Origin of the sequence: Leptotrichia buccalis C-1013-b (assembly GCF_000023905.1) — a bacterium.
Classification (GTDB): Bacteria; Fusobacteriota; Fusobacteriia; order Fusobacteriales; family Leptotrichiaceae; genus Leptotrichia; species Leptotrichia buccalis.
Genome location: NC_013192.1, coordinates 1 through 57671 on the forward strand (window position 1 = coordinate 1; position 57671 = coordinate 57671).

Annotated in this window: 49 protein-coding genes, 1 pseudogene and 1 riboswitch (1 of these 51 running past the window's edge); of the genes and pseudogenes, 31 read left to right on the top strand and 19 right to left on the bottom strand. The window is 29.8% G+C overall.

What is annotated here, in order from left to right; genetic code table 11:
• The first annotated feature begins 686 nt into the window (after positions 1–686).
• The 18 genes from dnaA (at position 687) to LEBU_RS00095 (ending at position 23357) form a co-directional block, all read left to right on the top strand.
• On the top strand, positions 687–2042 hold the full coding sequence (dnaA, locus tag LEBU_RS00010) for a chromosomal replication initiator protein DnaA (protein ID WP_012806132.1): 1356 nt from the start codon (positions 687–689) through the stop codon (positions 2040–2042).
• Positions 2043–2731: 689 nt separating this feature from the next.
• Positions 2732–2959, top strand: coding sequence for a S4 domain-containing protein YaaA (gene yaaA / locus LEBU_RS00015; RefSeq protein ID WP_012806133.1), 228 nt, complete (start codon positions 2732–2734; stop codon positions 2957–2959).
• Between the two features lie 72 nt (positions 2960–3031).
• Positions 3032–4669 carry an AAA family ATPase gene (locus tag LEBU_RS00020; RefSeq protein WP_012806134.1) on the top strand — a complete coding sequence of 546 codons (1638 nt, stop codon included), beginning with the start codon at positions 3032–3034 and terminating at the stop codon, positions 4667–4669.
• Between the two features lie 27 nt (positions 4670–4696).
• Entirely contained in the window at positions 4697–5785 is a 1089-nt protein-coding gene (gene recF, locus LEBU_RS00025; RefSeq protein ID WP_012806135.1) for a DNA replication/repair protein RecF, read from the top strand.
• Positions 5786–5799: 14 nt separating this feature from the next.
• Positions 5800–6843 (top strand): DciA family protein, encoded by a 1044-nt coding sequence (locus tag LEBU_RS00030; RefSeq protein WP_012806136.1) that lies wholly within the window; start codon positions 5800–5802, stop codon positions 6841–6843.
• A 201-nt stretch (positions 6844–7044) separates the two neighbouring features.
• On the top strand, positions 7045–7836 hold the full coding sequence (locus LEBU_RS00035) for a spherulation-specific family 4 protein (protein WP_012806137.1): 792 nt from the start codon (positions 7045–7047) through the stop codon (positions 7834–7836).
• Between the two features lie 78 nt (positions 7837–7914).
• Positions 7915–8952: a tetratricopeptide repeat protein gene (locus tag LEBU_RS00040; protein ID WP_012806138.1), complete on the top strand. Its 1038-nt coding sequence runs from the start codon at positions 7915–7917 to the stop codon at positions 8950–8952.
• 26 nt (positions 8953–8978) lie between these two features.
• Positions 8979–9893, top strand: a complete 915-nt coding sequence (locus LEBU_RS00045; RefSeq protein WP_012806139.1) for a hypothetical protein — start codon at positions 8979–8981, stop codon at positions 9891–9893.
• A 744-nt stretch (positions 9894–10637) separates the two neighbouring features.
• Positions 10638–12530 carry a tRNA uridine-5-carboxymethylaminomethyl(34) synthesis enzyme MnmG gene (mnmG, locus tag LEBU_RS00050; protein ID WP_012806140.1) on the top strand — a complete coding sequence of 631 codons (1893 nt, stop codon included), beginning with the start codon at positions 10638–10640 and terminating at the stop codon, positions 12528–12530.
• A gap of 221 nt (positions 12531–12751) precedes the next feature.
• The gene (locus LEBU_RS12335; RefSeq protein WP_012806141.1) at positions 12752–13609 is read left to right on the top strand and encodes an EamA family transporter; all 858 of its coding nucleotides are present in this window, start codon (positions 12752–12754) and stop codon (positions 13607–13609) included.
• A gap of 7 nt (positions 13610–13616) precedes the next feature.
• Positions 13617–14594, top strand: a complete 978-nt coding sequence (locus tag LEBU_RS00060) for an ABC transporter permease (RefSeq protein WP_012806142.1) — start codon at positions 13617–13619, stop codon at positions 14592–14594.
• A complete protein-coding gene (locus LEBU_RS00065; protein WP_012806143.1) occupies positions 14584–15555 on the top strand; it encodes an iron chelate uptake ABC transporter family permease subunit in 972 nt (323 codons plus the stop codon). The genes LEBU_RS00060 and LEBU_RS00065 overlap by 11 nt, the downstream gene beginning before the upstream one ends.
• Positions 15556–15572: 17 nt before the next feature.
• On the top strand, positions 15573–16361 hold the full coding sequence (locus LEBU_RS00070) for an iron ABC transporter ATP-binding protein (RefSeq protein ID WP_275268784.1): 789 nt from the start codon (positions 15573–15575) through the stop codon (positions 16359–16361).
• Positions 16362–16393: 32 nt separating this feature from the next.
• Positions 16394–17332 carry a siderophore ABC transporter substrate-binding protein gene (locus LEBU_RS00075; protein ID WP_012806145.1) on the top strand — a complete coding sequence of 313 codons (939 nt, stop codon included), beginning with the start codon at positions 16394–16396 and terminating at the stop codon, positions 17330–17332.
• Positions 17333–17638: 306 nt separating this feature from the next.
• On the top strand, positions 17639–19042 hold the full coding sequence (locus LEBU_RS00080; RefSeq protein WP_012806146.1) for an MATE family efflux transporter: 1404 nt from the start codon (positions 17639–17641) through the stop codon (positions 19040–19042).
• A 57-nt stretch (positions 19043–19099) separates the two neighbouring features.
• Positions 19100–20242: an RluA family pseudouridine synthase gene (locus LEBU_RS00085; RefSeq protein WP_012806147.1), complete on the top strand. Its 1143-nt coding sequence runs from the start codon at positions 19100–19102 to the stop codon at positions 20240–20242.
• A gap of 143 nt (positions 20243–20385) precedes the next feature.
• Positions 20386–21729 carry an MATE family efflux transporter gene (locus LEBU_RS00090; protein WP_012806148.1) on the top strand — a complete coding sequence of 448 codons (1344 nt, stop codon included), beginning with the start codon at positions 20386–20388 and terminating at the stop codon, positions 21727–21729.
• Between the two features lie 164 nt (positions 21730–21893).
• Positions 21894–23357 (top strand): hypothetical protein, encoded by a 1464-nt coding sequence (locus LEBU_RS00095; RefSeq protein ID WP_012806149.1) that lies wholly within the window; start codon positions 21894–21896, stop codon positions 23355–23357.
• Positions 23358–23522: 165 nt separating this feature from the next.
• Here the strand turns inward: LEBU_RS00095 and LEBU_RS00100 are convergent, their stop codons facing one another.
• Positions 23523–23936, bottom strand: coding sequence for a hypothetical protein (locus LEBU_RS00100; RefSeq protein WP_012806150.1), 414 nt, complete (start codon positions 23934–23936; stop codon positions 23523–23525).
• Between the two features lie 189 nt (positions 23937–24125).
• Between LEBU_RS00100 and LEBU_RS00105 the strand changes: the two are divergent.
• From LEBU_RS00105 to LEBU_RS00135, 7 genes and pseudogenes are all read left to right on the top strand, one after another.
• Positions 24126–25474, top strand: a pseudogene (locus LEBU_RS00105) (ISLre2 family transposase).
• A gap of 393 nt (positions 25475–25867) precedes the next feature.
• A complete protein-coding gene (locus LEBU_RS00110) occupies positions 25868–26608 on the top strand; it encodes a sirohydrochlorin cobaltochelatase (RefSeq protein ID WP_012806153.1) in 741 nt (246 codons plus the stop codon).
• Positions 26609–26639: 31 nt separating this feature from the next.
• A riboswitch (cobalamin riboswitch) is annotated at positions 26640–26818 on the top strand.
• A gap of 152 nt (positions 26819–26970) precedes the next feature.
• Positions 26971–27912, top strand: coding sequence for a nickel ABC transporter permease (nikB, locus tag LEBU_RS00115; protein WP_012806154.1), 942 nt, complete (start codon positions 26971–26973; stop codon positions 27910–27912).
• Between the two features lie 2 nt (positions 27913–27914).
• A complete protein-coding gene (gene nikC, locus LEBU_RS00120) occupies positions 27915–28736 on the top strand; it encodes a nickel transporter permease (protein WP_012806155.1) in 822 nt (273 codons plus the stop codon).
• 51 nt (positions 28737–28787) lie between these two features.
• A complete protein-coding gene (locus LEBU_RS00125) occupies positions 28788–30347 on the top strand; it encodes an ABC transporter substrate-binding protein (protein ID WP_012806156.1) in 1560 nt (519 codons plus the stop codon).
• 9 nt (positions 30348–30356) lie between these two features.
• The gene (locus LEBU_RS00130; protein ID WP_012806157.1) at positions 30357–31142 is read left to right on the top strand and encodes an ABC transporter ATP-binding protein; all 786 of its coding nucleotides are present in this window, start codon (positions 30357–30359) and stop codon (positions 31140–31142) included.
• Positions 31126–31932 (top strand): ATP-binding cassette domain-containing protein, encoded by an 807-nt coding sequence (locus LEBU_RS00135; protein ID WP_157859493.1) that lies wholly within the window; start codon positions 31126–31128, stop codon positions 31930–31932. Before LEBU_RS00130 ends, LEBU_RS00135 begins: the two co-directional genes overlap by 17 nt.
• A 158-nt stretch (positions 31933–32090) precedes the next feature.
• Here LEBU_RS00135 and cobA read toward each other — a convergent pair whose 3' ends face one another.
• The 8 genes from cobA to LEBU_RS00170 form a co-directional block, all read right to left on the bottom strand.
• Positions 32091–33578 (bottom strand): uroporphyrinogen-III C-methyltransferase, encoded by a 1488-nt coding sequence (gene cobA / locus LEBU_RS00140; RefSeq protein WP_012806159.1) that lies wholly within the window; start codon positions 33576–33578, stop codon positions 32091–32093.
• On the bottom strand, positions 33565–34533 hold the full coding sequence (hemC, locus tag LEBU_RS00145; RefSeq protein WP_012806160.1) for a hydroxymethylbilane synthase: 969 nt from the start codon (positions 34531–34533) through the stop codon (positions 33565–33567). Before hemC ends, cobA begins: the two co-directional genes overlap by 14 nt.
• On the bottom strand, positions 34530–35570 hold the full coding sequence (hemA, locus tag LEBU_RS00150; RefSeq protein WP_012806161.1) for a glutamyl-tRNA reductase: 1041 nt from the start codon (positions 35568–35570) through the stop codon (positions 34530–34532). The genes hemC and hemA overlap by 4 nt, the downstream gene beginning before the upstream one ends.
• Before the next feature lie 23 nt (positions 35571–35593).
• Entirely contained in the window at positions 35594–35791 is a 198-nt protein-coding gene (locus tag LEBU_RS12070; RefSeq protein ID WP_012806162.1) for a hypothetical protein, read from the bottom strand.
• A 6-nt stretch (positions 35792–35797) separates the two neighbouring features.
• Complete coding sequence (locus LEBU_RS00155; protein ID WP_012806163.1) at positions 35798–36211, bottom strand: retron system putative HNH endonuclease; 414 nt, start codon at positions 36209–36211, stop codon at positions 35798–35800.
• Entirely contained in the window at positions 36195–37457 is a 1263-nt protein-coding gene (locus LEBU_RS00160) for an AAA family ATPase (protein WP_012806164.1), read from the bottom strand. Before LEBU_RS00160 ends, LEBU_RS00155 begins: the two co-directional genes overlap by 17 nt.
• Positions 37458–37490: 33 nt before the next feature.
• Positions 37491–38714, bottom strand: coding sequence for an Eco57I restriction-modification methylase domain-containing protein (locus tag LEBU_RS00165; RefSeq protein WP_083767509.1), 1224 nt, complete (start codon positions 38712–38714; stop codon positions 37491–37493).
• Between the two features lie 90 nt (positions 38715–38804).
• Positions 38805–41249 carry a DNA methyltransferase gene (locus LEBU_RS00170; protein WP_083767510.1) on the bottom strand — a complete coding sequence of 815 codons (2445 nt, stop codon included), beginning with the start codon at positions 41247–41249 and terminating at the stop codon, positions 38805–38807.
• 420 nt (positions 41250–41669) lie between these two features.
• Here LEBU_RS00170 and LEBU_RS12075 point away from each other — a divergent pair, with 420 nt between their 5' ends.
• From LEBU_RS12075 to LEBU_RS00190, 4 genes are all read left to right on the top strand, one after another.
• A complete protein-coding gene (locus LEBU_RS12075) occupies positions 41670–42026 on the top strand; it encodes an IS630 transposase-related protein (protein ID WP_012806165.1) in 357 nt (118 codons plus the stop codon).
• A gap of 197 nt (positions 42027–42223) precedes the next feature.
• Positions 42224–42544, top strand: coding sequence for a transposase (locus LEBU_RS12080; RefSeq protein WP_083767511.1), 321 nt, complete (start codon positions 42224–42226; stop codon positions 42542–42544).
• A 172-nt stretch (positions 42545–42716) separates the two neighbouring features.
• Positions 42717–43535 (top strand): hypothetical protein, encoded by an 819-nt coding sequence (locus tag LEBU_RS00185; RefSeq protein ID WP_012806166.1) that lies wholly within the window; start codon positions 42717–42719, stop codon positions 43533–43535.
• Between the two features lies 1 nt (position 43536).
• Entirely contained in the window at positions 43537–45231 is a 1695-nt protein-coding gene (locus LEBU_RS00190) for a peptide ABC transporter substrate-binding protein (protein WP_012806167.1), read from the top strand.
• Between the two features lie 752 nt (positions 45232–45983).
• Here the strand turns inward: LEBU_RS00190 and LEBU_RS00195 are convergent.
• From LEBU_RS00195 to LEBU_RS00240, 10 genes are all read right to left on the bottom strand, one after another.
• Positions 45984–46703, bottom strand: coding sequence for a hypothetical protein (locus LEBU_RS00195; protein ID WP_012806168.1), 720 nt, complete (start codon positions 46701–46703; stop codon positions 45984–45986).
• Between the two features lie 22 nt (positions 46704–46725).
• Positions 46726–47832 (bottom strand): pyridoxal phosphate-dependent aminotransferase, encoded by a 1107-nt coding sequence (locus tag LEBU_RS00200; protein WP_012806169.1) that lies wholly within the window; start codon positions 47830–47832, stop codon positions 46726–46728.
• 265 nt (positions 47833–48097) lie between these two features.
• Complete coding sequence (locus LEBU_RS00205) at positions 48098–49069, bottom strand: cobalamin biosynthesis protein (RefSeq protein ID WP_012806170.1); 972 nt, start codon at positions 49067–49069, stop codon at positions 48098–48100.
• Positions 49062–50567: a cobyric acid synthase gene (locus LEBU_RS00210; RefSeq protein ID WP_012806171.1), complete on the bottom strand. Its 1506-nt coding sequence runs from the start codon at positions 50565–50567 to the stop codon at positions 49062–49064. Before LEBU_RS00210 ends, LEBU_RS00205 begins: the two co-directional genes overlap by 8 nt.
• A gap of 349 nt (positions 50568–50916) precedes the next feature.
• Positions 50917–52734, bottom strand: coding sequence for a DNA/RNA helicase domain-containing protein (locus LEBU_RS00215; protein ID WP_012806172.1), 1818 nt, complete (start codon positions 52732–52734; stop codon positions 50917–50919).
• A 184-nt stretch (positions 52735–52918) separates the two neighbouring features.
• On the bottom strand, positions 52919–53413 hold the full coding sequence (locus LEBU_RS00220) for a sodium:proton symporter (protein ID WP_012806173.1): 495 nt from the start codon (positions 53411–53413) through the stop codon (positions 52919–52921).
• A gap of 18 nt (positions 53414–53431) precedes the next feature.
• The gene (locus LEBU_RS00225) at positions 53432–53938 is read right to left on the bottom strand and encodes a sodium:proton symporter (RefSeq protein ID WP_012806174.1); all 507 of its coding nucleotides are present in this window, start codon (positions 53936–53938) and stop codon (positions 53432–53434) included.
• 18 nt (positions 53939–53956) lie between these two features.
• Positions 53957–54448, bottom strand: a complete 492-nt coding sequence (locus tag LEBU_RS00230) for a hypothetical protein (protein ID WP_012806175.1) — start codon at positions 54446–54448, stop codon at positions 53957–53959.
• A 29-nt stretch (positions 54449–54477) separates the two neighbouring features.
• Positions 54478–55206: a hypothetical protein gene (locus tag LEBU_RS00235; RefSeq protein ID WP_012806176.1), complete on the bottom strand. Its 729-nt coding sequence runs from the start codon at positions 55204–55206 to the stop codon at positions 54478–54480.
• A 35-nt stretch (positions 55207–55241) separates the two neighbouring features.
• Complete coding sequence (locus tag LEBU_RS00240; protein WP_012806177.1) at positions 55242–55631, bottom strand: MerR family transcriptional regulator; 390 nt, start codon at positions 55629–55631, stop codon at positions 55242–55244.
• 86 nt (positions 55632–55717) lie between these two features.
• On the opposite strand from LEBU_RS00240, the gene LEBU_RS00245 reads away from it, so the two are divergent.
• Positions 55718–56497 carry an SDR family NAD(P)-dependent oxidoreductase gene (locus LEBU_RS00245; RefSeq protein ID WP_012806178.1) on the top strand — a complete coding sequence of 260 codons (780 nt, stop codon included), beginning with the start codon at positions 55718–55720 and terminating at the stop codon, positions 56495–56497.
• Between the two features lie 121 nt (positions 56498–56618).
• Positions 56619–57671: the 5' portion of an ISLre2-like element ISLbu1 family transposase gene (locus LEBU_RS00250; protein ID WP_012806179.1), read on the top strand. 291 nt of this gene lie beyond the right edge of the window; 1053 of the gene's 1344 nt are visible here — the first part of the coding sequence; it begins with the start codon at positions 56619–56621; its stop codon lies beyond the right edge, outside the window.

Sequence of the window (57671 nt, forward strand, 5' to 3'; positions counted from 1 at the left end):
TGCCATTTTTCTTTTTATTGAATTTTTTGATTTATTATTTATTTAACTAGGGTTTAGTGTAGTGTTTTATTTAGTAGAAGTTATTTTAATAATAGTATGATTTTGAGATTTAAAAATTGTGATTGTTTTGCTATAAGTTTAAACTTATTTAGTTTGAGTTTAAAATATAGAAATATAAATTGAAATTATTTTAGAAGTGTATAAAAGATTATATGTGGAAAAGTTTTTGAGTTTTCCACAATTATATAATATTAATATAATATATATTATTATATATATTATTATTATGCACTGTGGAAATGTGGGAATACTGATAAATAAAGGTTTTGCCAGAGAATAACCTGTGGAAAACTTTTACTGATTTTGTGGAAAACTTTTTTCCACAATGTTATCCACATAGTTTTCAACAATGAATGTGGAAAAGTGGAAAACCTGTGGAAAAGATGTGGAAATTTGCTAAAATTGGGGGTATAAATTTTATGTGGAAAACTTTTTAAAAATTGCTATAATACTGATAAATAAAGGATAAATACATAACTTGTGTATGTGGAAAACTATGTGGATAACTTTTTGTGGAAATCTTGATTATTTATTTTATTTATGTTATATTCATAATGAAAAATGTGGAAAACTTTAAAAAAATTTTTTGGTTTAGTTTGTAGAATAACAAAAAGGAGAAAGAATAAATGAATGTTGGAAAATTGTGGGAAAAAATAAAGAAGATTATGAAAAAAAGAGTAAGTGAAGCAGAATTTGAAGCATTTTTTAAAAATGTGGAAGCAACTAAACTGGAAGATAATAAATTGACTCTGGTATGCAATTCAAAGCTGATACAACAGAATGTGGGAAAATATAAGGGTCAAATGGAAGAAATTGCAGAAATTATAACAGATGAAATAATAACTATAGATTTTGAAATAAAAAAACAGGATATAATGTCATATAAGCCTGAAATTCATAGTTTTTCTAGAGAATCAAAGGAAAAATCTTCAGCAATATATACTGGATTAAATCCAAAGCACAGATTTGATAACTTTATTGTTGGTGAAAATAGTAAATTAGCCTACAATGCCTGTCTTGCGGTTGTAAACAATCCAACTCCTGTTTATAATCCGCTTTTTATTTATGGGAGTTCAGGACTTGGAAAAACCCATCTGATGCAGGCTGTAGGAAATGAAATATTAGAAAATAATCCAAATAAGCGTGTCTATTATTCAACATCGGAAGAATTCGCAAATGAGTTCTTTAAAGTGCTAAATGGCGGACGAATTCAACATTTTAGGGATACATTTAGGGCATTGGATGTACTATTGCTGGATGATATACAGTTCTTTGAAAAGGTTTTTGGACGCGGGGAAGGAACTGTGGAGGAAGAGTTTTTCCACACATTTAACAAGTTGCAGGAACTGGGAAAACAGATAATAATGATTAGCGACAAGTCGCCAAAAGAAATAAAGAATCTCTCAAAGCGTCTGGAATCACGTTTTTTATCAGGATTAACCGTTGAAATCCAGAGTCCAGGTTTTGAAACAAGAATGATGATATTAAAAAACATGGCGAAAACTCAGGATATAGAAATAGACGACAGTATTTTGGAATATATTTCAGATTCCTTAAATACGAATGTAAGGGAACTTGAAGGAACATTGACAAATCTAAATGCACGTGCAAAACTTCTAAATGAAAAAATAACATTACAGTTAGTTCAGGAAATGCTTATGCACAATGTAAAGCGTGAACAGTCAAAAATAACGGCAAAAAAAGTAATGGAACAAATTTCCTCACAGTATGGTGTCAGCATAAACGATATGATATCCAAGAAAAGACAGAAAAAAGTTGTTGAAACACGACAAATTGCAATGTATTTATTAAAAAACAATGATGATTTAGACTTAAGTTTGACTGCAATTGGAGGGCTTTTCGGCGGAAAAGATCATAGCACAGTTATAAGCAGTATCAGGAAAGTTGAAAAAAAAACTCGCGAAGATGTACTGTTTAAGAAGGAAATAGACATGCTGAATAAAAAAATATTTAAAGTATAAAAAAATATTATTATTTGAAAAAATGTTGGAGCATCATAAAAAATTATATAATATTGTAGCATTGTGGAAAATGTGGAAACATTGTGGAAAACTATGTGGAAAAGTCTGATGAAAAATTTACAAGTTTTCCACAGTGGAAAACTTTTTCCACAAAAAAATTATTAATTGAATAATTTTAAGTTAATTATTAAATATTTATAAAATAAATAAAATAAAAATATCGAATGTGGAAAATTTAAATTTTTTTTCCACAGTATATAAAAAAGTTATCCACAATATTGTTGAAAAAAATATATAGAATAGTTATGATAATAAAACCTTTTGTGGAAAAATAATAATCGAATGTGGAAAACTTAAATATAGTTATCCACAATTTAAAAAAAAGTTATCCACATTTGTGGAAAACTCGAAAACGATTAAAATATAATGAAATAATAATTGGAATAGTATAATAAAAATAAAAAATGAAAAAGTTATCCACAATAGTAAAAAAGTTATCCACAATGCAATGTGGAAAACTATTCATATAGAAAATCCTTTAAAAATCAATATAAAACACAATTGTGGAAAAGATGTGGAAAAAGTTATCCACAAAAAAATTGAGTTTTCCACATAAAATTTAAACATAAATTTGATTAATGATTGGAATTTAAATACAAAGAAAAAATTTAGAAGGAGATGATAAGAATATGGAAAATAAAATTGAAGAAGTGGTGATAAATACTGAGTTTATAAAATTGGACCAGCTTTTAAAATGGGCAAATTTCACAGGTTCGGGAGTGGAAGCGAAAATGTTTATTCAGAATGGTGAAGTAAAAGTAAATGACGCTGTGGAAACTAGACGTGGGAAAAAAATTTATGATGGGGATGTTGTGGAGTTTGCTGGAGAAAAAGTTGCTGTAAGGGCAAAGCATTAAATAGTTTACTGATTTACTAAAAAGATAAATAGTCGTGAAAGTAGGTTGTAGAGAATTTAAGGGGAGATTGTTATGAAAAAAGGTATAGGAATTGGAGTAGAAGATTTTAGTGAAGTAATAAAAGAGAATTGTTATTATATTGACAAAACAAAATGGATAGGAGAAATTTTAGAGGATAAATCAAAAATAAAGCTGTTCACACGTCCTAGAAGATTTGGGAAAACGCTTAATATGTCGATGTTAAAATATTTTTTTGATATTGAAAATAAAGAAGAAAATAAAAAGTTATTTAGTGAACTTGATATTGAAAAATCTGAATATATGTCTGAACAGGGACAGTATCCAGTAATTTTTATTTCACTGAAAAGCATAAAGGCAAAAACTTGGGAGGAAGCAATACAGGAAATTAGACTGCTGGTTTTAGAATTGTTTTCTGAGTACAAGTATCTTCTAGAAGATTTGGATGAGTATGACTTGCCTAGATTTAAGAAGTATTTACTGGGCAATGCAGATTTTTCTGAGTTAAAAAATGCCTTGCTGTTTTTAACTAGAATATTATTTCAGAAGTATAAAAAAGAAGTTATCTTATTAATTGATGAATACGACAGTCCTTTGATTTCTGCTTATGAACATCATTATTATAGCGATGCCATCGCATTTTTTAAAGTATTTTACGGAGAAGCACTGAAAACTAACCAGTATTTAAAAATGGGAGTTATGACTGGGATTATAAGAGTTATTAAGGCTGGAATATTTTCTGACTTGAATAATCTAAATGTTTATTCTATTTTAGAAAATGAATATTCTGAGTTTTTTGGTTTTAATCAGGATGAGATTGAAGAAACTCTTGAATATTTTGATGTAAAGTATGAACTTTTTGATGTTAAGAATTGGTATGATGGTTATAAATTTGGTGATTCTGATGTATATAACCCTTGGAGTATTTTAAAATTTTTAAAATCTAAAAAAATTGGTTCTCACTGGATTGATACTTCTGGGAATTTCTTGATTAATCAGATTTTGAAAAATACAGATTCTGAAATTATGGAAACTTTGGAAGCTCTTTTTAATGGAGAAACTGTTGAAGAAAATATCAGTGGCAATTCTGATTTATCCAGTTTGCTGGGGCAAGAGGAAATTTGGGAACTTCTTTTATTTAGTGGATATTTGACTATTAATGAAAAAATTGGGGAAGACTATGAGGATGTGTATTCCTTGAGATTGCCTAATAGGGAGGTAAGGGAGTTTTTTAGGAAAAAATTTATTGATGTAAATTTTGGGGAAAGTATGTTTAGAAAGGCTATGGAAGGACTTAAAAACCTTAAATTTGACATTTTTCAAAAATATTTACAAAATATTTTATTAAAATCAACAAGTTTTATGGATACTAAAAATGAAGACTTTTATCATGGATTAGTCTTAGGAATGATGTTTTATCTGGATAATCATTATTATGTAAAATCTAATGAAGAAAGTGGCCTTGGAAGATATGATGTTGTAATTGAGCCAAAGAATAAGAACAATAGAGGGTTTATTCTAGAGTTTAAAGTTGTTAAAAATGAAGATAATCTGGAGAAAGTCTCGGAAGAGGCGATAGAGCAGATAACAGAGAAGAAGTATGATATTGGGTTAAGAGATAGAGGTATTAAGGATGTTACTTTTGTTGGAGTTGCTTTTTGCGGAAAAGTGGTAAAAGTCAGTTACAGATAGTTATAGTGTGAAAGGGAAGAAATAGCGATGTATTTGGATCAGATTAGTTTTAATAACTTTCGGTGCCTTGTGGATGGGAAGTTGAAGTTTGACAGGTATTTTAATTTAATATATGGGAAGAATGGACAGGGGAAGACATCGCTTATTGAGGCTGTTCATTTTTTGGCTACGGGGAAAAGTTTTAGGACTAAGAAGGTTAAGGAGATTCGCAAGTATAACTTGAACAGGCTGATTGTGTTTGGGAAGTACAGACATAAGGATTTGTCGGAAAATATTATTGCTATTGATGTTAATGAGGATAAGAAGGACTTTTATATTGATAGGGAGAAAAATAAATATATAAATTATGTGGGGCTTTTGAATATTATTTCGTTTATTCCTGAGGATATTGAGCTGATTATTGGGAATCCCGGCATTAGAAGGAATTTTTTTAATTATGAGATTTCGCAGGCGAAAAAGGAGTATTTGCAGTCGATTGTGAATTTTGAAAAAATATTGAAGGTAAGAAATAAACTTATAAAGGAAAAAAAGACTGGGGAGGAAATTTATAAGATTTATAATGAAAAATTTATTGAGGAAGGGCTGAATATCGTTTTAAATCGACGGGAATTTATAAAAAAATTGTCGATTCTTCTAAATTTGAATTACCGAAAATTATTTGATGAAAATTCGGAGTTGAAATTAAAATACGACTGTTTTCTTGGGGATGTGGAAAAGAAAACAAGGGAAGAACTGAAAGAAAAATTTGAGATTTTGTGCAGAAGGAAAAGTGAGAGGGAAAAATTTCTCGGATATAGCCTGCTCGGTCCGCAAAAAGACGATTTTGTCTTTGAGTTAAATGGGAAAAATGCAAAGGCGTATTCTTCACAAGGGGAGAAAAAATCTATAATATTTTCGCTAAAAATTTCAGAAATTGATATTTTAATAAAGGAAAAAAAGGAGTATCCGATATTTATAATGGACGACATCGCTTCGTATTTTGATGAAGTCAGAAAAAAAAGTATTTTAAGTTATTTTGTAAATAAAAAAATCCAATGTTTTATAACTTCGACAGAGGATTTAGGTATAGAAGGGAAAAAATTTATTGTAGAAAAGGGGAAAATAATTAATGAATAAAAAGGGGTTGAAAAATGGACGGAATTAAGGATTTAAAGAATTTGGCACTGGAAGCGATTGAGAAAAGAAGTTCACTTTTAAAGAATGAAAAATATATTTTGTGGAAAATCAAGAAAAACTGGACACATATTGTGAATGGTCCTATTGGCGAAAAAACTTATCCAAAGAGCTTGTTTAATGGAAATCTGGTTGTAGTAATTAATGATGGAATTATTTATCATACAACGATAATGTATGCAGAAAATATAAAGGATAAAATAAATACGTTTTTGAATGGAAAATTTTTGGAAAGTATTGAATTTACGAAAGTAAATTACAAAATAAAGCGTGATTTGCTGGATGAACTTATTGAAAATGAGGAAAAAAGAGGGACAATTCGGGTTGGGGAAATCCCTAGAGGGAATGTTAAGGAAAAAAGGGGAAATGCTGGTTCAGAAAATAAAATTACAGAAAAAGTGAAGGATATTGTGCTTTCTGCACAAGAAATTAAAGAAATTCACGAGAATATTGATAAAATTGATAAGAAGTATGAAGATATTGCCAGAAGGCTGGAAAAAATTGTGATAAAGCTGAAAAAGAGGGAAAAATATCTGAAAAATAACGGATACATTGAATGCGAAAACTGTAAAATCTTATTTTTTCCGGAAAGTAAAGAGAAAATTTGTTTTGAATGTAGGATGGAAGAGGAAAATCGAAAATTTCAGAATATGTCAAATTTAATAAGAAATAATCCATATATATCTGAAAAACAGGCGGTAAGAATGACAAATACTGATAAATCCACATATTACAAGGCACGAGATATTTTGGCACAGCAGACTTACAACGACATGCTTTATTATTGCCTTGAAAAAAACAAGGAAATTTCGTTAAATGAAGATTATAAATTTGAAATTCGGAGTGAATCAAGGGAAGATGTGGAAAAATTTATAAAAAATTATGTAGATTATAAAATTGGGAGCGATAATGAGGACGTTTTTAAGATTGAGAGAAAGTGGGCTTTGAGAAAGTTGCGGAAGGATATGAAATTTAGGATTGAGAACAATAGGAAGTATTGATTTTAAAGGATACTTTGTTAAAAAATTACAATAATTCCTAAAAATATGATAAAATGATATAACTCGGTTTAAGAATAGTATTACTTTAAAACGGAACTTTAAAATTTTAATTATTAAAAGTTTTAGGTATTTTCGTTTTTGCTAATTTAGTTTTATATTAATTTGAGTATATTTTAATTTTGAAAGAAGGTAAAAAAGTAAATGAAGAAAATATTTTTAATAATAGGAATGCTACTCGGAATCAATGGGTTTTCAGATAAAAATGTTAATAAAAATAATGTGAAAATAAAGCAGTCTGTGATAGCTACGACGTACACTTATCCAGATGGAAAAAATTCGTTTTGGAGTGATGTTTTGACACTTGGGAAAGAAAAAGTTCCTTATGTTTTGATAAATCCAAATAATGGAGCAGGGAAAAAGATGGAAGTGAATTATGCGGCTCAAATTAAGAAAAATAAGGAGGCTGGAATTAAGAATATTGCCTATATTGCGACAACTTATCAAAGAAGAAATATTAAGGAAGTAAAGGCCGAAGTTGACAGATATTTTGAATTTTATGGGACAGACAGTATAAATGGATTCTTTTTTGATGAAATTGCTTCAAGTACTTCTCAGCAGGTAAGCTATATGAAGGAAATCTTTGATTATGTAAAAAGCAAGTCAAAAAATAATCTTGTAATTGCCAATCCTGGAGCACCGATTACAGATGCAATTTCTCCGTATGCGGATATTTTTGTGACAAGTGAGGTAAGTACGAATACATATATCAAGAAGTTTGAAAAGCCCAAATCTAATTTTGAAAATAACCAGTCAAATGCAAAACATATCTGGCATATTGTGCATAGTGCTGCTCCAAAGGAGTATGCTGAGATTATAAGGCTGTCAAGAGAGAGAAATGCTGGGTGGCTGATGATAACGGACGATATTATGCCAAATCCTTATGACAGGAAACCGTCTAAATTTATAGAAATGGTAAATATGATTAATAATTAAGTTTGTAGTATTCAAATCTTAAAGTTATTTGATTTTTATCAATTAATTGAAAAAGATATAAATATAAATGGAGAAAAAATGTATATAGAAGAATTATTAAAAGAAGCGGATAAAGCGATGGAAAATTACAAGTACGAAGATGCGCTTGTGTATTTGAAGTCGGTACTTGAAATTGACGAAAGCAACTATTCAGCACTTATGACACTTTCCAAAATTTATTCAGATTTTGGAATGTTTGAAGAAGCGAGGGAATATGCGGAAAAATTGCAGAAAAAGTATCCTGACAGCAAGGATACGCTTTTTACATTGGGATTTGTCTATCAGTCGCTCGGAAGACTGAAAAAGGCTATTTCGCTTTATAAAAAATTTTTGGAAATAGAAAAAAATTATTTTGTGTATTTGAATATGGGAATGTCTTATGCTTTGTTAAAGTATTATAGAAAGGCGATAGAAAATATTGACAAGGCGATAGAAATGGAGCCTGAAAGCTCAGAAGCATATATTGAGAAAGGCGACTGCCTTACAATGATGGGTAAATATAACGAGGCAATTTCTGAATACGAAAAACTTTTAAACTCGAAATTTAATCAAGTGGAGGAATTTTTACTTTACGCACGAATGGGCGATACAATGGCATATGCAAATGATATAAAGGCGGTTATAAAATATTACAATATCGCTATAAATTGTGAAAATGTAGAAGATTACATATTTGAGGATTATTATGAAATATTGTTTAGGGCAGAGGAGTTTGAGGAAATAAAACTTCTGCTTTTAAATTATGAGAATGCTACATATGAGAATAAAAGGCTTTCGAGAATAAAAATGCTAAATTTGCAAGGAAGATTTTTTGTGAAAACGGAAGATTATGAAAATGCACAGAAGGTTTGTGATAAAATGATTATTTTAGAACCTGAAAATATTCGCCATTACGTGAATTTGGTATATGTGCTGGAATTACAGCATAAATATGACGAAGCACTTGAATATGTGGCTAAAATGGCTAAATTTACAGAAGATAAGGAATTTTTGAAGGAACTGAAAAAGAGATTGAGAAAAAATAAGAGAAAATTTGAAAAAGCAAACGAAAAAAGTTTAGAAAATAAAGAAAAGTAAAAATTTAGAAATTATGAGGATTTTAAATGGAAGAAAAAAATTATGAAGTTAATAAAAAATATGATGAAAAAATATTGATAAATATACTGAAAAATTTTGATAAAACTGGAGAATATGTTGTAGAGCCAGGAAGAAATGAAATAAAAAAGTTTGAGATATATATTGAAAATAATTTAAAAAAAGGGAATGAAAAAAAGAAAAAAAATAATAACATTGAAAATACTGAAACAAAAAAAATGGTAAATGTAAAAAAATTTAAACAAAAAGATTTTATTACAAACTTTTTTTACAAATTTAAAGGCTCAAAAGCAAAACGTTCTTACGAATATGCCAAAAAATTGCTGGAATGCAAAATAAAAACGCCAGAGCCAATTGCATATTTTGATGATTTTGTAAACGAAAACAATAAAAAGAACAGTTATTATATAAGCGAGGAATTAAAATATGATTTTACTTGCAGGGAAGTTTTCTGGCCTGAGGATATTGAACGGGACAAGGCTGAACAGGGGGAAAATTACAAGATAAGCGAAGAAACGGAAAGAATGCTTGCAAAAGTAGAAAAAAATCGTGAAAAAATCATAAGACAGTTTGCAAAATTTTCTTTTGACTTGCACGAAAATGGTGTAGAATTTGAAGACTATTCACCAGGAAATGTGCTGATTAAGGACAAAAGCGGGAATTATGAATTTTATCTTGTGGACTTAAATCGAATGAAATTCGGAGCGAAACTGAATTTGGACAAACGAATGAAAAATGTTTCAAGAATGATGGAAGATGAAAAAATAGCCAATATTTTTTCTAATGAATACGCAAAGTATTATAAACAGAGGGAAGATCTAGTTTTTAGATATTTGAGATATTATATTAGAAAGCATAAGAGATATGTGTATTTTAAGGATATTACTCGTCCAGTAAGGAATGTTTTTAAAAAGAAAAAGTAAATTTGTTTAATAATTTTAAAATTTATTTAATACTAAACCCCGTTTGAAAATAAGAAGAAATTTTTATAATAGGGTTGTTCGATAGTTAATAATCATTCAGTTTATTTTCGTAGGATTGCTCATTGCCGCAAATCCTACAACCTATGGCTAGTCTACGACATTTTTCTGCACTGACAAAAAACTCGCTATGCTCAGACAGTTTTGCCAGCACAGAAAAATGCTTCGACGGATTAGTTTATATTAGGCTCTGTTTAAAAAATGAAAATTATATTTTAATTATTTAAAAATATTAGGTTTATAATCCTTTATTAGAAAAGTTTGTAATAAATTCGTTATTTAAATGGGGTTTATTATTAGTCAAACAATCTATTATTATAATTAAATTAAAATTGTCGTGATTTTTTTGGAATGAAATTGACTGTTTGAGCTTTTTTAGACTTTTTAAATTTTGATTAGTTTAAAGAGTTGACAATAACTTTTGTTAAAAAGCGAGTTTCAATTTTATTTCAAAAAAATGCTTAGACGAGCCGGGATTGTAAAGGGGATGGCGACTGATCCCCTTTACGTTTAGAAAAAATAAAAGTATTGAGATAAACAAAAAAATAAATATTAATAAAAATAATCTTTGTCAATTTTAAATACAATTATTAAGATAAATATTTAGAGTTTAAATTTAATTTTTTGATAAGATTATTAAATAGGAATGGTAAAAAAATAGATTAAATTGAAAGGAAAATTTTAAAAATGAAAAATTATGACATAATTGTTGTTGGAGCGGGACATGCTGGGGTGGAAGCTGCTCTTGCAGCGGCAAGACATGGACTGAAAACAGCATTATTTACAATATATCTTGACAATATTGCAATGATGTCGTGCAATCCATCTGTTGGAGGTCCTGGAAAAAGCCATCTGGTTTCGGAACTTGGAATGCTTGGTGGAGAAATGGCACGGCATATTGACAATTACAATTTGCAGTTAAAGAATTTGAATCATACGAAGGGGCTGGCTTCACGAATTACAAGGGCTCAAGCCGATAAATACTGGTACAGGATTAAAATGAGGGAAATTATCGAAAAGCAGGAAAATTTAGATTTGGTGCAGGGAATTGTTGTAGATTTGATTGTGGAAAATAAAAAGGTTATGGGAGTTGAAGACAATCTTGGGATAAAATATGGGGCAAAGGCTGTTGTTTTATGTACAGGAACGTTCTTAGACGGAGAATATGTTATGGGGGATGTAAAATATTCGTCAGGGCGGCAAGGAGAGCCTGCGAGCGTGGATTTGCCTGATAGACTTGTGGAATATGGCTTTGAGCTGGATAGATACCAGACAGCCACTCCTCCGAGAATTGACAAATCTTCAATTGATTTTTCAAAAACAGAGGAATTAAAGGGAGAGGACAAGCCACGATATTTTTCTTACGAAACAAAAAAAGAATATAATTCTACTTTACCAACTTGGCTTACATTCACCACACCTGAAACAATAAGAGTGGGACAGGAAATGCTTAAATATTCACCAATTGTTACAGGAATTGTAAGTACGAAAGGTCCACGGCACTGCCCTTCCCTTGACAGAAAGATTATGAATTTTCCAGAAAAGACAAATCATCAGATATTTCTGGAGCAGGAATCTGTAGAATCAGATGAAATCTACATAAACGGATTTACTACAGCAATGCCTCCATTTGCACAGGAAGCAATGTTAAAAACGATTAGTGGGCTAGAAAATGCTAAAATTGTGCGTTACGGGTATGCTGTGGAATATAACTTTGTACCTGCGTATCAGTTAAAATTAACTCTTGAAACAAAAGTTCTGGATGGACTTTACACAGCGGGAACGATTAATGGAACGAGTGGATATGAAGAAGCAGCCTGTCAAGGATTTATGGCGGGAGTGAATGCTGCGAGAAAAATTTTAGGGAAAAAGGAAATTGTGATTGACAGAAGTGAGGGATATATCGGTGTTTTGATAGACGATATAATAAATAAAAAAACGCCAGAGCCTTATCGTGTATTGCCTTCAAGAGCTGAATACAGACTGACTTTGCGTCAAGACAACATTTTTATAAGACTTTTGGAAAAAGCGAAGGAAATTGGGTTATTAAATGCTGAAAAATTGACAGAACTTGAAAATACGTGTCAGGAAATTGAAAACGAAATCGAAAGACTGAAGAGCATTACAGTTTATCCAACTAAGGAAAATAATGAAAAATTACTTGAAATTGTAGAAAAACAAAATCAATCTGAAAGTGCGGAAATTGAAAAAACTAGTAAAAATAGCATGAACAGCCCTGTTTCAGCTTTTGAATTTCTTGCGAGAAAAGAAATTAACTATAATAATTTAAGTGAATTTGTGAAAACTGTGAAATTGTCGGATTTAGCGAAGGAGCAAGTGGAAATAAATGCGAAATATAACGTATTTATTGAAAGGGAAAAGGCACAGATTGAGAAATTTAAAAAACTGGAAAAAATGATAATTCCAAAGGATTTTGACTATGAAAGCGTAAAAGGACTTAGCAATATTGCTATTTCTGGGCTTATATATGGACAGCCTGAAACGATTGGGCAGGCTAGTAGAATTAGTGGAGTTACTTATAATGATATTTCGCTTTTAATTGCGATTTTGAAGAATTGATAAAATTTTTAAGAGGATTGACTATAATTTTATTGAAACTGTGTATTGTAAAGATAAGGATGAGAATAGAGTTTATTAATTTGTAAATTCAGTGAAATAGATTATTGTGTTTGGAAGTAGAATTTTGGGATTCTGCTTCTTTTTTTGTAAAAATGTCATAATTTTGTCAAATTTTGGGAGTAAGATATATTCAGAGTTAAAGGGAAAAAGGAGACATAGAAATGTGGATTGTATTTGCATTTGCTTCGGCTATATTTGCAGGATTGACGGCAATTTTGGCAAAAATAGGAGTAAAAAATGTTGATTCGAATGTTGCAACAGCTATAAGGACAGTAGTAATTGTAATATTTGCAGGTTTTATGGCTTTTATGATTAAAGGTTATGAAAGTGAGCTAACATTAAAATCCTTAACTTTTCTTATCCTTTCAGGAATTTCGACAGGATTATCGTGGCTATGCTATTTTAAGGCACTTCAGGTTGGAGATGTGAATAAAGTTGCTCCAATTGATAAATCGAGTACAGTATTAACAATGATTTTAGCATTTTTATTTTTAAGAGAAGCGTTAACGGTAATAAAAATCGTAGGTATTTTGATGATTGGTACAGGAACATATCTTATGATAGAAAAAAAAGAAAATACTAGTTATGAAAATACTGGTAAAAAATCATGGTTATTTTATGCTATCTTATCAGCAGTATTTGCTGCTCTTACTTCAATACTGGGAAAAGTTGGAATTACTGGAATAGAGTCAAATTATGGAACAGCAATAAGATCGGTTGTTGTACTTGTAATGGCCTGGATTGTAGTTTTTACAGCGAAAAAGCAAATAGAAGTAAAGAATATAGATAAAAAAACATTTATATTCTTGGTTTTATCGGGAATTACAACAGGATTATCATGGCTTACAATGTATCGGGCATTGCAGGATGGACAAGCTAGCGTTGTAGTTGCTATTGATAAATTGAGCATTTTGTTTACTGTGGCATTTTCGTATGTTGCATTTAAGGAAAAGTTGAATATTAAATCATTTGCAGGATTGATAGGAATTACAGTTGGAACTTTAATTCTTTTGATTTAGAGAAATTATGGAGGTGACAAAAATAAAAGGAAATAATAAAAATATTATTTTTTTAATAATAATTTTAGTAATACTTTCAATTGTTTCATTATTGACAGGAGTCCAGAAATTTACTCTTGAAAACTTACTTTTGGGAAAAGAAACACAACTTCTTATAATAAGCAGAATTCCTAGACTAGTCAGTATTCTTGTTACAGGAGCAAGCCTTGGAATAGCGGGAATAATTGTTCAGACGATAAGTAGCAATAAATTTGTATCTCCCTCGACAATAGGAACTATGGACTGGGCAAAGTTTGGGATAATGATTTCCCTTATATTTTTGGGAGATAAGTCAACTCTTTTAAAAATGACAGTTGCTTTTATATTTGCACTTTTTGGAACTATGCTTTTTATGAAGGTTTTGAGCAAAATGAAAATAAAAAATGTTGTAATGATACCATTAATTGGGATAATGCTTGGAAATGTAGTAAATTCAATTACAGGCTTTGTGGCTTATAAATTTGACTTAATTCAGAATATAGGCTCGTGGATGCAAGGGAATTTTGCTTTAGTTGTAAAAGGAAGGTATGAATTGATTTATATTGGAATTCCGTTTTTGGTGCTGGCATATATTTACACGGATAAGTTTACGATTGTAGGAATAGGAAAGGATTTTTCGGCTAATTTAGGGCTAAATCGTGAAAAAATTACATTTATAGGGCTGATAATAGTATCGGTAATAACAGCTTCCATTGTCGTTACAATAGGGACAATTCCTTATGTAGGGCTGATTATTCCAAATATTGTGAGTATTTATAAGGGGGATAACATGAAAAAATCTCTTCCAGATACGGCAATTTTAGGAGCATTATTCGTATTAATCTGTGATATTGCAGGAAGAATTGTGATGTATCCTTATGAAGTGTCTATAAGTGTTATTATGAGCATTGTTGGAAGTTTGATATTCTTGATTCTTATTTTTAGGAGGTATAAATATGCCAATTAAAAATTTAGACAAAAGTAGTCAAATGAAAAAAATAATAATTTTAATGGCACTCTCTCTTTTAGGGATGTTGTTATTCATATTATTTGGATTAACTTTTGACAATATGAGCTTTAATTTACCAAGGCGGGCTTTAAAGGTTCTTGCGATTGCGATTGTAAGTTTTTCAATCGGATATTCTTCGATAGTGTTTCAAACGATAACTGGTAACAGGATTTTAACGCCGGGAATTATGGGGTTGGATTCGCTTTATATGTTTATTCAGACTGTTGTCGTGTATTTTTTTGGAAGTAGACAGCTTGCTATGATGACTGACACATTTCAATTTTTTTTTTCGGGAATTATAATGGTGGGAGCTTCTCTTCTATTATATGTATTTCTCTTTAACGGAAAAATGAAAAATATATATTTTCTAGTTTTGATTGGAATAATATTTGGTGGATTTTTCAATGGTCTTTCCAATTTTATGCAGATGATGCTAGACCCTAATGAATTTCTTGTATTACAAGGGAAAATGTTTGCAAGTTTCAGCGCAATTAATGTAAAACTGATTGGAGTATGCCTTGTTTTGATAATTTTTTGCATAATATCAATAATACCTGATTTGAAAAGGCTGAATGTTTTATCACTTGGAGAAGATCATGCTATTAATTTGGGAATTAATTGTAAAAGGCTGATAAGAAAACAGATGATTGTGATTTCAGTGTTAATATCGGTGTCAACTGTGCTTGTGGGTCCTGTAACATTTTTAGGACTTTTAGTGGCAAGTCTGGCACGGGAAGTTGTAAAAGGCTATAAACACAGAATAATGATAATAATCGCTTTTCTTATAGGAAATATAGCATTAATCTATAGCCTGTTCATAGTTGAAAGATTATTGAATTTTTCGGCGACAATAAATGTAATAATAGATTTTATTGGCGGAATTTACTTTATTTACCTTATTACAAGAAACCAGGCTTAAAAACTGGTTGATTTTAAATGAATTTGAAAATATTGCAAGGGAGCATGGTTATGATAAAAGTTGATAATATATTTAAAAAATACGGCGAAAAGGAAATACTATCGGATGTAAGTCTAGAATTGCCAAAGAAAAAAATAATATCTTTTATTGGAAGCAACGGCGTTGGTAAAAGTACACTTCTTTCCATAATAACAAGAACATTGTCAAGAGATTCAGGAAATGTGGTTATAGAAAATAAAAATTTAGAAGAATGGAGAACAGAGGAACTTGCAAAAGTGCTTTCAATTTTAAAGCAGTCAAATCATCTGAATATAAGGCTGACTGTAAAGGAACTGGTTAGTTTTGGAAGGTATCCTTATTCAAAAGGAAAACTTACTTTAGAAGATGAAGAAAAAGTAGAGCAGGCTATAGAATATATGGGACTGAAAAATTTGGAAAACAGATTTATTGACGAATTGAGCGGAGGGCAAAGGCAGATGGCATACATTGCGATGGTTATTGCTCAGGATACGGAATATATTTTTCTAGATGAACCTTTGAACAATTTGGATATGAAACATTCAGTACAAATAATGAAAATTTTGAGAAATCTTGTAGATGAAAAAGGAAAAACAATTATAATAGTAATACATGATATTAACTTTGTCGCAAACTATTCAGACTACATTGTGGCACTTAAAGATGGGAAAATGGTTAGACACGGGAATACAGAAGAAATTATGAAAAATGAAGTCCTAAAGGACATATACGGAATGGAGATACCAATTTATGAAATAGAAAACAGAAAATTCTGTTTGTATTATTAAATTATATAAAATAAAAAATGGAGGTATATATTATGATTAAAAAAACAGGAAAAATTTTGGTTTTAATAGCATTAAGCATTATATTTATTGTGGGATGTTCAAAATCTGGAAATGAAAAGGCTGGAAATGGAAAACAGCTGACTATTTCCACTGTGAAAGGCGATGTAAAAGTGCCTGAAAATCCTAAAAAGGTTGCTGTATTTGATTATGCGGCACTAGATGTGATAGGAACTTTAGGAGTAAAGCCTGAATTGGCACTACCCGCTTCAAATGTGCCAGAAGGATTGAAACAGTATGCGCAAGGTGCAGTTGACGCTGGAGACGTAAAAGAGCCAAATTTGGAAAAAATAAGTGAATTTAAGCCAGATTTGATAATAATAAGCGGAAGACAGACTAAATTTTACGATGAACTAAGTAAAATAGCCCCAACTATATTTTTAGAAACTGATACAAAAAACTTTATTTCAAGTTCAAACGAAAATGCTAAAAAAATAGCAAGTATTTTTGGAAAAGAAAAAGAAGCTGACGAACAGATAGCAAAAATTAATTCTGAAATAAATGATATAAAAAATATAGCAAAAAATTACAACAAAAAAGCACTAGTTACTTTGACAAATGATGGGAAAATAAGTGCTTTTGGTGCAAATTCAAGATTTGGATTTATTTTCACGGATTTAGGATTAAAAAATATTGATGACAGTATAAAGGCTTCTACACATGGACAGGAAATAAACTACGAATACATTGCTGAAAAGAATCCTGACATAATATTTTATGTTGACAGAACTAAAATTGTAGGAGGAAGTAAGGCGGGTGCAGATGTTCTGAAAAATGAACTAGTTGCCAATACTAACGCTGGAAAAACTAATAAGGTGGTAGCTTTAGATGCTGAAAACTGGTATCTTGTATCAGGAGGACTTGCTACAATTCAAAAACAGCTTGAAGAAATAAAGACAGCTATTACAAAGTAACAGAAAAATAAAATTTCAGGATTATGAACACTAGTTTTATTTAATTTGAATTAGTTTACTTTGGAGAGGATACAAATATATGTCAGAATACCTATATCTTTGGATATAAGTTAATGGCATATTTTTTGTTTTCAAAAAATTTGAAATATAATTTTTCATATAGTATAATAGAACATACGCATTTTTGAAACGAACTAACAAAATTTTATTAAGACAGTTTTGAAAAAATAGATTATAATTTGATAAAAGTATTTAAGAAATTCAGAACTTTGTAAATCTAGTTCAAACTAAAGGAAGAGGAGAAAAATGGAAGAAAGTATAAAAGAAAAAAACAGCCTAGCAGATAACAAAAAAATGAGATTTGGCACAGAATCAATCCCAAAATTGCTAGTTTCACTTGCAGTGCCAGCAATTATCGCCAATCTTGTAAATGCGCTTTATAATGTTGTAGACCAGATTTTTATTGGACAAAAAATTGGATTTTTGGGAAATGCGGCTACAAATGTGGCTTTTCCACTTACGACAATTTGCCTTGCGATTGGGCTTATGACAGGAGTTGGAGCCGCGACTAACTTTAATCTGGAATTAGGGAGAAAACGTCCCAAAAGAGCAAAAAGTGTGGCTGGAACGGCAGTAACAATGCTGCTTTTAGGCGGAATTGTTTTGTGCATACTAATTAATATTTTTTTAAGACCGATGCTGACGGCATTTGGTGCTACAAATCAGATTTTTGATTATGCAATTGAATATACTCAAATTACATCTTTAGGAATACCATTTTTATTATTTGCAATAGGGGCAAATCCTTTGGTAAGAGCTGATGGAAATGCTTTTTATTCAATGCTTGCGATAGTTGTTGGATCACTTGTAAATACGATACTGGATCCGCTGTTTATGTTTGGATTTGATATGGGAATGGATGGTGCGGCTTGGGCAACTGTGATTGGGCAGTTTGTTTCGGCAGTTATTTTGGCTTTGTATTTTTTCAAGTTTAAAAGCGTAAAATTTGAGGTAAAGGATTTTAAGATAAAAATACGGGAAATAGGGATTTTATTTGCATTGGGAACATCGCCTTTTATTTTTCAATGTTCTGCTTTAATTATTCAAATTGTAACAAATAATCTGCTAAAGATATATGGGGCAAAATCCATTTATGGAAGTGAAATTCCAATTGCTGTTGCTGGAATCGTTATGAAAATAAATGTTATATTTATAGCAATTGTATTGGGACTGACACAGGGGGCGCAGCCTATCGCAGGATTTAATTATGGAGCGAAAAAATTTAAGAGAGTTCGGGAAATACTGAATTTGACGTTAAAAGTGGCATTTGTTATTTCATTAGTGGCATTTGCAATATTTCAATTTTTCCCAGTTCAGATAATTTCCATTTTTGGTAGCGGAAGTGAACTTTACTTTAAATATGGAACAAAATACATGCGGGTATTTCTATTTTTCATATTCCTAAACGGTGTGCAAGGTGCAATTACAATGTTTTTGACATCAATTGGAAGGGCATTTCAAGGGGCTTTTCTGTCACTTGTAAGACAAATTATATCACTGTTGCCGCTGCTTATAATTTTACCGTATTTTATGGGAGTTGACGGAATTATGTTCGCATTTCCATTGGCGGATTTGGCGGCATTTGTTGTATCGGTAATTGTTTTGAGAAGGGAAATGAAAAAAATACCTTTGGAAAATGAAGAAGATTAGCACGAGTATTATTGAAATATTTTATGAAAAAATAAAAATTTATGGAAAAGGAAATGAATGAAAAAATTTAGGATTGAAAAGGAACATCAGAGAATGAAAATTTCCCAGTATTTAAGGGAAGTGCAGAATTATTCGGGACGAAGTTTGAGAAATGTGGAAGTTTTTTTGAATGGAAAGCAAGTGAGACTTACCAAAAAATTGCCTTCCCACGGAAATCTGAGAGTTGTGGAAAAGAAGAAAGGTACAGATATTAAACCGATTAAACTGCCACTTGACATTATTTTTGAAGATGAAGATATTTTGGTTGTAAATAAAGAGCCCTTCTTACTGACGCATCCGACACAGAAAAAAGCAGATTTTACGCTAGCAAACGGAATTGTAAATCATTTTTTTGAAAAATATGGTGAAGTTCGAGTGCCACGATTTTACAACAGGTTAGATATGAATACATCTGGGCTGATTATTATTGCAAAAAACAGCTTTGCACAGGCATTTTTACAAAACTTTTCAATATTTGAGAAAAAATATTTAGCGATTGTGAATGGAATTATTGATGATAAGGGAATTGCAAGAATCAATGAAGAACTTGCAAAAGATGGAGAAAAGCATAAAATTCAGGATTTGGAAAAGGAAAATTTAAAATCCGAAGTTGAAAAAATTAATTTTGGAAAAGTGAAAAAATACGAAGAAATTGAGAAAATTGAAAGCAATTTAAATGTTGAAAATGAAGATAGTAAAATTGCAGAAAATACAAATTTTGACAATAAAGATAATAATTTAAATTTAGCAAATAAAAGCAATTTTGAAAATGAAAATTTGAAAGAAAATAAAACGAAAATTATTATTGAAAGACGAATTTTTCGAGATGGGGAAAATCTGGAAAGAATAATTGACACACGTGGACAATATGCAAAGACAGCAATAAAAGTTCTGAAAGTTTATCCTGAAAAAAATGTGACGCTGGTAGAATGTGAGCTGTTTACAGGCAGAACTCATCAAATTCGTGTCCATTTAAAATCCATTGGGCATACAATCGTTGGAGATGAGCTTTACGGAAACGGCTTAAATAAAGAACTTGGAATAAATAGACAATTTTTACACGCTTATAAGGTAAAATTTATACATCCTGCATTGAAGAAAGAAATAGAGCTGGAAATACCGATGTTTAAAGATATGAAGGAATTTCTGGAAAATAAATAATTTTAAGATGACCGCTTTAAATCAAAGTTAAGAATTTTGATTGGCGGTTTTTTGGTTTTTGTTATAAGATTTAGATTTTTTGAAAAAAATAAAAAATTTAGATAAATTATATTTTAAAAATTTTATAAAAGAAAGGACAAAAAATGAAAAAATTTAATTTTTCTGTTGATTTGATAAATGATAATATTTTGAAGTCGCTTCTGATTTTTTCGATACCTATACTTGTGTCGAATATTTTTCAGCAGCTTTACAATATGGCGGATATTGCTATTGTAGGGCATACTTTGGGAGATAATTCACTTGCGGCTATTGGGGCTTCGGCGGCTATTTTTGAGCTGATTTTTGGATTTGCGTTAGGAATTGGAAATGGGCTTAGTATGGTTACGGCTAGAAATTATGGAGCGAATAATAAGAATCTTTTGAAAAAGTCTGTGGCTGGCTCAATTGTTATTGGAATTTGGATTACTGTGGGAGTAATGATTTTATCACGGTTTATTCTTATGCCACTGCTAAAAATCTTGCATACGCCTGAAAATATTATAAATGAAGCATTTGAATATATAAACATAATAACAATGTTTATTGGCGTAACTTTTTCCTACAATCTGTCGTCAGGACTTTTACGTGCAATCGGAAACAGCTTTATGTCGCTTGTATTTTTGGTAATTGCCTCAATTTTAAACATTTTTCTTGATATTTATTTCATAACTTCCCTTAAAATGGGAATTGGCGGAGCTGCGATTGCAACAGTTATTGCACAGGCAATTTCAGTTATCTTGAGTATCATCTACATTTACGTAAAAGAACCGATTTTAATTCCTAGAAAAAAACATTTCAGATTTGATAAAAAATTGTACAAGGAACTGCTTGGACAGGGACTTTCTATGGGATTTATGATTGCAATTGTACTTATGGGAACGCTTATTTTACAGTATGCGATAAATGGGTTTGGATACTTGATTATCGCTGGGCATACTTCGGCAAGAAAACTTATGGGATTTTGTAACATTCCGCTAACTACAATAGCACTTGCACTTGCAACTTTCGTTTCCCAAAATAAAGGTGCAAACAAAGTAGATAGAATCCAAAAAGGCGTATTTTACGCCAATATGATGGATATAATTTTTGCAATCGGTATCATAATTTTTGTATATTTATTTTCCAAAAACATGATTCACCTGATGTCAGGCTCCGAATCTGAAATCGTCCTCCACAACGGCTCAACCTACCTAAAAATCGCCTCTCCATTTTTCACGATACTAGGAATCCTCTTTAACTTGCGATACGCTTTACAGGCTCTTGGAGAGAAATTAATCCCTCTTGTTTCCAGCGTAATAGAATTTTTGGGGAAAATAATCTTTGTAATTTTTGTCGTGCCAAAATTGGGTTATTTTGGTGTAATGATTTGCGAGCCGCTGATTTGGATTGTGATGGTGGGGCAACTGGGAATTGCGTTTTATGGGAATGGGTATGTGAAGAATTATTGAAAAACTTTATAAGAAAAAATCACTTAAATGATACCATTGTGACAATATGATTAAATCAAATTATAGAATTCTTTATTTTAGGGATTTATAAACATAAAAAAAGACTTTCTGACGACGTTGTATTATATATTATAAATAGTGCTTTGTGACAAGGAGAAAAATATATGAAAAAAGAAATAATAAAAATATTAAAATTAGAAGGACCTATGCTATCTGGAGAATTAGCTAAAAAAATAAAAATGAAATACAATACTACAAATGAAAATGCAAGGCAAATTATTTCAAGAGCAAAATCACCAGTTCAAAAATTAAAGACAATAAATTTTTCCAATAGACAAAGGTACGTATATTTAGAAGAACAGTATAATAAAGAAAAATATAAAGATAATTTATATGAAGCTCTTAAAAAAGCAGCTAAAAATTATTATCAAATTTTAATTGCAATAGAAAACAACGGAGGATTCATTTCAAAAAAAGTTCTCGCTAGTTATGTATCAGCTCCAGTTAAAGACCTAAAGGGACATTTAAGATATGATAAATTAATCGAAAATCTTATTAATCTTGGTTTTATAGATGAATTTGACGATGAGTATTATCAGTTGCTTTATCCATTAACCAAGTTAAATATTTCTAGAACAAAAGCTTTAGAATTTGCACAAAAACAAGTAATTTCAGATTTGAATAATCTTATGAGAAATTTAAACCTAGTTGCATATAATTCTTCAAAAACATTTTTTCAAGAAGCAGAATTTGCAAAATTTCAATGGGCATTTTCATCTCCTTCTTATATTACAGGATTATTTAATAAGAAAAATAATAAACCAGGATTTTTCATTTGTGATATAAAAATAGGTAAAAAATTAATTGAAGAAGATATAAAATTTTTTATAGACAAATTAGATATTATAAAAAACTTTAAAAAATTATCTAATTTTACACCTATAATAGTTGCAAGCAGTTACGATAAAGAAACACATCAAAAATTAAAAGAAAAAGGAATAGTTGTTTCTACAGTAAAAGATTTGTTTTCCGAAAAATATGTTGAACTTTTAGAAAAATTAATAGAAATAATGACTAATTCAGCTGCTATAATATCCAAAAATCCTAAAATATTAGAAGAGTTAGCTAAAGAAAATGAACTTTTGAAAGGAAAAATGGGAAATTTATTTGGAGATTTATTTGAAATTTCAGTAGGATACTATTTTTTTAATTTGGGATGTAAGTATCTTGATATGAATAAAATTATTGAATTTCAAAAGGAAAACGAAATAAAAAAAACAAAAAGAGAAATAGACATTTATGTAGAAAAAAATAATAAATTAATTATAGTAGAATGTAAAGGGAGAAAAAATTATTTAAACTTTGAAGAAACTGAAAAATATTTAAAAGAAAAAATTCCTATTATATATAAAGGATTAAGAAAAAATAATTCAAATCAAGAAATAGAATTTGAATTATGGTCTACTGGAGGTTTTTCAGAAGAAGCATTAAAGTTATTAGAAGAATATAAGGAAAAAACAAAAAAATATAAAATTAGTTATTTTAACAAAAATGAAATTGAAGAAAAAGCCAAGAAAAGTAATTGTGAAATTTTAAAAAAAAGCATAAAATCAATATTCTCAAAATAAAAAAAATTTGTATACAGAACTTATAAAATAATTGAATTTTTGGAAAAAATAGGAGCAACTAGAAATATCAGATATATAAAAATCGTCGGAAAAAAATCAAGCAACGAAAATCACTAAGAAATCGTTACTTAAAAATTATTAATTATTTTTTGGATTTTTGATAATTTAATTTGTTATAAGACTGCAAAGTTTTTTGTTATCTGAAATACGATATAAATCCATTTTAGGTCTGTTTTTTTTATCAAACGAATAAGATAATTTGTAATTTGAAAAAACTTGTGTTTTGTCATTCAAGTTTGTAAAATAGATAGAATTTTCATTTTCTTTTACTTCGTAATCTAATTGTGAAAGTTCAAGCGAAACTTTTCCTGTTTTTAATGCTGCGCGATTATCCAATATGCTAACTGAAATAGACGGCTTGCCATTTTCATTCAAGAATTTTATATAAGTAAGTCCCTTAAAAGTTCTGTCAACAGAATGAGGACATCTCCAAACTTCTTTGGATATTATGTCAATATCAGAATCAGAAAAACTTAAACTAAAAGTCAGTAAAAACAATGTAAATATAATTTTTTTCATAAAATCACTCCCAAATAATAATTTTTTTCATATTTTATAATATTTTTTTAGGAAAATCAACAATAAAAACTAATATTGACAGAGTAAAAAATATAGGGGCAAATAAATTTAATTAAATTTCAAATTAACAAAAAAGAGGAAACCAGTTACAATATAATCGCTAAATCCTATTGAAAGGTGGTTCCCTCTATGATTAGAATATCAAATTTTTCTTCACTTGTAAAGACTTTTTTTAAAAATATTTTTTCCTTCAGACTTCCGTTTGAGCAGCAGTTTAAGCTGTTTGTCACAAAAGCTTTTGAAACGCTGTTTAGAGTTTATGTCAAAAGAGTTGATGATTACTTCTTTCATTCCAACGAAAGAAAAAATAAGTTTAAAAGCAAAGGATTTGTTAAAAGAACTGTTACTACTGCCTTCGGGCATGTCACTTTTGAACGTCGAAAATATGTAAACAAAAAAACAGGCATTCACTACTACATTGATGAAAAAATTGGACTTAAGCGGTATAGACAGCTTTCTGAAGAGATGATTTTTACTATACTTTTTGAATATCAGCATACTACAGCTTCATTTCTTGCAAAAACTTACGGTATTTCAAGGGCTACCGTGTATAATCTTGTCAATTCTTTTCAAATGCCAAAACTTAATATTGAAAGATTTGAAAGAGATGACAATTCGCCAGTATATATGGAGATTGATGAAGATCATATGAAGTGTAGAAGAAGTAAAAATACATATATGAGGATGGTTGTAATACATCGTGGAATTGAGGAAATCTCCAGAGACAGGAACAAACTCATTGACAAGCACACAATAATGTTTCCTACATCCGTATCGCTTGAGGAAGTGTCGGAGTATGTACTTAACTATCTTGAAAAAAGATACAATATGGACAAAAAGAAACTAATTGTGAACTCTGATGGAGGAATATGGATAGACAGCTTTGTAAGAGAACTTGGAATTTACAAGCCAATACACATTTATGACAAGTTCCATTTAGTAAAAGCCATAGCTGAAATTTCTAAAAGGGACAAGGAAATATCAAAAAATCTTTACAAATGGCTAAAGGGAGACGATTTTAAAGAACTTGAAAACTTTTATGAAAATTTTAAGGAAAAGGAGAATGTAAGTCAGAGAAGAAAAGACCAGACGAAGATGCTATTTAACCAGTATGAGAAGATAAGAAGAATATACACCAAGGAGGACTACATAGGCTCAAGGACGGAAGCCCTAGTATCCCACGAATGCTCAAGATTTCTATCAAGTAGGCCAAAAGCATTTTCAAGAAGAAAGATAAAGGCAAGAGCGTTATACTACACTTTACTTTCTTTGCAAACTATGGAAAAAACAGGGAAAAGGCGTATGAATTGTACTTTAGCGGCAAAAGAACGAGTTCACTAGAAAAGGTAATAGAGATGGAATGCTTGCCAGAAATTGTTAATGAAACAGGAAAAAACACAAATATGCCATATTTGAGAGGAGGAGAATGTCCAACTAGGGAAGTTTTGAAAGAAATATCACAAAGTAAAATATTTTAAAAAAAGCAGTCAAAAAAGATTTGTTGTGGTATTTAATGACTGCCCCTATATTTTTTACTCTGTCACAAAAAAAGCAATTCATCTCCCACTTATAGAAAGCCTACGACTTCTTGCTATCTTTTTGTTAAAATAATTAAAAAAAACAGTTGCAAAAAAAACAAATAATTATTATAATGTAGGTAATAAAGAAAAAATAGTTTGATTATCAAACTTAAACTTATACAACTACATTAGTTTGGGGATCTGGTTGAGCTTGATGGGATTCAAATGTAAAGAACAATTATGTAAAAATTGTTATAAGCTTATAGGAAGGAGGTAAAAAATTTAGCTTTAGGTGAAATAGAAAATAGAAGACAAAAGATTTCTATAAATTTAGAATGAAAGGAAATGTTTATGGAAAAAGCAGTTTTAGTAACGAGTTTCGGTACATCACATAAGGATACGAGAGAAAAATGCCTTGATTCGATTGAAAATAAGGTAAAAGCCAAATATGGAAGTGAAAGAGTAGAAAGAGCCTATACATCGGGAGTTATAAGACAAATAGTGAAAAAAAAAGAAGGAATTCACATATTTGATCAGAATGAAGGACTGGAGGCTTTGAAAAATAAAGGTTATGATGAGATTGTAACAATGTCGCTGCATATTCTAGATGGAATCGAATATGCAAAACTTAATGATAAATATGGAAAAATATCAAAACCGCTTTTAGTAACCGACGAAGATTTTCGAAAAGTTGTAAATGATGAAGAGTTTAACAGTACTGAAGGAAATGATGCCATCGTGTTTATGGGACATGGATCTGAAAGTTCTGCAGACAGTACATATCAACGGCTTCAAGAGGAATATGTAAAGGCTGGGAAAGATAATATTTTCATAGCTACTGTTGAAGGGCAAGTGACAATTGAAGATGTTATTCAAAAATTAAAAGGAAGAGGATTTAGCAAAATATTGTTAAAGCCATTTATGATAGTAGCTGGAGATCATGCCAAAAATGATATGGCTTCTGATGAGGAAGATTCGTGGAAGACAATTCTGCAAAATGAGGGCTATGAAGTAACACCTGTTCTAAAAGGAATGGGAGAATATAAATTTATACATAATATGTTTATGGATAAACTTCAGGAAGTCTATTAACATACAAAATAAGGAATCAATAAAAAAATATTTATAATAAACTTATAGGTGTTTTACAAACTTAATAAGGAAATCGGTTAAAATCCGATACAGCCACCTCTACTGTGAAACTGACGAAAATATGCAAAGCCACTGGAATATAAAATATTTCGGGAAGGATATGAGTAGGATGAAGTTAGTCAGGAGACTTGCCTATATAAGATTACATTTTTCGGGAAGGGAAAAATTTAATATATTGTAGATGATTATTATATACTGGTATTCGTCTGTCTTAATATATGAAATTCAGTTCAACTTTTCTCGGTTGGATTTTTTTATTTATTGAAAAAGTAAAGGAGATGTGATTAACTCACTATAAAATAATGAAAAATAACAAAAAATTAATAAAATACTTGATACAAATATTAGTTGTGCTTTTCGGAATAAGTTTTTTTACATTCTGTCTAATGTATATTTCGCCAGGAGATCCTGCTCAAGTTATGCTTACAGAATGCGGACATCTTCCAACACCTGAGCTTTTAGCACAGACAAGAGCTGAACTTGGACTTGATAAGCCTTTTTACATCCAGTACTGGAAATGGCTATTTGGAGTTCTGCAAGGTGATTTTGGGAAATCCTATTCGTTAAGAGTTCCAGTAATTCAGAAGATAGGGCAGGCATTTATTCCTACATTGTCCCTTTCGTTTATGGCACTGTTTTTAATGTGTGTAATTTCAATACCGACTGGAATACTTGCAGCTGTAAAAGAAAATAAATGGCAGGATTATTTGATAAGAATGATGACGTTCATGGGAATGTCTGTGCCAAGTTTTTGGTTAGGGCTAGTATTTTTGAGTATATTTGGAGTACAGCTTAGACTCGTATCAGTTTCAGGTGGAAATGCTGATTTTGGTTCAATGATTTTACCTGCATTAACGATAGCGATAGCAATGTCTGCAAAATATATACGGCAAATAAGGCACATATTTCTTGAAGAGTTAAACAAAAGTTATGTAACAGGAGCTAGAATGAGGGGAATAAAAGAACGTGATATTTTGTGGAAACATGTATTGCCTAATGCAATGCTACCTATAATAACGCTTCTAGGACTTTCATTAGGAAGCCTTCTGGGAGGAACTGCAGTTGTAGAAATAGTTTATAATTGGCCAGGAATGGGAAGAATGGCAGTAAAAGCAATATCAGCTCAGGATTATCCGTTAATTCAGTCTTATGTGCTAATAATTGCATTCTTGTACTTGATAGTAAATATCGCAGTTGATATTTCGTATAAATATCTAGATGCAAGAGTTGAGGAGGTAATTTAAACTTGAACAAATTAAAATTTATGGGAAAAAATACACAACTGAAAATATTTCTAGCACTTGCAATCATTGTGGTATTAATTGCAATTTTTGCACCATTTATAGTACCAAATGATCCTTTTAAACAATTAGGTCCAAGTTTATTGCGACCATCAAAACAGTATATTTTTGGAACAGATCAGCTTGGAAGGGATTTGTTCTCAAGAGTTATATATGGTTCAAGATACTCGATATTCATGACTTTGACTTTGATGTTCATAATTTTTGCTGTAGGAACGATACTGGGAGTGCTTGCAGGATATTTTGGAGGAATTGTTGATACGGTGATAATGAGACTTGGAGATATGATGATTGCATTTCCAGGATTAATTCTTGCCATAGCGATAGCTGGACTTTTAAATCCGAGTGTGAAAAATTCAATTATAGCAATAGCGGCAGTTACTTGGACAAAATACGCAAGGCTTGCAAGAAGTATGGTTCTTAAAATAAAACAGGAACTGTATGTGGAAGCGGCAAAAATAACAGGAAGCAGGGATTACTCAATAATATTTAAATATATAATTCCAAATATGATTACAACGATGATAGTAACAGCGGTTTCAGATATGGGAACATTAATGCTGGAAATAGCGGCACTTTCATTCTTAGGATTTGGAGCACAGCCTCCGACACCAGAATGGGGAGCAATGCTTAACGAAGGAAGAACAACACTTAGTAGAGCTCCTTGGATGATGATGTATCCAGGGCTAGCAATAGTAATTGTTGTAATTATATTCAATATGCTGGGAGATTCGGTAAGAGATTTAGTTGATGTGAAAAGTGAATAATTTTTAAAAATAAAAAAGTAACAAAAAATTAAATATATAGGGAGATGAAAAATGTTAAAAAATCGTAAAAGTAAATTTTTAGTTTTGATTATGGCATTATTAACGTTATTAGTAGCGTGTGGCGGGAAAAGTGCAAAAAGTAAAAGCAATCCAGATGAACTTGTAGTTGGAGTAACTTCGTTTGCAGATACGCTTGAGCCTACAGATCAGTATTTTAGCTGGGTTGTAACTCGTTATGGTGTTGGAGAGAACTTGACAATTTTTGATGAAAAAGGTAACTTGAAGCCATTGCTTGCTGAAAATTGGAAATTAAGTAATGATAAATTAGAATGGACTTTCAAGATAAGAGATGGAGTAACTTTCTCAAATGGACATCCATTGACAGCAGAAGCAGTAAAAAAATCAATAGAAAGAGTATTTGCTAAAAATAAAAGAGCAGAATCATTCTTTAAATATACTTCGATAGAAGCTAGTGGACAAGAATTGAAAATAAAAACAAAAGAGCCTGTAGCAATATTGCCTGAATCATTGGCAGATCCGTTGTTCTTAATAGTTGACACGTCAGTTAATACGGATGAATTCGCTCAAAAAGGGCCAATATCAACAGGACCGTTTGTTGTTCAAGAATTTAAGCCTGGTGAACAGACAGTTGTTGTAAGAAATGAAAATTACTGGAATGGAAAAGCAAAATTGGCAAAAGTAACATTTAAAGATATAAATGATCAAAATACAAGAGCATTATCTCTAAAATCAGGAGAAATTGATGTGGCATACAACTTGAAAGTTACTAATAAAGCTGATTTTGAAGGAGATAAAAATATTGTAATAAACGAATTGAAATCATTAAGATCAACTTATGCGTTTATGAATCAAACAAAAGGATTGAAAGACAAAGCATTGAGAGAAGCAATAATAAGAGGTGCAAATAGAGAAAACTATACACAAAACTTATTACAAGGTGGAGCAACTCCAGGAAAAGCACCAGTTCCACCAACATTGGACTTCGGATTTAATGAATTAAAGGATGAAAATGCCTATAACCGTGAAAGTGCTAAGAAAATATTAGCAGATGCAGGATATAAAGATGTGGATGGAGATGGGTTTGTAGAACGTCCTGATGGATCAAAAATTGACTTGAACTTTGTAATTTATACAAGTAGAGAAGAATTGCAAATTTATGCTCAGGCATTCCAAACTGATATGAAGGAAATTGGTATAAAAGTTACTTTAAAACCTGTAAGCTATGAAACAGTTTTGAGTATGAGAGACGATTCAAACTTTGATATGTTAATTTGGAACGTACTTGCTGCAAATACTGGAGATCCTGAAAAATACTTACATGAAAACTGGTATAGCAAAGCAGAAACAAACAAAACAGGTTATTCAAATCCTGAAGTTGACAAAATGCTAGATGAGTTATCAAAAGAATTTGATAAAGCTAAGAGAAAAGATCTTGTTGTAAAAATACAGCAGTTAATAATGAACGATGCGGCGACATTATTCTTTGGATATGAAACTACATTCCTTTACAGCAACAAAGTGGTAACAGGGCTTAAAATGTATCCAATGGATTACTACTGGATAACAAAAGATGTAGCAAAAGCTAATTAAGGAGAATTTATGTTAGAGATAAAAGATTTGACAATTCAGTATGGAGATAAGCCTCCAGTAGTTGAAAATTTTTCTCTTTCATTGAAAAAAGGTGAAATAATAACAATTGTGGGGGAAAGCGGTAGTGGAAAATCTACCGTTCTTTCTTCTATTTTAGGATTATTGCCAAATGGAGGAAAAATAATTTCAGGCGATATAATTTATAATGGAGAATCAATGCTCAGTAAAAGCCTTAATCAATGGAGGGAACTGCGAGGGACTGAAATAACTATGATTTCACAGGATTCAGGAGGAACTCTTAATCCAATAAGAAAAATAGGAAAACAGTTTGTCGAATACATTCAGACACATTCCAAAATGTCAGCAAAAGAAGCTGAAGAAAAAGCAAAAGATATGTTTTCCAAAGTAAACTTGCCAGATCCTGAAATCATTATGAAAAGCTACCCACACCAATTGTCAGGTGGAATGAAACAGCGTGTAGGAATAGCAATGGCGCTTACTTTTCATCCAAAAATTATTTTGGGAGATGAGCCTACAAGTGCATTAGATGTTATAACACAGGCTCAAATAGTGAAGGAAATAATGGACCTCAGAAAAAAATTTGACACTTCTATCATAATGGTAACCCACAATCTGGGAGTTGCCGCATATATTTCAGATAAAATAATTGTTATGCAAAATGGAAAAATTGTTGATGCAGGTAATAAAAACGAAGTTATAGAAAATCCAAAAAGTGACTACACAAAAAAACTTCTAGCAGCTGTGCCTGAAATTGGAGGTGAAAGGCTTGTCTAATATTAATGATGTAATTCTTGAAACAAAAAATCTTACAAAAATTTATGAAAAACCAAATGATAAAAAAGTAGTGGCTTGTAACAACGTAAATTTAAAAATTCATAAAGGAAAAACTTTGGGGATTGTTGGAGAATCAGGATCAGGAAAAACAACACTTGTAAATATGCTTATGGACTTGGAAAAGCCAACTTCTGGAGAGATTTTGTATCACGGAAGGGATATAAGCAAGTTTACAAAACAGGAAGTGTGGGAAAATAGACAAAATATCCAGATAGTTTTTCAAGATCCATGGTCAGCTTTTAATCCTAAAATGAATGTTATGCAAATTCTGACAGAGCCTTTGATGAATTATGGAAGATTGAAAAAGTCAGAAAGAAAGCAAAAAGCGGAAGAACTTCTTAAAATGGTTGACTTACCTGAAGAATTTGTAACAAAGTATCCGCAAAACATGAGCGGAGGGCAAAGACAAAGGCTTGGAATCGCAAGAGCAATTTCGCTTGAGCCAGAGATACTTATATGTGATGAGGCAACTTCCGCACTTGATGTTTCCATTCAAAAAAACATAGTGGAACTTCTTGTAAAATTACAAAAAGAAAAAAACATAACAATGATTTTTATATGTCATGACATAGCATTAATAGAATCTTTTGCACACGAAATTGTAGTAATGTATCACGGAGATGTGGTGGAAGTAATAGAAGGCGGACAAATTTCTGAAAAAGCAAAGCATCCGTATACTAAGTCGCTATTAAGTGCAATTTTTCCTGTGCGTGGAAAATTAATGAAATGAAAATAAAATAATAATTTTTTTAATAAAAAACAATTATGGAATTTTAAAAAAATTATAAAAAGAATGCTCTAATCCTTGTCGATTAGAGCTTTTTATAGTTTTAATTTAAATTAACAATATCAAAATTTAAAAAAAAGATAGTAATTTATACAAAAATTTTAATTATTAATAAATTTCAATATTTTTTCAAATAATCCTTCCTCCGTATATTTTTTCGGCTCTATCTCTACTTTTAATCCATATTTTTCAATAGTTTTTGTAGTAACAGGACCAATTGAGGCTATAATTTTATTTTTCAGAATTTCTTTTATTTCCTCATTTTCACTCAAGTTTATGCTATCAGCAAAGGCTTTAAAAGTTGATGAACTTAAAAACATTAAAATGTCGCTTTCTTTTATGTATTTTTCAGCTTTTTCCTTTTCCACTTCAACTTTCTGAGTTTTATACACTACAAGTTTTTCATAATTTCGGTTATATAAATTTGAATATTTTTTTTCATTTACTGGAGAAATATCAGATACTATAAATAGTATTTTTTCTCCTTCCTTAGTAAAATTCACACTTTCGTTAGCCAGTCTTTCTACCGTGTATTCTTCTGGATAAAAATCTGGAATTATTTTATATTTTTCAATTTCTTCAGCAGTTTTTTCTCCCACTACACCTATTTTAACATTTCCCAAAGAACGAATATCCTTTACTTTTCTCATAAATCCAATAACAGAATTTATGCTGTTAAATAGAAGGGTACTGTATTCCTTCAAATCAGGCATTTCAAAATCGACATATTCTATATTAATAAATGGAAGGCTCAAAGCCTGTCCGCCAAGTTCATTTATTTTATTTGATATATTTCCTTGTTTTTCCCTATTTCTTGTAACAAGAATATTTTTTCCAAATAACGGCTTATTCTCAAACCATTTCATGTTTTCCCGTAAATTTACTACTTCTCCAATTAAAATAATGGCAGGTGATTTTACATTATGCTCTTTTACTGTATTTACTATTGTTTCCAATGTTCCTGTGTAAGTTTTCTGTCTTGTCGTTGTTCCATCTTTTATTATTGCAACAGGTGTTTTTGGATTTTTTCCGTTATTTATCAAGTTTTCTGCTATTTTTTCAAGATTGCTTAATCCCATTAGAAAGACCAAAGTTCCTTCCAATTTTGCAATAACTGGAAAATCAAGTTCTATTCCATTAAATTGCGTATGTCCAGTAAACACATGAAAAGAAGTATTGATTCCTCTGTGAGTAACAGGAATTCCAGCATAAGCTGGCACAGCGATTGAAGAAGTTATCCCTGGAATTACCTCAAAATCTATATTTTCAGCAACTAAAGCCTCTATTTCTTCTCCTCCTCGTCCAAATACAAAAGGATCTCCTCCTTTTAATCTTAGAACCGCAAGTCCTTCTTTCCCTTTTTCTACTAATTTTTTATTTATTTCTGCCTGTAATTTTCCTCCAGCAGTATTTTCTTTCCCCATATAAATCATTTCCACATCAGACTTTGCATACTGTAAGATATTTTCATTTACAAGTCTGTCATAAACAATGCAGTCCGCTTTTTCTATCACGTTTTTCAATTTTAAAGTTATAAGCCCCTCGTCTCCACAGCCTGCTCCTGCAATATAAACTTTACCTTTTCTCATTTTTCATCTCCTCTTTTTTTATTTCTTCAGCCAATTTTTGTGCAGTTTCCTTTGGATTTTCTCTATTTCCTTCAACTTCTTTAAATATTCTGATTCCGTTATCATTAAACATTCCCTTTAATTTTAATGTATTTCCTTCAATAACCGATGAACAGCCTATCGGAGTATGGCATCCTCCATCAAAAATTTTTGAAAATTCTCTTTCAGCTTTACACATTATCGTAACTTCATCATCATTTATAATTTTCAGAAGATGTCGTATTTTATTATCATTTTCCCTGCATTGAATACACAAAATCCCTTGTCCTGGTGCTGGCATAAATGAATCTTTATCAAAATATTCAGTAATTCTGTTTTCCAGCCCAACTCTTTTTAATCCAGCCGCAGCCAGCACAATCGCATCATATTCCCCATCATCAAGTTTTTTCAGCCTTGTGTGAATATTACCTCGAATTGCTTTTATCTTTACATCATTTCGCAAATTCAAAAGCTCCTTTTCCCGTCTTATGCTCCCTGTCCCAATTACAGAATTTTCATCAAGTTCTTTTAATTTTTTTCCATTTTTTGAAACAAGCACATCACGGTTATCTTCCCTCATTGGAAAACACGCATTCAAAAGCCCTTCTGGAGTATTTTGCGGCATATCCTTTAACGAATGCACCGCCAAATCTATTTTATTTTCCAGCATTTCCTTTTCGATTTCCTTCACAAACAAGTCCTTTTGCGTAGTTCCTTTTATTTTTGTAAAGTCCCTTAAATCTTTATCTCCCTTTGTAACTATAACTTTCAGTTCTATTTCCAGTGGATTTTTTTTATCAAATCCTTCAATTTCGCAAAAATTCTCATTTTCTCTTAATTCATCATATTTTTTAATAAGCATTTCCTTCACTTTTTCCGCTTGTGCAAGTGCCAAAATACTTCCTCGCGTTCCAATAATTATTTTATTCGATTTCATCTATTTTCACCTATCTCAATATTTTTCTGATTTGTATATTTTCTTCTTTTTTCAAGTTTTTCCGCTATTTTTTTCAACTGCTCCTCAATAATGTAAGAATATTTTTCTACAATTTCATCCCGTTTTTCCACATTTTTATTATATTCATCCCAAATATCCTCCAAATGATAAAGTGAAGCGTTTTCAGACTCCCCTATACTTGCCTCAATATCTCTAGGAACGGCTAAATCAAGGAAAAACCGTTTTTTTCCATCATTCAAAATATTTTGAATTTTCGCTGTTTCAAGAATCAAATGTGGTGCAGAAGTGGCACTTATTACAATATCCATATTTTTTATAACATTATATTTCTCATTAAATTCTGCTGTCTGAACGTCTGGATACACTTTCTGTAATTCAATCGATTTTCGTAAACTTCTATTTGTCATTGTCAAATGGCAATTGTTCATTTTGTGAAGAAGTGTAAGAATCGACTGGCTCAAATCTCCCACTCCAATTACAAATATTTTTTTATTTTCAAGGCTCTCAAATTTTGTTCTTATAAATTTTACAGCTATCGAATCAAGTGAAATATTTTTTTCATTTATTTTGCTTTCCGCCCTAAATCTTTTCCCAGTTTCTATCGCCTGATTAAACATTATATTCAAAAAAGAAGACGTAATATTTTTATCAAGAGCGTCAAAATATGCTTTTTTAAGCTGTACAAGAATCTGATCCTCTCCCTTTATTATCGAATCCAGCCCACAAATCACCCGCAGTAAATAATCCACAGCTTCAGTTCCTCTATAGTCCTTCATCTTCTCAATCTTAAAATCCCTCTTTAACTTCTCAATTTCAAATTCCTTGCTAACATCCAAATAAAGCTCTATCCTAAGGCAAGTTTCAACAGCCACATACCCCTTTATAATCCTTTTTTCCAAATACTCCCTCAAAACATGTCTATACCCCTCTTTTACAAACTTTTCCCTTTCTTCCAAACTCAAATTTTTATAACTAAAACTTAGAATATAAAAATTTTTTACTAAATTTTCCTTCATCTTTTTTCTCTCCGTTTTTTTATTTATTTTTCAGTTGCAGATTTTAAATTTTTTAAAAGAAATTCTTTTAGCGTAGGAAATTTTGTTATATATTTTAAATTTTCAATATTAATTACTATTTTCCCTTCTTTTCTTGAAGAATTTTGATAAATAAAACTTTTTCTGCTTTCACATAATTTTTTTTGATTCAAATTTAAAATTTCTATTGTTTTCATTGCCATTTCATACTATATTCCATTTTCATATTTTGGAATTATTTCGCCTGTACTAATACTATATTCAAAATAATCTCTAGGATTATATTCAACTGGATTCACAAAATTATCATCCCATTTGTTCCCTTTTATTGAACCACAAGTTTGATTTTCAAGACAACCAGTCAAAAAATTACTGTAATTATGAAACAACTTTGGAAATTTGTCTTTAGGTTTTATATGCTCAATTTGACTTTTCTCAACAGAAATCTGTCTTTCACAATAAGGGCAAAAGTAAATTCCATCTATTTTCTGCTCATTTTCAAGCATATACTCTTTTAGTTTGTCCTTTATTTCAAAATCAAAATCTTTCCAGCTTTTCGGATTACTTTTCTTTTTAAATTCCGCAAAAAATTTTGGCTCATCGTTTTTATCTACTTTCAGCATTTTTTCTCCCCTTTTTTATTTGCAAATCCATATCCACTAAAAATAAATCTCTATCGTCTTCTCCTAGAATATCTTTTATTTTACTGTATTTTCGCTCAAATTCAGAACTTTCATAATTATCATTCTTAACCATTTCTCTTACTTGATTAAGAAGTTCATGGACACTAGGATTTCTATCTGTTTCAAGCCCCATTATATCTTCCAGTATTCTTTCCATAGTCTGTCCATACGAATTTCCAAAATTTTCTCCAGTTCTAACTTCCACAACACCATTCTTATTTTTTACTAGCAAAATTATACTTTCTTTCTCAACGCTCCCTAAAATATGCGGAGAATGTGTTGCTAAAATTATCTGATTATTCTTCCCAATTTTTTTATAAACATCAATAATTTTTTGTTGCCACTTTGGATGTAATGAAAGTTCTGGTTCATCAATCATAATTATGGAATTTTCAGGCTCCAGCATTTTTATCGCCAAAGTTCGTAAAAATAACTGCTTTTCCCCTGAAGAAAGTTCATTTATCCCAAATTTTTTTCCACTAGAATTAGTAAAAATCGGCATACTATTCTCATCTTTCGATATTTCTGAAAGTTTCACATCCAACTCCAAAATTTCAAAAATTCCATTAATTTCCTCAAAAACTTTTTTTCTAACTTGTCCCATTGTCAAATCTTCCTCTTCATTCGCAACTTTAGAAATCCGAGTTGCAATATAAGATGGAATATCCTTAATTTCGTATGAATCTACGATATTAATAAAACTATATTCTTTTTTTAAATTTGTTTGAGCTTTTTTAATTTCTTCAAAATTAATCTCAGTTGGAACATAAATTATTTTGGGAAATATTTTTAATTTTCTAAAACTTCTGCTTATTATTTTTGAATTATAATTTTGATTTTCTGTTTTATTGTGTCTGTAATCATAGTTATAAAATTTTATATTTTTCAAGCAATCTGTAAATTCAATATCCTTTTGTGCTTCTTTTTCAACTTCTGTCAATCCTTCACTATTCATAAGACTTTCCAAAACTTCTCTTTCATTCTCTTCATAAAATAATTCCACATTAACAGCTTTGCTTCTAAACATTTCAAACCAATAACGAATACTTTCCAAAACTCTAGTTTTTCCACTCCCATTAATCCCAGCCAGAACTATCAAATCCAAAACTTTTCCTTCTGACTCAAAATTTATATCTAAATTTTCAAGTCCGTTATATTCTTCTATGTGAAGATTTTTTATTTTCATTTGTGGTCACTCCTTTCTCATAAATTAAATTATTTAAGTTTTCTCAATTATTTTAACTTCCTCCTCACTCAACCCATATAGCTCATAAACCATCCCATCAATCTCATTATCCGTCATTTCAATCTCATTTTTTACTTTCTCAGCCTCTTCTTTCTTCTCTACAAATATTTCTTCCCATTCTATTTCTTCTTTTAAGGATAATTTTATTTTCGCTTTTTTCAATTCTTTTATAAATTCTGAAAAGTCGAGTAAATACCAGTCTTGTAATTTTGTCGATAATTTTTCTAATTCAAATTTTCTAGTTAATAGTCTTTGGAATTTTTGGGATAATTCTTGAAGGTTTTTGTTTAAAAATAACATTTTATCAGCTTTTTCTGAAAATATTACTTCTATCTGTGGACTTAATTCAAACATAGGGATATTTTTTATTAAATCAGGAGTAAAGTTTATTCCGCCACCCATGCTAGAAGCTTCATAAGATTTTTTTATATAATAACTTACCAATTTTGAATTTAAAATACATAATCCACTTTTGTTATATTTATTATTCTCGCTATACAGTATACTTGTAGATTTACCAGCTATGTACTCTATTTTTTCATCATAAAATACTTCAAAGAAATCTTTCACTTTCAAGATACTTGTATTTAATTTATTCACGATTTTAAATCCTTCAGAAGTAATAACACTAAGATTTTCTTTATCAACTATCTCCTCTTTATTAATAGTTCTTCTATTTTTCCCCTCTATGATTATTTTTTCTTTTGGATTTTTAGATAATATAAATACAACTGATGAAACATCAGCAGAATCAAAAACTTTTACATTAGTAAAATCATAAATCGTTTCAAGATTATTTATTACTAGTTTTCTTATAGATTTTCCATATTCCATTGATAGCCATTTATTAGGAGTTATATAACTCATATAAGAATTTTTGTTAGATATTCTCAATGCTTTTTCAATAAATGGTACATATAAATCCCAATTTCCCGTTGCACTTTCATAATTTTTACTAATCCATTCTCGTTCTTTAGGAATAAACTTTACCATACTTTCGGAATCTACATACGGCGGATTTCCAACCACAACATCAAATCCTGACAAGGGGTCTTGACCCCTTGTGGTATCAGTAAGATTTTGATAAATTTTACTATTATTACTATTATTGAAGTTTTCATATGCCATATTATTATTTTTCGCTAAATTTTCTCTAGGGCGTGTCTGAAAACTATCGAAATGATGAATTTTTAACAAATTTTTCCAAAATCAAAAATAATAAACACTGATTTTATCGTGATTTGTATAATTTATAAAATAAAAAAAACATTAAAAATAACATAGATTTCAAGTTTTCAGACACAGCCTATATTGATTTAGTTTACGTGCTGTCAATGATTTTATTTTTTTTACAGTATTTTCAATATTATTTTCTTCAGATATTATTAATAAGTGAATATGGTCTTGACATATATTGTATGCCAGTATCTTTAAATTATCATCTAATCTTATTTTTGCGATTACTTTAGTTATTAATAATTCTTCCTTTGAAGTTAATAGTTGAATATCGTTACTTTTGTTCACTTTATATTTTATCATACGCTCTGATATTCGGCTATTGTGTAATGCAGTGGTTATATGATATATTTTTATATTTGACAAGGGGTCAAGACCCCTTGCTTCAGACAGTGTCATTAAATTTTTTTTATCAATTATTTTTTCAGTTTTATTATTATGTAATTCATGTCCTTGTACATTTTGAGGTTTTTTGATATTCGCTAAGGCTTTAGGTAATGGTATTACAATTTCTTTCTCAATAACTTTTTTTATTTCTTTGCAGTATGGCTCAAGGTTATGTTTTTCTCGGTTATTATTAATATATTCCATTGTAGAAAATAACAATTCCTCTGAATATATTTCTTTTTTTCCATATTTTTGTGTCCAGACTTTTCTATCTTTTCCTTGTATTTTTTTTGTTTCTGACAAGGGGTCTTGACCCCTTGCAATTGCAGTATCAACGAAATTTTGATAATTTTTTGCTGTATTAAACACTTGCGGAAACTCCTTTTCCCAGTTAAATGCTAATTCCCCCGCAATTTCAATATCATCAATTAATGAATTTCCACATTTTATATTGTTTTCAAGTGTTGCAAGTGTTTTATTTTTATCAGCAGTTTTTAGCCATAATGATAATTTGGTGATTTCTACACTTTCCTTATTCAAATCCACCCCAAAAATATTATTTTGCAAGATTTCCTTTGTCGTATCGGAAAATAAATCTTTTGTTCCCGTCAAATCAAAAATTTTATCATTTAGATAATTGTTGTAATTTAATAAATATTCAAAAGCTGTGATTAAAAATGCTCCGCTTCCACAGGCAGGATCTACAATTTTTATATTTTTTACAGCCTCTCTGTATTTTGTCCAAAATTCTATATGCTTTTTATAATTTTTGCTGTAAATTCTTTCATCACTTTTTTTACTACTATATTTTATTTCAAAATCTGCTTCGGAAAGTTCAGGAAGTTTATCTTCGCCCAGCTCTTTTCGTTTGTCGTCAAGCCAGTTTTTTATCGAATTTTCTACAATGTATTTTGTTATATATTTTGGTGTGTAAAAAATACCGTCTTTTTTTCGTTTCCCTTTTTTCTTGTCAAATTCTTCCCCATTTAATTCTTTTTTTAAATCCTCTATATCGCTTATAGATTGCTCAAAAATATGCCCCAAGATATTTTCGTTCAGTTCAGAGTCAAAATCATATTCAGATATTTTTTTCATTTCTTCAAAAACTTCATTATCCACATAAAGACTCTCTAAAATATCGTCGTTTTTAAATAGCCCTCCATTAAAATGAGAAATATTTTCTCTCGGATTTCCTAAATTTATCCAATTGCAAAGCATTTTAAAAACTTCAAAAACATCTCCAAAGTTTTTACCTTTTTCTAAAGTCTTGTAAAAAATCTCGTTCGGAAGCAAGCCCTTGTCTTCACAAAAGCAGATAAACAGGAATCTGTCTAATAATTTTTGAACTTTTTCAATTATCGTATTTTCATTTACTGCGGGATTATTTTTTCGCATATTTTCAAAAATATGTAATCTAATAGCTTTATATTCATTATAAAATTTCTTCTCAATTTCAGCTTGATTTTTCTGGTACTCCTCAGAAAGTTCTATTGTTTTCGCTTTTTTCTTTTCAGTTCCTACCAAAGCATAAAATGAAAGAATATAAATAAATTTCTTAAATTCCAAATCATCTTTTAACTTTTCAAGAAAAAATACTTGATATTCTGTCATATCATTTGCCCTGTAAAGCCGTATTTCCTTATAGTTTGAAACTATAACCCATTGACAGTTTTTTCCGTATTTTGGAGCATAATTAAAAGCCTGTTCTACAGGCGTTCTTGTATCGCCAGTTCTTTTCTGCCTTACATCTAGCGAAACTTTCGCACCTTTCAGTTCAATTACAGCCCTGACATCTTTTTTTCCATCTGCATCAAAAAATCCCAAAACTCCATCAGCCTTCTGCCCATCTAACTTTGTTTTAGTTTCTCTTTCCAAATTCCATTCATTTTTTCCATCCGATTTATTCACAGCCCTCAACACAGTTGTAAAAATATCGTATAAAAATTCTCCTTGAAACTCTTCTTCTTTCGATTTATCCAGAACACCGTTTTCAAGATTATTTATCCATTTATTTAGCACTTTTCTTCTTTCAGAAAAATTATGTTTACTTAAATCGATTTCTTCTTCAGCCTTTTTAGCCAATATTTTCTGATTAAATAAATTATTCACAGAATTTTTTCACTCCTTATGCTCTATAATACTAACTCCCATAAAAAAAACAGAAATTATATTTTATTTATTTGCTGACAAGGGGTCTTGACCCCTTACTCAAAATACTACATAATAAATCTGCTATTTAAATAGGACATAGTGTAAATTACTATATATCTACATTCTATTAACTTTTCCATTTTTTGTCAATTCAATTTAATAATAAGATTCTCAAACATTCTAATCAGTAAATTTATAACAAAATAAAATAATAGGGAATATCTTATAAATCATAAGAATCCCCATTTGATATTCCTTCCCGTTTAAAGAATAAAAATCAAAAAATTCATGAAATTAAAGTCATTTTTTTTACGAGATTATGCGATTATATAGTGAAACTTATACAAAACCAACCTAAAAATAGGGTATAATAACTTTATGGCATATGAAAAAGATTATAGGAAAAGAATTTTAAATTTTTATTACGAAAATGGAAAAACAAAAACATTATTTCAGTTCAACATAAGTTCCAGCACATTGTACGGATGGATAAAACTTAAGAAGGAAACAGGAGATCTTTCATCAAGAACACGGAAAAGAAAATTTAAGGTGCTTGATCCTGAAAAACTTGATGAATATATGAAAGAGCCAAAGAATGCAGATAAATACATCCGTGAAATAGCAAAAGATTTTGGCTGTGGAAAGGAGACAGTGAGAGTAGCACTGAAAAAATTAGGATACACAAGAAAAAAAACAGACAAAATACAGGGAGCAGGACGAGAAAAAAGTAAATAGATATTTAAAGAAATTATCAGAAGCAAGTTCAGGCAGAGAAATAATCTATATTGATGAAACAGGCTTTGACGAATATTACTACCGTGAATACGGCTGGAGTAAAAGAGGAATGTCTATTGAAAGGAAGAAAAGAGGATTAAGAATATTCAAGAATAAATCTGGTTGCTGGAAAAATAGGGAATGCACTAATAGGAAGTATGATATACAGGGAAACAATGGAAAGTGAATTTTTTGAAGAATGGTTCAGGGAAATACTTTTAAGAGATATTGAAAAATTAGGGAAGAGAGTTCTAATAGTGATGGATAATGCCAGATTTCATAGAAAGAATATATTAGAAAAGATAATTAAGGAAACGGGGCATTATCTATTATTTCTTCCGCCATATTCGCCGGATTTAAATCCAATAGAAAAATTATGGGCTAATATGAAGAAAAAATTAAAAGACATAGCCCATAATTTTAATACACTAGAAGAAGCAGTTACTTCTGTTTTATTTAATAAATTAGTTCAATTTTAAATAGGTTTTACTATACAAAATAGAAAAGACAGGTTTTCTATTTTAAGAGAAAAGGATCCTTGCTAAGTTTAGAGATCAAAAATCTCATTTTATTTTAATCTTTTACTGCTAATAATTACATAAGAATAGAAAATAAATAAAAAAATATGCATTTCCGGAGGTAAGAGAATATATGAAAATAAATGATTTAAATGAAAAATTTGAAGATTTTGAAAAAGAGAATATCAGCAGTGTATTTCAAGGATTGATGAAAATAACAGGTATAGTCGTTTTAGCAGTTTTTCTTGTATTGTTTAAGAGAATGATATATATGCAATATTATCTTTCTTTTATAATGAAATTTAGGAGTACAGATGTAAAAGAAAAAATAACAATGCTAGCTGCAATATTTACATTATTTTCTCTTATTGTAATAATTGTATCAGCTATTATTTTTATAAAAATGATAAAAGACTATTTTAATGAAAATAGTATGGAATTATCTCATAAAATAAAGTATTATGTAATAATTTTCATAGGAATTTTAATTATTATAAATTCAATTATTGGAACATCTGAAGTTCTTAAACAGATGAAACTCAACTTTACTTTCATTCAGAAAATAATGCTGTTTTTATTTTCCGGAATTCCTTCAGGAGTAATAGCAACATCAGCAACTGCATTTTTTTCAGTAGTCTTTTTATTTTCAGTAAAAACATACGAAAAGAAATTGTATGAACACAGAATAATAGGAATAATTTATACTGCTATTGTTTCAATAATAGGATTATTAGGAATCAATTTTATAATGGAACTTTCTAACTTGTATAAAAATTACTCTTTTAAAGTGGGGCATGAATTTAAGCTTTTTATTCATTTCTTAAAATTTGTGTTGAGGTATAAAAATTTATACATTGAGATATTTAATATGTATTTCTGTGTAAATTTATTTGTAATAATATTTTTGGGAATTTTGCTGATTTTTGCTAAAAAAAATAGAGAGGGTGAATAAAATGAAAAAAATGTATACAATTTTTATATTATTATTAGGAGTATTCAATTTATCATGTTCTGAAAGTAAGACAGGAACATATTCTGAAAATAAGACAGAAAAAAATATATTTAATACAATTGTGGACACAATTAGTGGGGCTAAATTTGAATATAATGTTGCTGAAAGTACTCCTGATACTTTTAATTTAGTACATCTGTTTCTTCCTGAATCTTACGATGCTCAGCTGCTTAATGATAAACACCCTGAAAATATCAGAAATTATGAAGCTGCCGATATTTTTGACCTTTTATTTGAAGGACTTGTCAGAATTGATGAAAATGGGAAAATAGTTCCTGGACTGGCAGAGAAATGGGAAACAGGCAAGGATAAAACCAAGTGGACTTTTCATCTGAGAAAAGGATTGAAATATTCTGACGGAACTCCTATAAAAGCTGAAGATTTTAAAACTGCATTGTTGAGAATGCTGAATCCTGAAATAATATCTCCGAATACGGATGTCCTTTTTCTTATAAAGAACGGCAGAGAATTTTATGAAGGAAAGGTAAAAGCCGAAAATGTAGGGATAAAAATATTGGATAATAATGAAACTATTGAACTGGAACTAACCAAGCCGATAGGATATTTTGATATGTTAATGACAAAAGTAGAATTTTCACCTTTAAATCAGGAATTTTTTGGGAAATTGGGAGAAAAATACGGAAAAATACCTGAAAATATTTTATATTCAGGACCTTATATCATAAAAAGTATAGGAAAAAGAAAATTATTATTGGAAAAAAATAAAAATTACTGGAACGGTAACAGTATAAAAATGAATAAAATCAATGTTTATGGCGGTTTATGGGACGGAGACGACTATAAAAGAATTGCTGAAAGTAAAGGAATAGATGCAACTGTTGTATATTCTCAATTCTTTTCAAGAACCAAGCTCAAAAATGACATGAAAGAAACACAGAGATTATCTACAGGTTCTTCTCATTATTATGTTTTCAATACTAAAGTAAAAGCATTAAGTAATCCTAAGGTCAGAAAGGCTATAGATGCTGTAATGGCAGGAGAAACAAGGAAAGAATACGGATTTGTTCCGGAATACATCAGTATTAATGGAAAAAATTTCTCTGCTTTAGCTGCAAAAAATGGAAAAACTGAAAGTGAGAGTTATCATTACAAAAATATAAAAGAATTATTAGATGAGGGATTAAAAGAATTAGGAATAAATAAAATGCCTGTTTTAAATATTGTCATTAAAGAAAATTCCATTGACGGGTTCTCAGAAAATTTAAAAAAACATCTTGGAATAGATGTCGAAGTTACAAGAATGTCTTATAAGGACTTAATTTTAAAATCAAGAAAAAAAGATTTTGATATAATTGAAAATGAAATTTTGTTAGGATTTAATGACCCGATACTTTACCTTGAAAGATTTGTATCAGACAGTCCTTATAATTACGGTTCTTATTCTAATTCTGAATATGATAAACTTATAAAAATTGCCTCTGAAACAAAAGATATTAACATCAGAACGGATGCTCTAATCAAAGCTGAAAATATATATGAGAAAGAAAATCCTGCAGCAAAAATGGGCTACGGTGAAATTACTCATATTATTCTTGAAAGACCGGGAATAAAAGAACTGAAATTAGTTCCTTATGGCGGGATTTTATATTTAAGAAATGTTAATAAAGCTAAATAGAAGTTTAAAAAAGGCTCTTTGTCAAGTGTAACAAAAAGTAAAAATATATAGTAAAACCTATATAACTATTAAAATATCCTTTAATTAAATTTTATCATTAAGTATCCATATAAAGTTTTTTTATTTAAATTTTGAAAAACTGCTTATTGTTAATAAATATTTTTTCATAATCCTATGTTTTTTCTTTTTATATAAGCAAGGGAAATCAGTCGCCATTTCCCCTCATTTCGCAATAATAGTTATTTTAACATATTTAACTATAACATATTAAAGAAAATGGCGAAAGTGCTACGCACTAACCCTGGCTCGTCTAAGCATTTTTTTGAAACAAAAACGAAACTCGCTAACGCTCAGACAGTCGTTTTCATTCCAAAAAAATCACGACATTCTATATTAAATTATAAAGATTATTATATTTAAGTTCTTAAATTTGGAAAATATTAAATAAGCAAAATTTCGTTAAAGGAAAAATAACTGTCTGAGCGTAGTTTTACGAAGCGAGTTTTATTTTTTCTTTATAAGAAAGTTTTGCGTAAGCGGGGTTGTAAGGGCATGGTGTCTGATGCCCTTACGTTACAAAAAATCAAATAAAAAATAGAAAAACTATTATTAATCATAGTATTTATAAATAAAATTATAAAAGTCTTTAAGTTGGATACTTAAGAATTAAATTCGATTTTTCTAACAAGTCTATCAAATTAATTATTATAAAGTTTTACTGCTATTTTTTAAATGGAGTTTAGTATAAAATACTAATAAACATATTTTGCAATCTCATCGACTATATCGCTTGTCATTTCATCTAATACATATTTTTTATTAGCTTTAATAGTTTTCCATTCTTCCTTAGGCTTATTTGCCTTTTCATCAAACATATTTCCGCCAGTAGTAATTTTTACTTTATTAGTAGAAAAATTAATGCTAAATTCCTCTTGATTGCCAGAATTTCTCATATATGAATTATTGTCAAATCCGATAAGTTCGAATTTTTTGTTTTGAAATCTAAAAGTGTATGTATTTTGTGTTACTGACCAGCTTCCTGCACTCAAAAAATAATTAAATTTAATTTTTAAAATATTATTTTTTATGCTAATATTGTCTAAAGTATCCATAAGAGCTGGATTTTCCTTATCTCCTGCACTTTTGATAAAACCTTTGTCATTCTTGCTTACCAAAATATAGTTTCCATTTTTTTGCTTGAACAAAACCAAAAGTATTCTTGGATTTAAGTTTAAATATTCAGAGCCAAGATTTTCATTTTTCACAATGTTCGCCTTATCATCTTTTTCAATAACAACGACGGTATCTTCAAGTTTATCGTTATTCAAATCCCCTTTAGCCGAAAGAATCGTTTTCCAGCCTGCCGGAACGAATCCATTTACATTTTTTGCATTATCTGGAAAGTTTTCTCCCAAAGCAAAAAGTGAGCAAATTAAAAATACCGATAAAATAAATAATAATCCTCTTTTCATAAATAATACATCTTTCCTTTTTTTATTCTAAAATTTTTTTCAAAGCCTTAATAACCCTATCATTACTCTTTCTGTCCTTAATTGCCAGCCTAAAAAATCTTTCATCTAAAAATTTGAAATTGGACGCATCCCTTATCAAAATTCCTTCTTCCATCATCTTTTCCCGCAATTTTTTCACATTCAGCCCTTTAGAAATCAGCTCATCTTTTATTTTTACGCAAATAAAGTTTATTTCAGTTTTATAAGGCTTTATTCCTGAAATTTCATTCAGTCTTTCATACATGTATCTTTTTTCTTCTGTTATCCAGTTTAATGTCTTTTCTATGTATTCTGTATCATCAAGCACCGTTATTCCAGCCATTTCAGCGATATTGTTCACACTCCACGGCTCTTTTTTTTCAGCGATTTTATTTTCTAAATTTTTGTCAAAATAAATTCCATATCCCAATCGTAATCCTGGAATAGCAAAAAATTTTGTAAATGCACGAGTTACAAACAAATTTTTCTTGTTTTCCCCACTATTTACAATGCTTTCCTTTAGACCGTCCTCTAAAAATTCGATAAATGCCTCATCAATAAATAACTTTGTATCATATCTATTGCATTCTCTCAAAATTTCCTCTGTTTCAGCCATTTTCAAAAATTTTCCAGTCGGATTATTCGGATTGCAAATTATTACCAAATCATATTTTTTCTCAAGTTCCTTTTTTAATTTCCCAATATTAAGCCTAAACTCCTCTTTTTCTTCTAATTCAAAATATTCAATTTCAATTTTCTGACTTTCAGAATTTTTGCATGCTCTTACTGCCCTTTCATATTCCCCAAAAGTAGGTGACACAACCAGCACTTTTTTTGGTTTTATCACTTTTATGAACAAAAATATAGCTTCTGTCGCACCGTTTCCCAGCACAATATTTTCCAGTTCAACTTTATTTAGCCAAGCCAATTTTTCACGCAATTCCACATAATCAGGGTCAGGATACCTCTCAAGAATCCCAATATTTTCAGCAATTTTCTGCTTTAAGCTCTCAGGCACTCCGTAAGGATTGATATTTGAGCTGTAATCCAGTATTTCTGTTATATTTTTTTCCCTGAATATTTTATAAATATTTCCACCATGAAAATCCATTTTTTTCTCCATTCATTCTATTGTTATAGTAAAAATCAAATTCAAAAATTATGACTAAATTTCTATCAATTCGATATTAAAAGGTTTCAAATATAATTTATTATAACCAATTATTCATATATTTTCATCTTTTAATGCTAAACCCCATTTCAAAAAAAAGAAATTATATTTTATTTATTTTCTGACAAGGGGTCTTGACCCCTTGCTAAACAGAACTTATAACAAATCCATTATTTTAAGGGGAATAGTATAAGTAAATATTTTTTTATTTGATATTCAAAATTTTTATAAAAAAATAAGCTCCTGTAAATATAAGTGAAAATATCACTAAACTTAAAAAACTTGTAACATACATTATTCTTATATTTTTTCTTATATCTTCCAGTTCAAATTCCTTTGTTTTATCTCCTATCGTAGGTTTATCTATCTCTTTCCCAAAATACGATACTTTTCCTCCAAACTGCACTCCCAATGCCCCTGCAACGCTCGCTTCTGAATGTGCCGAATTTGGACTGCTATGATTTTTTCTGTCTCTTAGAAATATTTTTAGCGAATTTTTATAATCGTAGCCTAAAATCATACTGGCAAGCACTATCAAAATTCCTGTAATTCTCGCAGGAATAAAGTTAGCCACATCGTCAACCTTTGCAGAAAATTTACCAAAATCCATATATTTCTCATTTTTATACCCGACCATCGAATCTAACGTGTTTATCGCCTTATACGTCATTGCCAGCGGCATTCCTCCCAAAAACATATAAAACATAGGAGCAACTATTCCATCAACTGTATTTTCAGAAATTGTTTCCATTGTACTTCTTATTATCATCTTTTCATCCATCGTTTCCGTATCTCTTGACACAAGATAGGACAAGTCTTTTCTTGCTCTTTCTATGTCCCCTTCTTTCAGAATCCTGTAAACTCTGTTTCCTTCACGTGCCAATGAATTTATTGAAAAAATTGTATACATCAGGTAAATTTCAATAATCATAAAAAATACTGAAATTTTTACAGACTTGGAAATTAGATACATTGATGTGTACGTTATAGAAACAGTAAAAATATTAAGCGCTGCCCCAGCTAAAAATTTATACTTTTTTCTTAACAAAACTTTTTCTCCAGCACTTATTATCTTCCCAATAACCTGAACAGGATGAACGACATTCTGCGGATCTCCAAATATCAAGTCCAATACATACGCTATCAAAATTTTTATAAAAAATATCAATCTATTCACATCCCATTATCTCATAAATTTTCTCAATATCCACATTCTCTCTCAAAATCTGTGCCAACTTATCATATTCTTGATTCTTGTATTCCTTAAAGCTAAAATCTTCATTCACTTTGTCAAGCCCCTTCAATTTTCTCACTTCATTCAGAAAATGATTTGTAAATTCAGAATTGTCAAATATTCCATGAATGTAAGTTCCCCCAACATTGCCTTTTACAGCACCTTTTAACTTTTCGTCGTCAAAAATACACTTTATTTCAGTTTTTTCCTCATTTACAGGATAACTGTAGCCTTGATGTATTTCATAGCCTTTTATTTCAATGCCATCCATTCCAGCGAGTATTCCATCTGCATTTTTTATTTTCTTTTCATACTGTGTTGTTGTTTTTGCTGTTTCCATAACTGTTTCTATGTCTAATAAATCTAAGCCTGAAATTTCTTTTAGATTAGATTCAATATTTTGAGGATCCATTATTTTTTGTCCCATTATTTGAAAACCACCACAAATTCCAAATACTATCGTTCCTCTTTTTGCAAGCCTTATAATTTCCCTGCTTATATTTTTATCAATCAAGTCCTTCATGTCTTCCACAGTATTTTTAGAGCCAGGAATAATAATAATGTCCTCATCTCCAAGTTCAGAGCTTTTTGTAACATATTTCAAGGAAACATCGCTATAATGGCTAAGTGCGTCAATATCTGTAAAATTCGATATATGTTTTAGTTTAATAACCGAAATCCGAATTTTCCCTTCTTTTTTCACATTATACTTATCAATCCCTAGACTGTCCTCTTCCTCAATTCCTAGCGGCACAAACGGCACTACTCCCAGAACAGGCACATTTGTCAACTCTTCAATCATCTCAATTCCAGGAGTCAAAAGGCTCTTATCTCCTCTAAATTTATTTATAATTACACCTTTTATCCGTTTTCTCTCACTTTCTTCAAGCAGCATAATTGTCCCGTAAATTGCCGCAAAAACACCGCCTCTGTCAATATCAGCAACCAGAATAACAGGCGAATCAGCCATTTCCGCCATCCCTGTATTTACAATGTCGTCTTCCTTCAAGTTAATTTCCGCAGGGCTTCCTGCCCCTTCCAGCACGCAAATATCAAAGTTATCCCTTATGTGGTTGTACGCCGCCATTATATCTTTTTTTAAATTATGCTTATAGGCAAAATATTCTCTCGCATCCATGTTTTTGTAAACTTTTCCATTCACAATAACCTGTGATTTTCTGTCTGTTGTAGGTTTTAATAATATCGGATTCATAAATGCCTGTGGCTCGATATTAGCCGCTTCAGCCTGCACCACCTGAGCTCTCCCCATCTCTTTTCCATCCTTCGTAATAAACGAATTTAAAGCCATATTCTGTGACTTAAACGGCACCACACTATACCCGTCCTGATAAAATATTCTGCAAAATCCTGCATTGATTATGCTTTTTCCGACATTAGAACCTGTCCCCAGCAACATTATATTTTTGTGTTTTCTTTCCATAAATTCTGCTCCTTTTAGTTATTAAATATTTTTATTTCTAAAAATCTATAAAATTATATTAGGCTGTGTCTGAAAACTCAAAATCTATGTTATTTTTAATGTTTTTTTTATTTTATAAATTATACAAATCACCATAAAATCAGTGTTTATTATTTTTGATTTTGGAAAAATTTGTTAAAAATTCATCATTTGGAGAGTTTTCAGACACGCCCTAATACAGTATCTTAAATTTTTTATTTTCTCTACTTTTTGAAAAGGTTTTTTCTCTTTTATTATGTAAATTCTATTATTATCAAGTTTTTGTAGTCTTTTTCTTTTACAATTAACTTTTATTAAAAAAGTCAAATTATTATAAAATTTCCATTCCTACTCCTACTAAAACTTCATAAACTGGTGATAATTTTTTTGGAACATAAATAATAAAGCCATCACGTCCACGTGTAAGCAAAACTCTGTAACTATTAACACGATATAAACTATCTCCTGCATTATTTTTATCAAAGTTTTCCCATTTTCTTTCTTTTTCATTCCACAACATATCCTCGCCCCATCCAATTATAGGCATATCAATTTCCAAACCTTGACATTGAAATTCTGAAATTGCCTGTTCTATTCGATAATTAAAATCATTATCATTAAACCATTTTACTACATTTATATCAGTATTATTTTTCTTATTTTTGAAATTTTCGGAATATTTAGCTTGAGATGAAGCCATTACGCCGTAATATTTTTTCTCATTTTTAGAATATCTTTTAAAACAATATTTTTTAGCTTTTCCAAAACTATGTGTAACATACATATTAAATCCTGAGTTTAAAATTGATGGAGCTAATTCTTTTGCTTTTTCTATATCACTATTTAACAAAAAATTTACAAATTGACTTACTTTATTAGCTAAATGGCTTCTCAAACTAATATCCAAATCAAAATTATCATTTTTAATAATATTACTCGAACTTTTAAATATAGAAGTTAATCTTTCTGGACAAATAACTTCCCATTTTTTCTCACTTTTACTAATCGCCTCGTTCCAATGTGCTAAATTGGAGCTTTCGCCATTATAAATTTCTTGTCCTTCTCCTACAAGAACTACGAGAACTCCCCAGTCTAAGCGTTTTTCTGTCATTTCAATTAAGATATCTGGTTCTGAGCGATTAATTTTTTTCTTAAAATTCATTCGCTCTTTATCCCAAGCACGCTGCCCTTCATCAAATACAATTACATTTTTATCAAAATCTGTTGCTCCCTTTTCCAAATACTCATTAATAACTTTGTGAATACTTTTTACAAATACATTACTATTTTTTCCCAGCGTATTTGATAAAACTTTAATTAATGAACCATTTCCAGACAAATAAATAGAATTTATACTTTTAATGCTTTCGCAAATATCATAAACATACTGTAATCCTAAATATGTTTTCCCCGCTCCCGGCACTCCAGTAACAAACACCAAAATATGTTTTTTCTTCTTTTTGGCATCAATAGTTATATTTTGTAAATTTTCCATAGCAGCAGGAATCCTAGTGCTGCTTACTCTACGAATGTTTGGAAGTTCCTCATTTTTCATTATTACTCGTGCAGCTTCTATAATTGTAGGAAGTGGTTCATATTTTGAATAAATCCAATTTTTTAAACTTTTTCCATTCATTTTATTTTCTTTTGTTACTACTCTTTGAATTACTTCTGATAAATAATTAATTGAACATATAGTAATGCTCTTTTTTCTCTTAGTTTTTTTATTTTCAGATTTTGTAAGTACTAAAATTGGTATTATTTTTTTATTTCTTGATTCAAAATGATATTCTTGAATGTCACGAAAATACGCTACTGTTTGATCAATATCTTCCACCAAAAAATTCTTTTTCATTTTAAATTCTAAAATAAAAACTTTTTCATTACTCAAAATAATAACATCTATCCTTCTTCCACCTTCATACGGCAATTCGTATTCAAATATAATATTAAAATTTTTCTTAATTTCTTCAATTTTTACAAGAATTTTTTTCAACTGCTCAAAACTATCATCCCAAGCCTTAATTTGCAGCTCTCCAAGTTCCAAATTATAATTTTCTCGAAAATTCTTTTTCATTTTATTTAACCAATTACTTTTTTCTTCGTTTAAAAAATTCTCGATAGAATTTGCGTAACAATAACGTTTCATATTCCTAATCCCCTCTTACTTTCTAAAAAATCTAAATTACCAATTTTTCCCAACAATATTGAATTCTTATTTTAATTTTTCCTAAAAAAATTATAATGTTTTCATAAATAACTTATTTATTCTTAGTAAAACAATTATAACAGATAAAAATGCCATAAGCAAATTGGATTTGCAAAAAATATTTTTATTTTCTTTTAGATTTTATTCTGTCCAATACTTTCTTAACTTTATCGCTATAAAATACTCCAATTACAAATGAAACATGCGATAATATACAAAATATATATTTTCTCCCATTTGTCAAACGAGACATTATCGAACTATATTCATTTTCAAAAATAGCTCTAAACACAAAATAAATAAATATTACAATCATTACCAAAATTAATACTTTTTTATTCATTTTTTTTAGAAATCTTTTGCACAAATATCCTAAGAAGTACATAATTCCCAATATTATTATCAAGCAAAACAACGAAAACACAATTACAAAAATCTTCAAAATCTGCTCTGGAGCTTCCAACAAAATCCCAGTAGAAAATAATGTAAAAATAAACCAAAACAAATATGCTAACACTGGATATATTACTGACTGAACTAAAAAATAAATTATTGTAAATAAAATTAATCCTAAAAAATTATTCGGTTTTCTCACAAGCTTATTTGTATTTTTTTCCACTTATTTTTCCTCCTTCTTTTATTTTTTTCTTTTAAATTTTATTCTATCTAATATTTTTTTGACTTTATCGCTATGAAATGCTCCCATTATATACGAAATATGAAATATAGTACAAAATATATACTTTTTCTCATCTATTAAAGCATCAATTATTGAATTTTGATCTCCAGCAACAGTTTTGTACAAAAAATAAATCAATATTACAATCATTACGGTATTTAATCCTATTTTATTCATTTTTCCTAGAAAATCTTTACATAAATATCCTAAATAACACATAAATCCAGATAATATTACCAAACAAACACAATAAAATAGATAAGTTAAAATAACTTGAATTTCTTTTATTTTTAAAATTCCCAAAGCATCTGCTATTCCTCCAAAAATCAGCGTGAAAGAAAACCAGAATAAAAATCCTAATAGCGGATATATCACATTCTGAACTAAAAAATAAATTATCGCAAATAAAATTAATCCTAAAAAATTATTCGGTTTTCTCACAAGCTTATTTGTATTTTTTTCCACTTATTTTTCCTCCTTCTTTTATTTTTTTCTTTTAAATTTTATTCTATCTAATATTTTTTTGACTTTATCACTAAAAAATACTCCAACTGTGTAAAAAATATGTGATGCTGTACAGAAAATATGTATTTCCCGTGCTGTCGGCGCAAACATTGCTGTACTTTCATCTGTTTCTGTAAAAACTTTATACAAAAAATAAATTAAAATAGCTGTCATTACACTGCCTAATACCGTTTTATCCATTTTTTTCAAAAATTTACTGCACAAATATCCTAAGTAAAATACAAGAATAAGCACCATTATTAAAGCAATTCCCGAAATTACAACAGCAATAGTGGTCATAGCCACTTGCGGAAGATGTAAAAATTCCAGAGTATTAAGAATAATTCCTGCTGACGACATCGCAAAAACCAGCCAGAACAAAAGTGCTAATGCTGGATATATTGTTTTCTGAAAGAAAAAGTAAATTACTGTAAATAAAACTAATACTAAAAAACTTTTTGCTTTTGACATAAATTTATTTTCATCCTTTTTTCTCCTTACTAATCTTTATTACTTTTTGTAATTTTTCTATTTTTTATAAACAGATAAATAATTTCCATAAGCAACATTACACTCCAAAACATCAAATAGAATGCTCTGTCTTTTTTATAATTTATTTCCAATTTCTTGCTTAATTCTGAATTTAAAGAAATATTTTCATCTAAATCTCCTGTTTTATCTAATTGATATTGATATAAGATTTCTTTTTTACTCCCAAATTTATCAACAAAGTACTCAGCATCCTGTAATTTTATTTCTTTTAAACCTAATCTTTTTTCTAAAGTTTTCTCATCTAAGTTATATTCAATTTTATTGTCGTTAATGAAAAAATATGTTTCTGGTTTGACACCATATTTTCCTTCGTAAGAATCTGTTTCTTCTATATAACCAACCCAAGTATTATTAATTTTAGCTAATCCATTTAAATACAAAATCAAATCTTCAAGCTTCGTCTTATCAACAAGTTTATAAACTTCATGCTCTAAATCCGAACTCAAAGTTCTTTTTATCAAAAAATTTTTTGATATTTTAATCTCACTGTTACGGTTAACTGTGTCATAAGGAAAACGAAGATACCTAACAAATAATAATGATAAAATCGTAAATGCAATAAGAAAATTAAACTTTCGTTTTGAAACAAAAAACCAGAAAGTTAATAAAATTAATACTGGAATTATAAAAGGTGATAACAAGGCAAATCCCCAAATTATATTTGTATCTGTAAGCATATTTACTCCTAAATTTCTATATATTTATGACCCTTTTATTTTTCAGAAATACTTTTTAAAAAACTCTCATAAATCTCAAGTTTATCATCAAGATTTTGTAAATATTTTTGCCACTTTTCAATTTCTATGTTTACATATTTTTTATGATTTGTCAAAATTTTTATTCTTTCTTTTATCGTTCCGTTCCCTTCATATCGTAAATCTGAATATTTCTTAATTTCACTCAATTTCATTCCCATATCTTTTAATCTTTTTAACATTTTTATCCATTCAATGTCAGTTTCATCGTATATTCTTCTATTCTTTTCGTCTCTTTTTACACGAAACAGTTCCTTTTTTTCATAAAATCTTATTGTATATGGTGTTAAGCCTGTTTTTTCTGAAAATTCCTTTATTTGCATTATTTTTTGTTCATTCTTTTTCATTTTATTTTCTCCTTTCAAAAAACTCTTGACTTATACTATACTCTAACTGCTATCCTTTATTTATCAAATTTATGGAGGTAATAACTATGAAAACCAAATATACTGTTATAACAGGAGCAAGTTCGGGAATAGGTAGAGCTGTGGCTCTAAAATTTGCAGAAAGAAATAAAAATCTTATTCTGATTGCACGAAGAAAGAATTTACTAAAAGACTTAAAAAGCGACATTTTGAAGAAAAATCCTAATTTGGACATTCTTGTAATAGATTTTGACTTAACAGATGTCGGTAAAATCCCTGAACTATATTCAAAATTAAAAAATTATCACATTGAAACTTTAATAAACAATGCAGGTTTTGGAATGTATGGCGATGTAAAAGAGCAGCCTTTAAATAAAATTTCAGATATGCTTCATATCAATGTAGAGGCATTAACTTTGCTATCTTCTTTATACGTCCAAGATTACTACAACGAAAAAGGATCTCAATTAATCAATATCTCCTCAGCAGGAGGCTACACAATCGTTCCGAACGGAATTGTCTACTGTGCCACAAAATTTTACGTAAACGCCTTCACAGAAGGACTTGCGCTAGAATTAAAGCAAAACAACGCACAATTAAAAGCAAAAATCCTAGCACCCGCCGCAACCAAAACTAACTTTGGAAATGTAGCAACTGGTAAAACTGATTTTGATTATGATAAATCTTATCCAAACTATCATACATCCGAAGAAATGGCAAATTTTCTCATTCAACTTTACGAAAGCGACAAAACTGTCGGTTACATCAGCCGTGAAACTTTTGAATTTAACTTATCTGATGGATTTTTTCAAAATGCATTTAGTTCTAAAAATAATGTGAAATTTTAAATATTAGTTGACAGAGTAAAAAAAAATAGGGGCAAATAAATTTAATTAAATTTCAAATTAACAAAAAAGAGGAAACCAGTTACAATATAATCGCCAATCCTATTGAAAGGTGGTTTCCTCTATGATTAGAATATCAAATTTTTTTTCACTTGTAAAGACTTTTTTTAAAAATATTTTTTCCTTCAGACTTCCGTTTGAGCAGCAGTTTAAGCTGTTTGTCACAAAAGCTTTTGAAATGCTGTTTAGAGTTTATGTCAAAAGAGTTGATGATCACTTCTTTCATTCCAACGAAAGAAAAGATAAGTTTAAAAGCAAAGGATTTGTTAAAAGAACTGTTACTACTGCCTTCGGGGATGTAACTTTTGAACGTCGAAAATATGTAAACAAAAAAACAGGCATTCACTATTACATTGATGAAAAAATTGGACTTAAGCGGTATAGACGGCTTTCTGAGGAGATGATTTTTACTATACTTTTTGAATATCAGTATACTACAGCTTCATTTCTTGCAAAAACTTACGGTGTTTCAAGGGCTACCGTGTATAATCTTGTCAATTCTTTTCAAATGCCGAAACTTGATATTGAAAGATTTGAAAGAGACGACAATTCGCCAGTATATATGGAGATTGATGAAGATCATATGAAGTGTAGAAGAAGTAAAAATACATATATGAGGATGGTTGTAATACATCGTGGAATTGAGGAAATCTGCACAGACAGGAACAAACTCATTGACAAGCACACAATAATGTTTCCTACATCCGTATCGCTTGAGGAAGTGTCGGAGTATGTACTTAACTATCTTGAAAAAAGATACAATATGGACAAAAAGAAACTAATTGTGAACTCTGATGGAGGAATATGGATAGACAGCTTTGTAAGAGAACTTGGAATTTACAAGCCAATACACATTTATGACAAGTTCCATTTAGTAAAAGCCATAGCTGAAATTTCTAAAAGGGACAAGGAAATATCAAAAAATCTTTACAAATGGCTAAAGGGAGGCGATTTTAAAGAACTTGAAAACTTTTATGAAAATTTCAAGGAAAAGGAGAATGTAAGTCAGAGAAGAAAAGACTATACGAAGATGCTGTTTAACCAATATGAGAAGATAAGAAGAATATATACGGAGGAAGACTACATAGGCTCAAGGACGGAAGCCCTAGTGTCCCAC

Excerpts from the sequence above, each read along its gene's own strand:
- LEBU_RS00040 (WP_012806138.1), top strand. The coding sequence starts at position 7,915 with ATGTATATAGAAGAATTATTAAAAGAAGCGGATAAAGCGATGGAAAAT.
- LEBU_RS12070 (WP_012806162.1), bottom strand. The coding sequence starts at position 35,791 with ATGGCAATGAAAACAATAGAAATTTTAAATTTGAATCAAAAAAAATTA.
- LEBU_RS00080 (WP_012806146.1), top strand. The coding sequence starts at position 17,639 with ATGGAAGAAAGTATAAAAGAAAAAAACAGCCTAGCAGATAACAAAAAA.
- LEBU_RS00045 (WP_012806139.1), top strand. The coding sequence starts at position 8,979 with ATGGAAGAAAAAAATTATGAAGTTAATAAAAAATATGATGAAAAAATA.
- LEBU_RS00110 (WP_012806153.1), top strand. The coding sequence starts at position 25,868 with ATGGAAAAAGCAGTTTTAGTAACGAGTTTCGGTACATCACATAAGGAT.
- hemA (WP_012806161.1), bottom strand. The coding sequence starts at position 35,570 with ATGAAGGAAAATTTAGTAAAAAATTTTTATATTCTAAGTTTTAGTTAT.
- LEBU_RS00200 (WP_012806169.1), bottom strand. The coding sequence starts at position 47,832 with ATGGATTTTCATGGTGGAAATATTTATAAAATATTCAGGGAAAAAAAT.
- LEBU_RS00065 (WP_012806143.1), top strand. The coding sequence starts at position 14,584 with ATGCCAATTAAAAATTTAGACAAAAGTAGTCAAATGAAAAAAATAATA.
- LEBU_RS00030 (WP_012806136.1), top strand. The coding sequence starts at position 5,800 with ATGGACGGAATTAAGGATTTAAAGAATTTGGCACTGGAAGCGATTGAG.
- LEBU_RS00160 (WP_012806164.1), bottom strand. The coding sequence starts at position 37,457 with ATGAAAATAAAAAATCTTCACATAGAAGAATATAACGGACTTGAAAAT.
- LEBU_RS00240 (WP_012806177.1), bottom strand. The coding sequence starts at position 55,631 with ATGAAAAAGAATGAACAAAAAATAATGCAAATAAAGGAATTTTCAGAA.
- LEBU_RS00100 (WP_012806150.1), bottom strand. The coding sequence starts at position 23,936 with ATGAAAAAAATTATATTTACATTGTTTTTACTGACTTTTAGTTTAAGT.
- LEBU_RS00195 (WP_012806168.1), bottom strand. The coding sequence starts at position 46,703 with ATGAAAAGAGGATTATTATTTATTTTATCGGTATTTTTAATTTGCTCA.
- LEBU_RS00235 (WP_012806176.1), bottom strand. The coding sequence starts at position 55,206 with ATGCTTACAGATACAAATATAATTTGGGGATTTGCCTTGTTATCACCT.
- LEBU_RS00085 (WP_012806147.1), top strand. The coding sequence starts at position 19,100 with ATGAAAAAATTTAGGATTGAAAAGGAACATCAGAGAATGAAAATTTCC.
- LEBU_RS00035 (WP_012806137.1), top strand. The coding sequence starts at position 7,045 with ATGAAGAAAATATTTTTAATAATAGGAATGCTACTCGGAATCAATGGG.
- cobA (WP_012806159.1), bottom strand. The coding sequence starts at position 33,578 with ATGAGAAAAGGTAAAGTTTATATTGCAGGAGCAGGCTGTGGAGACGAG.
- recF (WP_012806135.1), top strand. The coding sequence starts at position 4,697 with ATGTATTTGGATCAGATTAGTTTTAATAACTTTCGGTGCCTTGTGGAT.
- mnmG (WP_012806140.1), top strand. The coding sequence starts at position 10,638 with ATGAAAAATTATGACATAATTGTTGTTGGAGCGGGACATGCTGGGGTG.
- LEBU_RS00060 (WP_012806142.1), top strand. The coding sequence starts at position 13,617 with ATGGAGGTGACAAAAATAAAAGGAAATAATAAAAATATTATTTTTTTA.
- LEBU_RS00095 (WP_012806149.1), top strand. The coding sequence starts at position 21,894 with ATGAAAAAAGAAATAATAAAAATATTAAAATTAGAAGGACCTATGCTA.
- dnaA (WP_012806132.1), top strand. The coding sequence starts at position 687 with ATGAATGTTGGAAAATTGTGGGAAAAAATAAAGAAGATTATGAAAAAA.
- LEBU_RS12080 (WP_083767511.1), top strand. The coding sequence starts at position 42,224 with ATGATATACAGGGAAACAATGGAAAGTGAATTTTTTGAAGAATGGTTC.
- LEBU_RS00125 (WP_012806156.1), top strand. The coding sequence starts at position 28,788 with ATGTTAAAAAATCGTAAAAGTAAATTTTTAGTTTTGATTATGGCATTA.
- LEBU_RS00155 (WP_012806163.1), bottom strand. The coding sequence starts at position 36,211 with ATGCTGAAAGTAGATAAAAACGATGAGCCAAAATTTTTTGCGGAATTT.
- LEBU_RS00075 (WP_012806145.1), top strand. The coding sequence starts at position 16,394 with ATGATTAAAAAAACAGGAAAAATTTTGGTTTTAATAGCATTAAGCATT.
- LEBU_RS12075 (WP_012806165.1), top strand. The coding sequence starts at position 41,670 with ATGGCATATGAAAAAGATTATAGGAAAAGAATTTTAAATTTTTATTAC.
- LEBU_RS00210 (WP_012806171.1), bottom strand. The coding sequence starts at position 50,567 with ATGGAAAGAAAACACAAAAATATAATGTTGCTGGGGACAGGTTCTAAT.
- LEBU_RS00245 (WP_012806178.1), top strand. The coding sequence starts at position 55,718 with ATGAAAACCAAATATACTGTTATAACAGGAGCAAGTTCGGGAATAGGT.
- LEBU_RS00215 (WP_012806172.1), bottom strand. The coding sequence starts at position 52,734 with ATGAAACGTTATTGTTACGCAAATTCTATCGAGAATTTTTTAAACGAA.
- nikB (WP_012806154.1), top strand. The coding sequence starts at position 26,971 with ATGAAAAATAACAAAAAATTAATAAAATACTTGATACAAATATTAGTT.
- LEBU_RS00185 (WP_012806166.1), top strand. The coding sequence starts at position 42,717 with ATGAAAATAAATGATTTAAATGAAAAATTTGAAGATTTTGAAAAAGAG.
- yaaA (WP_012806133.1), top strand. The coding sequence starts at position 2,732 with ATGGAAAATAAAATTGAAGAAGTGGTGATAAATACTGAGTTTATAAAA.
- LEBU_RS12335 (WP_012806141.1), top strand. The coding sequence starts at position 12,752 with ATGTGGATTGTATTTGCATTTGCTTCGGCTATATTTGCAGGATTGACG.
- LEBU_RS00190 (WP_012806167.1), top strand. The coding sequence starts at position 43,537 with ATGAAAAAAATGTATACAATTTTTATATTATTATTAGGAGTATTCAAT.
- LEBU_RS00020 (WP_012806134.1), top strand. The coding sequence starts at position 3,032 with ATGAAAAAAGGTATAGGAATTGGAGTAGAAGATTTTAGTGAAGTAATA.
- LEBU_RS00070 (WP_275268784.1), top strand. The coding sequence starts at position 15,573 with ATGAATTTGAAAATATTGCAAGGGAGCATGGTTATGATAAAAGTTGAT.
- LEBU_RS00130 (WP_012806157.1), top strand. The coding sequence starts at position 30,357 with ATGTTAGAGATAAAAGATTTGACAATTCAGTATGGAGATAAGCCTCCA.
- LEBU_RS00230 (WP_012806175.1), bottom strand. The coding sequence starts at position 54,448 with ATGTCAAAAGCAAAAAGTTTTTTAGTATTAGTTTTATTTACAGTAATT.
- LEBU_RS00090 (WP_012806148.1), top strand. The coding sequence starts at position 20,386 with ATGAAAAAATTTAATTTTTCTGTTGATTTGATAAATGATAATATTTTG.
- hemC (WP_012806160.1), bottom strand. The coding sequence starts at position 34,533 with ATGAAATCGAATAAAATAATTATTGGAACGCGAGGAAGTATTTTGGCA.